Genomic DNA, 56,187 nt, shown 5'->3' with positions numbered 1-56,187 from the left:
GCCGAGGCGCCCCTCGACCTGGTCCCCTTCGCCAATCTCAAGAGCTTCTTCACCGGCAGCGGCAGAGGCCGGGCCCCGCACATCCTCTGGGATCCCTTCACAGGGGCGTTCGCCCAGTTCTTCCCCGCCACGTCCCGCAGTAAAGCCCTGTTCGACGCGGCCGGTGGCGTCCGCACCAACCGGACCGGCGAAGTCGTCGTCCAGATCGAGGCCCTGTTCTTCCCGCACTGCCGCGTCGGCGGCAAGGTGTACGCGCGGCTGGTCGACACTCCGTGCGAGGGCTGGGGCGATCTCCACGCATGGATCAGTTCCTGGGGCGTACCGGACGTCTGGCCCATGGGCCGTCCGACCTCCCTGTCCTGCGACACGTGTCCGACGGACATGTGGAGGTCGCAGGGCGGGTGGTACGCCCATGCCCACGTCCCGGAGAACAACCATGTCGACCCCGGTTCCTGGCCGGTGTTCGTGCCATCACCGCCCGGCCCGACCCCGGTGAGGCCCCGGTTCGAGCCGTTTCCCGGTGCGTCGTTCTTCCGGGCGGGACGCACATCGCCCGTCATCGCGAGAATGCACGGCCGGCTCGTCGCCGAGGACTGCGACCGCTACACGTCCGGCACCGGAATCGACGTGTGGGGACCGGGCGATGTGCGCTCCTACACCGCCTGGCAGCGGAAGCTGGGCTTCGAGGGCAGCGCTGCCGACGGCGTTCCCGGCCGGTTCAGCTGGGACAGGCTGGGTGTTCCCAAAGCCTGAAACTTCTCCGCGAGGCCCGAGGTCATCCGCCTGGCGTGGACTCCGTTCGCAGGGAAACGCACGGAACTGACGGACCGATCGCCCGGGCACGCGGACCCGCACATCGCCGAGTTTGCGCCCGACTTCCATCGGGCGCATGGTGGAAACAGGGGCGACTGTGAGGTGAGCGGCGCACGGTCCGGGCGTAACGGTGGCGAACATCGCGTGGCGGCAACAGACCACATGGGGAAGGAGACAGGGCCATGCCTGCGCTCGCACCGTTCCCAGGAGCGGCATTCTTCCGTGAAGGGCAACACAGTCCCGTGATCGCTGCGATGGGCAGACGCCTGGTGGCGGAGGAGTGCGGGAAGTACCGGACGGGTCCCGGTCCCGTGTGGACCGACGCCGACCAACAGTCGTACGCCGCCTGGCAGCGCAAGCTCGGGTTCAAGGGAGCCGAGGCCAACGGCATCCCGGGCAAGACCTCTTGGGACCGACTCCGCGTCCCGACGGATACGACGCCCACGACTCCTGGCGCCCGCGTCACGTCTCCTGTGCCGGGACACGGGGTCACGACCCCACACCGCAAGAGGGGCCGTCACTGGGTCCTCGGCTATCACACCGGCGCGGACTACGCGGCTCCGCAGGGGAGGCCGTGCGTGGCGGTGCTCGGCGGTTCCGTGGCCCGCGTCGGACACGACCCCAGTTACGGCACTTTCCTCGTGCTGCGCGCGGGCGGATTCGACTTCTGGTACTGCCACCTCTCCGAGCGGTCCGTGAACGGGGGTTCGGTCCGGGCCGGCCAGAAGGTCGGAAGGGTCGGCTCCACCGGCAAGTCCACCGGACCCCATCTCCACTTCGAGAAGCGACCGGCCGGTGGCGGTTTCGGATCCGACGTGCCCCCCAACTGGTAGCCGATCCGACTTGCGACGGACAACGTCCGGGTCGCGATCGCGTCCCGGGCCCGACGACGTCGGGTCGCGATCGCGTCCCGGGCCCGACGAAATCCGGGCGCGTCCCGGGCCCGACGACATCCGGGTTGCGACAACGTCCGGGTTCGACGACGTCCGGGTCAGGGTCGGTCACGGAACGGCCAAGTCCTTCTTCTGGTGGCACTCGCCCTTCTGGTGGCACTCGACACCGGGGGGACGGGTGCGTCGGCCCTCGGGACGTTCTCGGGTCGCGGCGGTGGGGAATCGAAGGACCGCCACGATCCTCGGACGTTCTCCATGACGGCGTTCCCCTGCCGGTCGATCATTCTGGTCAACGCTTCCTGGGCTATGCCGAACGCTATGGCCCAGGCGGCTATCTGGGCCTGAGTGTCCAATGCGGAGAGGCCCGGGACGAATTCACCGTGGATCAGTATCAGGCCCAGGAAGGCGGACAGGACGCCGACCGGAAGGCGCAGGGCCAACAGACTCAGCGGCACCATGTACGGCGTGACCGTCCCCTGCATGTGGCGGATCGAGACGGCCCCGGCCATGGCGGCGGCACACATGCCGAGCGACCCGATCAGCAACCCGTCGTCGCCGTCCGCGCTCCCGCCCGCGGGACAGACGCGTCTCGTCGCCAGGGGATCGCCCGGGGTGGGAGCCGGCGGATCGAAGCAGAGCATGCTCGGCACGCCGTCGGGATGCAGGTATCCCGACAGGATGAGCAGCGCGGCGATGACCGATGTGGCGAGGAACGAGTACACCACGACGTTCCGGAAGCTCCGGACTCGCGCTATCTCGGATTCCTCGACGTGGTTGGCGGCATGCAGCACATCGACCGCCAACACCCTGAACTCCTTGTCCAGGGTGTTGTGGTTGTTTCGCAGGTGCTCCGACAGCGCCTTCAGCCGGGGATCGTCCTCGCCCAGGTGGTGCACCCCGCGGGAGAGCACCAGGGGCCCTCGCCAGCGGACCTCGTCATCGGTCGCCAACTGCAGAAGCAGCAGTTCCGCTTCATGGATGTTCGACAGCGCCCGGTCTCGTGAGGACGCTCCGCTCAGAGTGGGGCGACGATCTTCGGCGGCATTTCTCGCCGCATCCAGGATCGCGTGCGCCTTGCACGCCAACTTCCGCTCCGGGGGCGCGAGTCCGCCCGCTTCGACTCTGTCGAGCTGCGCCTGGAGCGCCGCGACATGTGCGCAGGCCCGATGCCGCCAGGAACCACGCATCCCCCGTGCGGCTACGTCCCGATCTCCGTTTTCCGGGCGTGCTTCTGTCCGACGGAGAACAACCATAATGACAGCCTGGTCACTCGTCCTGGTGACTGCAACTCCGCGGATCCGACCGGCGCGTCGACTCCACCACGCGGGCCGGCATCCGCGTCGACCTGCGGTTTTCCGGCCGGCGGTTCTGGGTCGCCGTGCTTCCCCAGGAGGCGCACCATGGAAAGGAGCGGGTGTGCCACACGGCGGGTCCCGACGTTCGAGCGGTGGCCGCCACGACGGCCGCGCGGAACCGGCACAGTCTCGCGTCCGAACGCCGGACGGGCCTGACCCGTCCGAACGCCGGACGGGCCCGGACGGGCCGGGCGCCCCCTCACCCCGGGCCGGCGCACTCCTTCGTCTCGTTCCGCGCCCTCCGAGGACGGTGAAGGCCATGGACGTCATGGACATGACCCGCGATGAGCGGGAACACCAGGCGGCGGCGGCCGCGGTCCGGTACGACGAGGCCGGCGAGCAGCGCCGAGAGGTCGAGCGGCAGCAGGACGCCGGGATCGGCTTCCCCGATTCGCCGGAGGCATTGGCGGCGCGGGCGGCCCGTCTGCTCGACCGGCAGGCCGTGCCGACCGCCATGGTGGTGGAGGCCGTCCGCGCCGAACCGCTGACGGTGTCCTCCGCCTTCGAACGGATCCTGGGCGTGTCCAGGGAGTTGCAGGCCTGTAGCTTCCTGCCGCGCGGCGCCCGGGCCGCACGCAGCATCGCCCGGATCTCGGCGCGGCAGAACGGCCGCGAGCTGCCGATCGGCACCGGCTTCCTGGTGTCACCGAGTCTGCTGATGACCAACCATCACGTCCTCCCCGACGCGGATGCCGCCCGGCGCTGCTTCGTGGAGTTCGACGCCCAGGTCGACATCGACAACACACCGCAGCCACCGACACGCCTGGAACTCGACCCGAACGGGTTCTTCGTCGCGGACCAGCGTCTCGACTTCGCCCTGGTACCGGTCGCCCCCGGCCCCGACCGGAGGCCGCCGGGCGAGACCTTCGGCTGGCACCGGCTCAGCGTCCAGCTGGGCAAGCTGGTGATCGGCGAGCCGGTCAACATCATCGGCCACCCGATGGGACGCCTGAAGGAGATCGCCGTACGCGACAACGCCCTCCAGGTGCGCCTGGCCGACTTCCTGCACTACCGCACGGACACCGAACCCGGGAACTCGGGCTCCCCGGTCTTCAACGACCAGTGGGAGGTCATCGCCCTCCACCACAGCGGCGTGCCCCGGACCGACGAACAGGGCCGCGTCCTGCGCCGCGACGGCCGGGTCCGGCAGCCCGGCGACGGCGACGACGCCATCGACTGGGTGTCCAACGAGGGGGTGCGCATCAGTTCCATCCTGAAGCACCTCGCGGCCCTGCCGCTCGCGTCCGGGCAGCGGGCGCTGCTGGCCGGCATGGGGCCGGAGTCGGGGCTGGGCGGCCCTCAGGCGGCCCTCACGGCCACCGATGCCGTCGTCGGACCGGCCCCCGCGACCACGGGTGCCGCCGCCGGGCCGGCCCGCCCGGCCGCTCGCTTCGCGCGGGCGTCGGACGAGGTGGTCGCCCCGCGTGCGACGGGCCTTCGCGCTCAGGACAGCGCGTTCGGCGGCAGACGGCACCTGGTCTTCCTGCACGGTCGTGCCCAGCAGGGCAAGGACCCCGAGGCCCTGCGCCGCGAATGGGCCGCCGGACTCAACCAGGGGCTCGTCCGGGCCGGGCTGCCGGCAGCCGACCCGGCGGACATCTGGTTCCCGTTCTACGGCGACCGGCTGGTGCGGACCCTCGCAGCACACGAGTCCGTTCCCCCGGCCGCCGAGGCGCCGACGGCCGTCACTTTCGAGACTCCCGCCACCCGCGCGGTGTACGAGGAGATCCTCGGTGAGGCGGCCGCCAAGTGGTACGTGCCGTCCGAGACGCAGCAGGCCGCCGAGGTCACCGAAGGACTGGGACTGGACCCCGTGGTCGGCGCCGTGTGGCGGCGTCTGGGCTGGCTGGCCGCCAGGAGCGAGCTCGACGCGTGGGCCATCTCCCTCATCTTCCGTGACGTGGCCGCGTACCTCGACGACCGGCAGATCCGTGAAGAGGTGCTGAGCTGCGTACTCGAGAGCGTGCCGGACGCGGGCGAGATGGTCCTCGTCAGCCACAGTCTGGGTACGGTCGTCGGCATGGACCTCCTCACGCGGTTGTCCCCCGGTGTGGAGGTCGTCCACCTGACCACGGTGGGCAGTCCTCTCGGCATGGACAGCGTGTACCGCCGGCTGCTGTCCGGCGGGCCGAGAAACCCGAAGAAGGTGGCGGACTGGCTCAACGCATGGTGCCCGACCGACGCGGTGGCCATCGGATGCCCGCTCGCCGACGACTGGGTGGACGGCCCGACCGACCTCGCCGTCGTCAATGCCCGCGGCCGGGCCCACAGCATCGTGGAATACCTCGCCCACGCCGACGTCGCCCGGTCGATCGGCAGTCGCCTCGCCGGCTGAACGACGGCGAGAGCGGGACAGCCGACGCCCGCATCCCCCGCCCGAGGCAATTCCCGGCATCCGATCAGGCGAAAACACCGTGTACGGCCCTCGTCCGAGCCGCCGACGGCCCGAAGGTGGGGGCCCCGGCCCCCACCTTCGAGGAAACACCATGACGGACCCGGCTGACGGCACACCACCCGCGTTCATCCAGCAGGCCGCGGAACCGGTCCGCGCCCACCTGGCCACCTCGGCACCGCTGCGCAGCTTCCTCGAAGGCGCGGGCACTCTGACGCTGGAGGAGCGCCGCCTCATCGTCGACCAGGCACTCGTCCTCCTGGACCAGAACTACGTCCACCTGCCGCTCAAGACCGCGATGCACGCCGTGAACCCGGTCCAGCGCCTGCGGGTGCTGCGCCGGCGTCTGGAGCGGCAGACGCAGCGGACCATGCCCGCGGAGTGGCTCTTCCACGCCGAGGTGTCGGAGATCTTCCACTCGGTCAGAGACCTGCACACCAACTACCTGCTCCCCGCCCCCTTCGCAGGCAAGATCGCCTTCTTGCCGTTCCTCGTCGAGCAGTACACGGACGCCCAGGGCACCCACTTCATGGTCACTCACGTGGCCCAGGGCTTCTCCGCGCCCGGTTTCACGCCCGGTGTCGAGATCACCCACTGGAGCGGCATCCCCGTCGCGGCGGCCGTCGACCTGAACGCGGCCCGGTTCGCCGGGAGCAACGCCCCCGCCCGGCGCAGCCGAGGCGTCCAGTCGCTGACCGTGCGGCCGCTGCGCATCCATCTGCCTCCCTTCGAGGAATGGGTGACGGTCAGCTACATCGACGACAGCGGCACACAGCGTGAGCTGCGCGAGAACTGGCGGATCGTGGAGAACCTGCCGGCCATGGTGGACGCGGACGCGATCAGTACCGCCGCCGTGGCCCAGGGACTGGACCTGGACGCGGACGAGACCGGCCGGGCGAAGGTGCTGCTGTTCGCCCCCCGGGTCGTCGCCCAGGAGCGGGCCGTCCAGGCCGACGAACCGGCGCCCGGGCTGCGCCAGGGCGAGATCGCCACGTCGATGCCCAAGGTGTTCACAGCCCGGCCGGTGGAGACGTCCTCCGGGCGGTTCGGCCACCTCCGCATCTTCACGTTCAACGTCGACGACCCGACGGCATTCGTCCGGGAGTTCGTCCGCCTCATCGGACAGCTGCCGCAGAACGGGCTCATCGTGGACGTCCGGGACAACGGCGGCGGCCACATCCACGCCGCCGAGTTCGCCCTTCAGGTCCTCACCCCCCACCGGATCGCCCCCGAGCCGGTGCAGTTCATCAACACCCCGCTCACCCTGCGCATCTGCCGTCAGCACCAGGACGCCTCCGGTATCGACCTGGGCGCCTGGGTCCCCTCCATGGAGCAGGCGGTCGAGATCGGCGCCACCTTCTCCAGCGCCTTCCCCCTCACCCCCGTGGACGGTGCCAACGCCATCGGGCAGCAGTACTTCGGGCCGGTGGTCCTGATCACCAACGCCCGTTGCTACTCGGCCACCGACATCTTCGCCGCCGGTTTCCAGGACCACCGGATCGGCCCCGTGCTCAGGACCGACGAGAACACCGGCGCCGGCGGTGCCAACGTCTGGACGCACGAGCTGCTCTCCGCTCTCCTCGCGGAGGACGGGGCCACACCGTACGCACCGCTGCCGAAGGGAGCCGGCATGCGCGTGTCCATCCGCCGCACCCTGCGGGTCGGTGCCCTGTCCGGAACCCCGGTGGAGGACCTGGGCGTCATTCCCGACGAACTGCACCGGATGACCCGCCGGGACCTCCTGGAGGACAACGCCGATCTCTTCGACCAGGCGGGCCGGCTCCTTCAGGACCGCAAGCCGCACGCCGTGTCCGTCACGGACGCCGTTTCCGTCGACGGCTCGCTGACGTTCAAGGTGAAGGCGACGAACGTCGACCGCGTGGACGTCTACGTCGACCAGCGCCCGGGCGCGTCGGTCGACCTCACCGACGGCCGGGCCGACGTGACGGTGCCCGTCGTGGCGGCCGCTCAGTCGGCCCGCATCGACGGCTTCGAGGCCGGCCGGTTGGTCGCCAGTACGACGAGACAGCTCCACTGACCCGGCCGCCCGGGCCGTCCGGAGAGCCCTCGCACTCGGTGGGTCAGCCCCACTGGATGTCGGCCGGGCTCTCCAAGGGCGTCCGGTCGGCGACGGATTCGGGGACCTGGAGCGTGTCAGCCTTGTGCAGGACGGCCGGGAAGCTGAGCGCGGTGCGGTTCTCGAGTTCGCCGAGGGTGACCTGGAAGACGCGGAACTCGTCCAGTTCGAGAGTCTCGAGCTGGTCGAGGTTCTGGGTGAGGAGGAACCCCCTGGCCTTCAGTTCGCCGTGTTCGGAGAAGACGATGACCTTCCAGAACTCGCGGGGGATCCGCACCCCGCGGAAGGTCCGGTCGTCGTCCTGGAAGACCGGCCCGCCGAACAGGCTGACCTTGAGGTCGTCGACATCGGTGTCGTCGAAGACGGCGTCCTCCAGCCGGCCCCACACCCCCTGCTGCGAACTCTGGTTGAAGTCGTCCATCTGCGGGGTGATGTTGGTGTAGAAGAAGGAGTCCGTGTTGGCCTTCCCGGCTTCCGGCAGACTGCCCCACAGCAGATCGGCGCGGCGGGCGACGTGCCCGCGGTCGAGCCGGTTGTTCTCGTACAGCTCGTTGCCCACCTGCGCCGTGGCGGGCAGCCGCGAGTCCTTGACGAACGGTATGCCGTTGCGGCTGAGCTTCTTCAGGGTGCCACCGTTGATGTTCCAGCCCACCCAGAAGGGGAAGCGCCGCTCTTTGCTCAGGGCGAGCGAGAAGTGCGTGTAGGGGATGATCTCGGAACCGTCGAGACGGACCGCGTCCCGGGCGAGGTCCGGGTCCAGCTCCGGTACGTCGATCAGCTCGCCGAGGAAGTCGGGGTCGTACCCGGCGAGGGTCCGGACGTCTTCCGCGGCCGGCGGTGTCAGGCTGATCTCGAGTTTCTCGAACACCGAGGCCGGCAGGCAGGCCAGTGCGTGCTCGTCCGGCTCGCCCGCGGCCTCACCACCGAAGTGCAGCCCGGCCATGACCGCGCCAGGGCGGCCGTCCTGTTCGAACAGCCATACGCCCCCGGAGTCGCCGCCGCTGCTGATCTCCCCGTTGTCGGGCAGGCGGTCGGGGTCGGGGCCGATCTCGAAGCAGCCGATGGCCTTGACGCCGACCTGCCCGCCGTAGTCGAGCTTGGCGATGGTGTCGATGCGGCGGACGATGCCGTGGGTGACGCCGGTGGTGCGCGCGCTCTTGACGACCTTGTCGTCGAGCTCGGGCTCTCCGAGCTCGGTCGGCGCCACGCCCAACTCCAGGATGTCCTGGACGAAGGCACGGTCCTCGATGCCGGCGATCGCGCAGTCGCCCGCCACACCCAGATGGGACCTCTCCAGCACGCCCAGGCGGTTGCGGCGGACGCGGTTGTCGTCGTGCCGGCCGGGCTGGACGACCTCCACGCCCAGTTCGCCGCGGGGACCTTGCAGCACATGCCAGTTGCTGAGCACGTAGGGGGTGCCGTCGGCCTTGTCGAACACGATGCAGCCGAGCGTGCCCGCCGAGACCGTCACCGCCCCGACGCTCACCCCGGGCGCGATCGGGTCCAGGCGCGTCTTGCGTGCCGGGCTCTCCACCTCGGCGACGGTGCGGAACTGCGGTTTGTAGCTGCGTTCGATGACGTCGGTGGGCACCTCGACCCCGTCGACCGTGACCGTCTCGGGGATCGGTGCGGTGTCCAGGCCCTCCAGCGCCTCCGGTTCGACCTTGCTGCCCACCGTGAACTGGAGCGCGACCTGCTCGCCGCGCCGGCCCGCGGTGACCTTGTGGCCGATTCCCACCGAGGTGATGTTCGGATCCTCCAGCAGTTCGGGTCCACGGGTGCGGATGTAGCGCCGCAGCGAGGCGATCAGTTCGTCCCCGGTGGACGCAGCGTTCCTGGCCGACGTGGTGGTCTTCGCCGACGTGGTCTTCTTCTTGGAGTTGGTGGCCATGACTGGGTTGTCCCTTCGCCAGAGAGGCGGCGTACGGGAGGCACGCCGACGGCCCGGGCCGCGTCCGGCAGTGGCCGCTTCGGCAGCCGCCGCCGGCGGACGGCCCGGCAGCCGCGTTGTTCACATGTCGTGCGCGAGAGCGGTGGCGCCGGCCGCCTGCCCGGGAGCGGTCCTGCCGTCCCGCGATCGCTCCACGGAGCCGTCCGTCGCGCCGTCCGTGACGTCGGGAGCGTCGAGCGCGAGCGCCAGCAGCGCCGCCGAGACTTCGCGGATGACCTGTTCGGCCTCGCTGAACACCGGTTGGAAGGTGTCTCCGCACTCGATCGTGTAGCCGAACACCTTCGTGGCGGTCGGGTCGACGTGGTGCCGGCCGTACGCGTAGTCGTCGCTCGTCCCCGAGGTGGGGTACAGCCCGTACGCCGCTTCCACGCCGTAGTCGACGTCGCGTACCGCTCGTGCCGCGTCGTTCATCCGATCGGCCAGTTCGACCGCGATCCTCAGGTCCCGTTCGGGGATGAACTCGCCGATGCCGTCGCCCGGGCGCCCTCGCACCGCGTCGAGACGGGGGTTGCGGAAATTGTCGGTCGGGGTGGTGGACTGGTTCTGGTCGGAGCCCCAGTTGTGCAGGATCACCGGGACCGCGCTGTGGACGTCGACCATCCACCGGATCCGCGGGTGGCTGTCGAGGGCCCAGACGACGTTGCGGGTCTCCGGCTCGGACGCGGCGGCAGGCCCTCGGTAGACCTGCGGATCGCAGGGGTTGTCCGATGTGTGGACGTCCGCGTCGGGGGCGAACTTCGCGGTGTGATCCCAGAGGAAGTCGAAGTTCCGGTTGAGGTCCACCCCCGCGCACGACGGACTCGTGGACCCGGCGGGCGCCGGCCGGCGGTTCTTCCGCCACATCGCGGACGTGGTCTGGCTGAAGGCCCGGCCGTCGGGGTTGACGCACGGGAAGAAGAACAGATCGAGGTTCTCCACCACCCGCGCGACCTGGGCCGCCGTGAACGACGACGACCCGTAGCCGAGTCCGGTGGCCGAGCCGTGTGCCTCGAGCAGGTCCGCGGCCAGCGAGATCAGCGCGTCGGGCGGCACCCATTCCCGGGCGTGGACCCCGCCCAGCAGCAGGATCCCGGGAGCCTCGTCGCTCCGCCGCGCACCGACCCGCAACAGCCGTGTCGTCCGGCCCTCGTGGGTGGTGTGGGGCGGGGTGATGATCTCCGTCGTATCGGGGTACACGCTGCCCAAGCTGGTGATCGCCGATTCGATCTCGGCCACGTTGAGATACACGGTCACTCCTTCCGGCCGAGACCGTGCGGTACGGCGTCCCGGTCGGCGAAGCGGTCGCCGTCGCCGATCTCTTCCTTCCGGGCGCGCCAGTTCTCCGTGACGTTCTCGATCTCGGTGATGCTCACCAGCGGTGCCGACCGGGCCCCTCTGGCCCGGTCGAGCTGGTCCTGGCGGAAGTAGAGATCCAGTCCGACGCCTGCCCGGCCGGCGCGCGCGACGGCACGGCAGCCGACGTCGGGCCGCGTCTCGTGGACGAACTTCCTGAGCGCTTCGGCGTTCTCGGCGACGACATGGCAGCGGAAGACGGCGGGTTCCTCGTTCATGGCCTCATCCCGTCGGCGAGCGCGACGGCCTCGGAGGCGTTCACCCGGCCGAAGCCGTAGTCGTCGTTGTGACCGGCCGCGTCGTACTGGACTTCCGGTCCTCCGATCTTGTCGGCCGACTCGTGCATCACCTCACGCAGTTGGTCGCGCGTGAGGTGGGGGCTCGTCGACAGCGCCAGTGCCGCGCACCCGGCCGCGCAGGGGGCGGCGAAGCTGGTGCCGGTGCTGGTTCCGTAGCCGCCCCCGGAGGTGGTGCTGAGGACGTTGACGCCGGGGGCGATCAGTTCGACGTCCGGGCCGCGTGCCGCGTTGTCCTCCCGGTCCTTGTTGGTCGACCGCACCACGGCGATCACATCCGGATGGGAGACCACCTCGTCCTTGCCGACGTCGACGTTCCTGCCGTTGCTCGCCGCCCAGAAGATTGCGAGCCCCCTGCCTTGGCGGCCGTTCGTGGCGGCGAATTCCAGAGCGAGGTCCATCGTGCTGGTCAGGTCCCAGTCGGCGCCGTTCGGTCCCAGGCTGCACGCCAGGATGTCCGCCCCGCCTTCGGGGCCGGTCCCGGGGACCTCGGTGGAGGGGGCGGCCGCGTACGCCACGGCGCGGGCGAGCGTCGTCTGGGTGCCGACCTGGTCCGGCAGGCACGCCAGCAGCATCATGCTGCACTCGGGGGCCGCCCCCGTTCCGCCCGCCCCGTTGCCGAGCCGGGCCCCGATCATGCCGGCGCAGAAGGTGCCGTGATCGCTGTCGGGCATCCCCGAGGCGCCCTGGACGAAGACCGCGCCGCCCGCACCGCCGGTGAAGAAGCCCGACAGGGGGTCCACCCCGGCGGCGAGGTCCGGATGGTCCGCGTCGAAGCCGTTGTCGATGACGGCGACCCGGATTCCGGCTCCGAAGGTACGGTCCCAGGCCTGCTCGATGTGGACGTCGGCGTCCGGGGTGCCGCCGCCGGCACCGGTGTTCCTCCACTGCCACTGCTGGGGGTACCGGGCGCCGGTGGGCCTGAAACGGGCGGGGACGTGTTCGATGAACGACGGTTCGGCGAAGAGGAAGCGGTCGTTGCCGTGGAGCTCGACCGAGGCCGCGAGGGCGTCCTGTGCCGCCGGGGCACGCACCTCGTACAGGTTCGAAGCGAACCCGAGCTTGTCGACGACGGCCAGGCCGGCCGCCTCGAGCTCGCGCTCGGCCTCCTCCTGTGAGAGCGCCGGATCGAGCCGGACGGTCAACGCGTCGGTCGCGATACCGATCCTGCCGTCGGGCCGCCGGATGACCTTGCCGGTCGCCTCGGCCCCGGGAATCGCCCCACCGGTGGTGAACGCCTCGCGGGTCCGCTGGTTCGGTCTGACGAACACCCAGCTCGCGCGGGCGAAAGCCTCGGTCGTCTCGTCGTCCACGCCGGCCTCGCGTATCTCACCACGGGCGCTGCCGCCCAGTTCCGTCTCCATCTCGGAGGCGGAGTCGGCGGAGGTGTCCGGGCCCATCCTGACCGCGACGACGTCGTCGATCTCTTCAGCCTCGACGAGACGGCCGCGCTGGTAGTACTGCCGCGACATTGCACTTGCCTCTTCCGTGTCGGCGCGGACTCCATGGCCGGTGCCGACACGGCCCGGGGCCCACAGCCTGGGGAGAATTCCCCTCCCTCGTCCTTTTTCCCCGCCCCCTCACCCTCTTTCAGTGCCCTCGTTCCCTCGTCTTCTTTCAGTTTCCTCGCTCCCTCGTCGCGCGGCAACTTCGTTCCTCGCGTATGTCCGTGACGAGTCCAACTCGCCGAAAGGGTCGGTGGGATCACCGGGTGGCCCTGCTGGCTGATCGGCGGTCCCAGCCGTCGCCGGCCATGTGCGGCCGGATGCCGGTGAAAAGGCGTCAGCCACGTGCCCCGCGCAATCCGGCAATTCCTCTGCGACGACCGCTGCTCGGTTTCGCTTTCACATGTTGTCAGGTGAACGAATTGGCGAACCGTCCGGCAGGGCTGCGCGTTTCGACAGGCCGAGGGAAACCTGTGATGAACGGGTCCAATTCTCAAGCCGTGCCAATTCTCGAATTCATCGAGCTGTGCCGGATTCGGTATGCATGGGCATGTGTTATTCGGTATGTATGGGCATGTGTCGCACCACGGACACATCCTGACCAGCGGCGGCGGCCGGCGGCGGCCGACGGCGGTGTCATTCGGCCTCCGCCCCCGGTGGACCGTGCGGGTCGCAGGATGGGCTGGTACCCGTCGGCCGCCGACTTCCTGACCGCGACCCGCGCGCCCGCCCGCCCGCCCGCCTCTCCGCCTACAGCAGCGAGCTCGGGCAGCCGATCGTCGTCACGGCTCCCGCGGTGAGCAGCCCGGATTCCGGCGTCACCGTCGAACGCGACGGCGCCGGCCGCCACCGGGTGACGGCCGCCCGGCACGGCACGTACTCCCTCGATCTCGGCGACGGGGCTCGCACCGAGGTCCTCTTCCACCTGCCGCTGGAAGAGGACGTGCGGCGCCGGGTGGCCTACATCGTGCGCCACCCGGTGGCACGGGAGCGTCCCGGTGTGCTGGCCCACGCCTTCGTGCCCGTCGACACCCGCACGGGGCTGACCCAGGCGACCAACGGCTGGGCCGACTGGTCCGACGGCTCCGAACGGATCGGCATGCCGCTGCTGCTCCAGCTCGCCACGGAACGCGGCCCACGGCGACCCTGAGCCTGCCCGCACGGGACGCGTCCTCCGTGACCGAGGGCCGCACCCCGCTGAGCCACGTGGCGGGCGTGCGGTTCCTCGGCTTCGAGGGCGGCCGGGCCTCCTTCCTGCTGCCGTCCGGCACCTACCGCGTCACCAGCACGCGCCACTGATCACGGCGGCCGTCCGGCCCGGCCACGGCGCCGCCGGGCCGGACGAGCGCGCGTCGCACCACGTACGGCGGGATGCCTGTGTGCCGCAGGCAGGCCACGTCAGTAGCCGACCGAGAAGGTGGCGTCGGCCCGGTCCGTGGCGGTCGAGATCGGGTCGACGCGCAGGGCGTAGGCGGAGTGCCGGATGTAGCGGGTGGGCTGGTTGTGGGACCGGAAGGAGGCCCAGGAGGCGTCGGCCAGGCCGTTGACCCGGTGGAAGGTGGCGTCCTGGGCGAAGGTGGTGGTGCTGTCGTTCACGTCGAGGCGGAGCTGGTAGTCGTAGTGCCGCAGGTAGCGGGTGGGGTAGTTGACCGACTGGAAGGAGACGGCGGAGGAGTCGGCCAGGCCGGGGACGAGCTTCCACTGGGAGTCGGTGTACGGGTCGAACGGATAGGTGTCGATCCGTGCGGTGAAGTCGGCGTGGCGTACGTAGCGGTCCGGGTGGTTGTACGACTTGAGCCGGTTCCAGGCGGGTGCGCCCCAGCGGGTGACGAGGCCTGTGTACTGGGCGCTGGTGATCGGGGCGATGGTGCAGTGCTTGGCGTTGACCGGGTGGGTGTAGAGCTTCTGGTCGACCGGGGTCCAGGTGCCGGCGGCGAGGTCGGTGGTCTGCCAGGCGTAGAAGACGCCGTTGGGGGTGTAGGTGTCTCCCCACAGGTACCAGGTGTTCGAGGTCAGGGACTTCACCAGGGTGGGGGCCTCGGTGCCGCCGTGGGCGACCGAGGTGCTGAAAGGCGTGAAGCTGCCGGGGTTCAGTGAGGTGGACCGGGCGCCGACCAGGCCGCCGGTGCTGCTGCTCTTGAAGTAGAGGTAGTTGACGCCGTTGACGCCCACGGCCATGTCGCCGTCGATGACGTCGTAGCCGGGGTCGAAGAAGACCTGGGGGGCGGAGACGGTCGTGAAGTCGGTGGTGTGGTTGACCATGAGGACGTTGTGGCCGCTGGAGTTCACGGACGAGTAGATGATGGCGTACTGGCCGCGTGAGGCGTCCCAGGAGGCTTCGGGGGCCCAGCTGTGGGTGACCATGTCGTGCAGCTCGGGGCGGCGGTAGTTGGTGAAGGTGCGCAGGTCGGTGGAGTCCCAGACGTGGATGTACTGGCTGTTGTAGGCCCAGTCGGTGCCCTTGAGGTCGGTGGCGAGCACGACGAAGGTGCCGTCCTGCTTGCGCAGGATGAACGGGTCGCGCAGCCCGCCGGCCCCGGCGGTGGGGGTGACCACGGGGTTGTTCTGGTTCAGCGGCATCCAGTTGAGGGAGTCCGTGCTGACGGCGAGGTGCAGGCCGTAGTCGGTGCCGATGCCGTTGGGGGACTCGGTGAAGTAGCCCATGACGTAGGCGGAGTCGGCGGCGTGTGCGGGGCGGGCGCCCAGGGTCAGGTCGGCGGCCAGGGCCAGCGAGCCGGCCGCGGCGGCGCCGAGGAACAGTCGGCGCGACGGCATGGCGTGGGGGCGGGGTGGTGCGCTCATCGGCTCTCCGGGTGTGTGCGGGTCGGGTGAGCGAACGGCGGCGGACGGGCGAGCGGTGGCCGACGAGCGGACCGTCGGATAGGGGCGGCGGCTCGGCACCTTCCACCTGGCCGACATGTCGAACATGGTTCGGTGAGGCGGTCAGAAGGTAAAGCCCTGTCCGGAGCACGTCAATATCTCCGGCGAGACCTCCCCCGCGTCGTCGCCGCCGGGGCGCGTGTGGTGTGGACGGGCCGGGGCGCCGGTCCTCAGGTCACGCGGTGGATGACGATGGTCACGCGGTCGCGGCCGACCGGGGGACGCAGGTCGCCGATGAACAGGGTGTGGTTCATCCACGCGTAGGGCCCCTGGCCCACCTCGAAGCGTGGGTTGGTGCGGCAGTACCAGCCGTCCGGCTCCCCTTCGCCGCCCGCCGGGATCCGCCGCACGGACGCCTCCTCCCGGGTGCCCCAGCCCTCGTTGGTGACCATGAGGTGGTGACCGTCGTCGGTGCGCAGGGTGTAGCGCGCCCACAGGTGGGTGACGCCGTCCGGGCGGACGAGGTTCCAGTCGGCGCCGCCCGGGAGGACCTGGCCGGAGGCGTCCGGCCCGCTGAACGTGCCGCCCGTGATGGGGATCACCCGGCGCCGGCCGTGCGGGGTCTCGCCCACGTCGATCGGAGGAGCCAGTTCCACTTCCAGGGTGAAGGCGTGCCGGGTGGTGGGGGCGTGCGCCATGCCGTACTCCCGTGCTCGGGGACACGCCCCGGCGCGGTCGGGGCGCCGGAGCGGTCCGGGGATGCAGGTCCGCGAAGTCGATGCACGATACCGGGCGCTACGGCACCGGTGACGCGCCGGGGCACGGAGGCCGCGCCCGCTGATCGAGGGTCAGCTCTTCAGGCCGTAGAAGTGCACCGGTGAGTTCGGCTCGAAGCCGATGCGGGGGTACACGGGTGCCCCGGCGGCGGTCGCGTGCAGGGTGGCGCGGGTCAGCCCGGTCGCCCGGGCGCCTTCGTACAGCGCCTTCCGGGTCACCGCCTCGCCGTAGCCCCTGCGCTCCCACGCGGGATCCGTGGCGACGAGCACGACGAAGAGGCGGCCCTGCGCCTCCAGCGTTCCGGCGCACGTCACCGGAACACCGTCCCGCAGGCCGAGGTAGGCGTGCACGTCGGTCTTCCACAGCGCGGATCCGACGAGCCCGTCGCGGCCGTCCTCCAGCGGGAAGCCGTAGGCGCGCGCGTTGATGTCCGCGTAGGCCCGCAGGTGTTCGTCGGTGCTGACCCGCACGAACGTCAGGTCCGGGTGGACCGGGTCGGGGACGGGGAGCAGGTTCCCGGCCATGCCGGTGCCGGCGAAGGCAAGCTGGAGACCGGCCCGTTCGGCCGCCTCCGCCAGCCCCGCGCGTGCCCCGCCGTCGAGGAGGTCCTCGAAGAGCCACAGGAAGCCCGGGTGCTTCTTCGCGCGCATGATGTCCGCCGCCTGCGTCAGCCGCTGTTCCAGGAGCGCCGCGTCCGCCCCCACCTCGGTCAGCGTGACGCAGTTCCAGAACGCGAACCGGCAGTCGGCCCAGCGCACGGCGACGCCCGGCAGGTCCCGCACGTCCGCGCGCGGTTCCCGGTCGAGGACCAGGGCACGCCAGACCGTGGCGAGCTGTTCCATCGATTCGATCGATTCCGTGAGACCCGTCATGGACAACCCCTCAAGCCGTCGAATGTGCAGATGCCTCCGAGGAGTAACGAACGTCACCGGTCCAGGGTTCACGCCTGCCCGAGTGCCTTCCTGCGGGGGCGGACTCCCCGCTGACCGAGAACCGAAACCCGAGGCCTGCGGCGCCTTGATCCCGACGGCCGCCGCGTCCGCTGTCCCGCTGTCCTCCGCCCGCTGTCCTCCGCCCGTCGCCCCCCGCGCGGCGTCGAGCGATCACACTGGTCCCGGCAAGGAGCCCCGGGACCGGCGCCCTCGCCCGACGACCGCGCCCACCCCGGGGCTCGCCACCCGCACCACCGACCCGACACCCTGGGAGCGCCCACGCCGATAGCTCCCTTCCTCGCCGGGAAGACGCACCTGCTCGACGGCCTCAGCCGGGAGGACGCCGCGTCCGACCCGGAGGCGAGGACCCGGCTCGAGGAGTACTACGGCGATCCCGGCGTGTGGAGCATGCCGGACGTCGCGGCCGAGGACCGCACGGTCCCCGGACCCCACGGCGAGGTGCCCGTCCGGATCTGCACCCCGCGCGACACGCCCCGCCGCGCGCTGCTGTGGCTGCACGGCGGCGGGTTCGCGGCCGGCGATCTCGACATGAAGGAAGCGCACACGGTGTCCGCCGAGCTCGCCGCCCGCGCCGGGGCCCTGGTGGTCTCCGTCGGGTACCGGCTGGCGGTGGACGGCACGCGCTATCCCGTTCCCGTCGACGACGCGCACGCCGCGTGGCTCTGGCTCACCGGAACCGGCCGGACGCAGCACGGCCCCGTCGGCCTGGGCGGCGCGAGTGCGGGTGCCGCCCTCGCCCTGTCCACGGCGATCCGGCTGCGCGACCGGGACGAACCCCGCCCGGACGCCCTGCTGCTCGCCTATCCCTTCGTCCACTTCCCGACCCCGGCCCTGGACGACGAGACGGCGGCGGGGATGCGGGACCTGCCGTCGCTCCTGCGGTTCACCACCGATTCGATCGAGGGCATGGTACGCAACTGCGTCGGCCGACTGACCGCCCTGCCGGCGGACGCGATGCCCGGGGCGGCGAACCTGAACGACCTGCCCCCGACCGGTGTCGTCCTCTCCGGGTTCGACGACCTCCGGCCGTCCGGCGACCTGCTCGCCCGGCAACTGGACGAGTGCGGTGTCCCGGTCCGGACGTACCTCGCGGCGGGCATGACGCACGGCCACCTGAACCGCGGCCCCTCCCTCAAGGAGGTCGACCGGTCGCTCGACTTCTTCGCGAGCGTGCTCTCCGGCTGACGGGGCCCGGTGTCGTACCCACCCCAGTACCCCGGGTCCTCCTTCTCCGGGAGGACCCGGGCGGCCTGTTCGACCCGGTGGGGCACCCCTTCTGCCCCTTCTGCCTCTTCGGCGCTCACAGGCGCTCGTTCGCCACGTCGTCCTGGTTCGGCTCGGGCCCGGTGTGCGGATCGCGCCGGGCCCGGAGCAGCCGCAGCCGGTCCAGGCGCGAGATGACGGGCGAGGCGGTGACGCCGTGCAGCACGACGGAGGCGAGGACGGTGAAGGCCACCACGGCCCACAGCTCGTCGGCCAGCGGGCGCCCGGCGACGAGCCGCGGCAGCACCGCCGCCGCGAGCGCGCCCGCCCCGAACAGGGTGAAGAGGAAATCAGCCGTGATCACCGCAGACGTGTGCCCGGGGCCGCGCGGCCGTACGCCGCCCACCCGGCTGAAGACGGCGCCGGCTCACTGCCCCCGCGGCGCGTACATGATCACGGCCATGCCGGCGAGGCAGACCAGGGCGCCGGCGACGTCGTAGCGGTCGGGACGGTAGCCGTCGGCGATCACGCCCCAGGCGATCGACCCGGCGACGAAGACGCCGCCGTAGGCGGCGAGGACACGGCCGAAATCGTCGTCGGTCTGGAAGGTGGCCACGACGCCGTACAGGCCCAGCGCGATCACGCCCGCCCCGGCCCAGACCCAGCCCTTGTGCTCGCGGACGCCCTGCCAGACGAGCCAGGCCCCGCCGATCTCGAACAGGGCGGCGGCGACGAACAGGGCGACGGAACGGGCGACGGTCATGGAGCGACCCTATCGGCCGGGCCTCTGCCGCGATCTTCGGCAGTGGGGGGAGGCGGTACGGGCACGAGCCTGCCGCCCGGACTTCCTCCCCCATGCCGTGACCCTGGCCCCCCATGCCGTGACCTGGACGGACCGGCGGCTTGATAGCCTGCCGAGGCCAGTCGAGCCACATCCGAGGCCAGGGAATCCGGTGCGAATCCGGAACTGACGCGCAGCGGTGAGGGGGACGGGCGGGGCACACATGCCACTGGGAGGGGGACGGGCCGGCCGGCGGGCCGGTGCGGCACCGAACCGGGAAGGCGCCCCGCGCGGACGAACCCGAGTCCGAAGACCTGCTGGCACCTCCACACCCCAGGGCGTGGAGGACGTCCGCAGGCCAGGCTCCGCGTACGAGCCCCGACAACCGAGGCATGCCCGTGCTCCGTTCCACCCCGCCGCGCGCCCCGCGCACCGCGGCCCTCCTGCTCGCCCCCGCCCTCCTGCTCACCGCCTGCGGCGGCTCCGGCGGCTCCGGTGGTGACAGCGCCGACAGCGGGCAGGCCGCCGCCGGTTACCCGCGCACGATCGTCGACTGCGGTCACCGGGTCACGCTGGAGTCGGCACCCCGGCGGGCCGTCTCCCTCAACCAGGGCACCACCGAGATCCTGCTCTCCCTCGGCCTCCAGGACCGCATGGCCGCCACCGCCACCTGGACCGATCCGGTGATGAAGGGGCTGGAGAAGGCCAACGCGTCCGTGCCGCGGCTGGCCGACGACAACCCGTCCTTCGAGAAGGTGCTGGACGCCGAGCCGGACTTCGTCACCGCCTCGTTCGTCTCCACCCTCGGCACGGGCGGCGTCGCCACGCGTGAGCAGTTCGAGAAGCTGGGAGTGCCCACGTACGTCTCGCCGTCCGACTGCTCCGAGGGCAAGGACAACGACAGCGGCGGCGACGGCTCCCGCAGCGAGCCGCTCACCCTCGACGCCGTGTACGGCGAGATACGCGACCTGGCCCGCGCCTTCGACGTCGAGGCGCGCGGCGAGAAGCTCGTGGCGCGCCTCCAGGGCCGGGTGCGCGAGGCCACCGCCGGACTGGACGCCTCCGGCGTCTCCCTCATGTACTGGTTCGCCAACTCCGAGTCGCCGTACCTCGCCGGCTGCTGCGGCGCCCCCGGCGCCATCACCCGGGCCGTCGGCGCCGAGAACGCCTTCTCCGACACCCACGACGAGTGGCCGCAGATCAACTGGGAGACGGTCGCCGACCGCGACCCCGACGTCATCGTCCTGGGCGACCTGACCCGCGAGTCGCAGACGGCGGAGACCGCCGAGGCCAAGATCCGCTTCCTGGAGACCAACGCCGTCACCCGCAACCTCACCGCCGTGAAGAAGAAGCGGTACGTCCTGCTCAGCGGCCAGGCCATGAACCCGTCCATCCGCACGGTCGAGGGCATCGAACAGGTCGCCGCCGGACTGCGCTCGTTCGGGCTCGCCGGGTGAGGCTCCGCGACACGCTCGTGACGGCCGGCGGCCTGCTCCTCCTCGCCGTCTCCATCGCCGTCGCCGTGACGATCGGCCCGGCCGACATCTCCACCTCGGACGTGTGGGCGTCGGTCGCCGCCCGGCTCGGGGCGGGGGAGAGCCGGCTGGCCCCGCTGCGCGACGGCATCGTCTGGAACCTGCGGATGCCCCGGACCGTGCTCGCCGCCGTCTGCGGGGCGGGGCTCGCGCTGTGCGGGGCGGTGATGCAGTCGCTGCTGCGCAACCCGCTGGCGGATCCCTTCGTGCTGGGGGTGTCCTCGGGGGCCTCCACCGGCGCGGTCGCCGTGGTCGTGCTCGGCGTGGGCGGTGGCGCGGTGTCCCTGTCGGGGGGCGCGTTCGCCGGGGCGCTGGTGTCCTTCGGACTCGTCCTCCTGCTGAGCCACAGCCTCGGCGGCAGCACCGACCGCGTCGTCCTCTCCGGCGTCGCCGCGATGCAGCTGTTCTCCGCGCTGACCTCCTTCACCGTGCTCACCTCGGCCGACGCCGAGACCACCCGGGGCGTGCTGTTCTGGCTGCTCGGCTCGCTCGCCGGCGCCGACTGGACCGACGTGCTGCTGTGCGCGGGCGTCCTGGCGGCCGTACTCGGGGTCTGCCTCGGACACGCCCGCACCCTGGACGCGTTCGCCTTCGGCGAGGAGGCCGCGGCCTCGCTCGGCGTCCGCGTCGGCCGCGCCCGGCTGGTCCTGCTGTGCGCGACCGCGCTGCTCACCGCCGTCCTGGTCAGCTGCGCCGGGGCGATCGGCTTCGTCGGCCTGGTCCTCCCGCACGCGACGCGCGCCCTCACCGGCTCCGGCCATGCCCGTCTGCTGCCGGTCACCGCGCTGGCCGGGGCCGTCTTCCTGGTCTGGGTGGACACGGCCGCCCGTACCGTCCTCGACCCCCAGGAGGTGCCCGTGGGCGTCGTGACGTCCCTGATCGGCGTACCCGTCTTCGTGGGAGTGCTCCACCGAGGGAGGAGGAAGACGTGACGGACGCTCACGCCGACGCCGACGCCGACGCCGACGCCGACGCCGACGCCGACGCCGACGCCGACGCCGACGCCGACGCCGACGCTCACGCTCACGCCGACGCCGACGCCGACGCCGACGCCGGCACTGGCACCGCGCCGGACACGGCGTCCGGTCTGCGCGCGCGCCGCGTGACCCGCCGCGCCGACGGCCGGATCATCCTCGACGGCCTGACCCTCGCCCTCCGCCCCGGCGAGACGGTGGGCCTCATCGGTCCCAACGGGTCGGGCAAGTCGACCCTGCTGCGGCTGCTCGCCGGCGTCCTCGCCCCCACGGCCGGGGTCGTCACGCTGGACGGGCGGCCCCTGGCGCAGGTCGGCCGCCGCGCCACCGCCCGCCGTATCGCCACCGTCGAACAGCACGCCCACACGCAGACCGAGCTGACCGTCCGTGACGTCGTCGCCCTCGGCCGCATCCCGCACCGCCGGGCCTGGACGGCCGTCACGGCGGCGGACGCGCGGGCCGTGACCGAGGCCCTGGAGCGCACGGGCCTGGCCGGCCGGGCCGCCCAGTCCTGGCACACCCTGTCCGGCGGCGAACGCCAGCGCGCCCAGATCGCCCGCGCCCTCGCCCAGGAACCCCGCGAGCTGCTGCTCGACGAGCCGACCAACCACCTCGACATCCAGCACCAGCTCGATCTGCTGGACCTCGTCGCCGGCCTTCCCGTCACCACCGTGATCGCGCTGCACGACCTCAACCTCGCCGCCCTGTACGCCGACCGGCTGCTGGTGCTCCGGGAGGGACGCGCGGTCGCCGAGGGGACTCCGGGCGACGTCCTGACCGAGGAGCTGATCGAGGAGGTGTACGGCGTCCGCGCCGAGGTCACCACCGCGCACGGCCGTCCGGTGATCCGCTTCCTGCGCCGCGGCCCGCGGCCGCCGTCCCGGGAAGCTCCGCGGCGGGGTCAGTGACCGCTGCTCAGCGGGTGGCTGAAGCCCTGGGCGGAGATGAGGCGGGCGGCTTCGGTGAGTTCGGCGGCGAAGCGCTCCACGACCTCGTACGGGAAGCGGTGGCTGGGCCCGCTCACGGAGAGGGAGGCGACGACCGCCCCCGAGCGGCCGGTGACCGCAACGGCGACGGCGGTGAGCCCCTCGTCGAACTCGCTGCTGCTGACGGCGTAGCCGCGCTGGGCCGTCTCGGCCGCCCCGGCGCGCAGCCGGTCGGTGTGCGCCTCGCCGTACGGTGAGGCGAGGGCGACCCGGTGCAGAACGGCGTCGGAGGCGTCGCGCAGCAGGACCTTGGAGGAGGCGCCCGCCCACAGCGGCTGTTCGTCGCCGACGTCGACGACGTGGCGCAGGGGGTGGGGGCTCTCCTCGTGCGCGACGCAGACGCGCTGGACGTCACGGGCGACGAAGATGTTCACGGTCTCGCCGAGCCGGTCGGCGAGGTCGCGCATCACCTTGCGGGTCTCCCGCGGCACCTCCCACTGGCCGCGGGCGAGATACGCCCACCGCCACAGCCCGGGACCCGCCGTGTAACCGGAGGGGTGCGAGCCGAGCAGCCCGGTCTCCTCCAGGGTCTGCACCAGCCGCAGCGCGGTGGTCTTCGCCAGCCCCGTGGCCTGAGTGATCTCGCGCAGGGTGACGACCGGCCGGTCCTCCCTCAGCAGGTTGAGGATGTCGACGGCCCGGCGCACACTGCGCACGCCGGTGCCCGGCTGCTCCCGCTCGTCCTCGGCCCGCGCCGTCTCGCCGCCGCCCACCCGTCGTCTCCCTGCTCGTGCCGCCCGTCGCGGACCCCGCCGGCCATGACCGCAGTCCGCTCTGCGGACCACGGTAACCGCAACGACGGAAGCGGCGTACCGGAACCGGGAAGGGCGGCCCCACCTCCTTTCCTGGTGCCGTGCACCGGTCTCCGTGGTCCACTCAGTGGACAGTCTCCCGGCGGGGTCTCCCCCCTGCGGCCGGGGCGGCAGGCCGGTGGAAAGCGACAGTCCGCCGGTGGTGAAGGGAGGGAAAGGCCGCGCTGCCTGCCTTCGTTACCGGCCGACGGGGGCCGTCGCGGGCGGAGTGTCCTTGTCCGGTGCCCCACCCTCCTCTACTGTGACCGTACAGTGGACCTTTCGATCCGCCTAGTGGTCAGCTTGGAGCTCCAGTGACAGCAGCAGTTCTCACGGCGACGGACGGGCCGGCGGCGGCCGGTCGCGGGGCCGGTCGCGAGGCCGGTCGCGGGGCCGGTCGCGGGGCCGGTCGCGAGGCCGGTCGCGGGGCCGGCGCCGGCCCGGCCGGACGCGCCGGCCGAACCCGGATCAGCGTCGGGAGGACGCATGCGTAAGTCGATCGCCACCGTCTGCCTCAGCGGCACGCTCACCGAGAAGCTCACGGCCGCCGCGCGGGCCGGCTTCGACGGAGTCGAGATCTTCGAGAACGACCTGGTCGCCGCCCCCCTCACCCCCGAGGAGATCCGCGCCCGCTGCGCCGACCTCGGCCTGGGCATCGACCTCTACCAGCCGATGCGCGACATCGAGGGCGTCCCCGAAGAGGTCTTCGACCGCAACCTGCGACGCGCCCGGCACAAGTTCGACCTGATGCGCAGGCTCGGCGCCGACACCGTCCTGGTCTGCTCGAACGTCTCGCCGCAGACCCTCGCCGACGACTCCCTGGCCGCCCGGCAGCTCGGCCGGCTCGCCGACCTCGCCCAGGACTTCGGCATCCGCGTCGCCTACGAGGCGCTCGCGTGGGGACGGCACGTCAGCACCTACGACCACGCCTGGCGCATCGTGGAACAGGCCGGCCACCCCGCACTCGGCGTGTGCCTGGACAGCTTCCACATCCTCTCCCGGGGCTCGGACCCCCGGGGCATCGAGGACATCCCCGGCGAGAAGATCTTCTTCCTGCAACTCGCCGACGCCCCCCTGATGGCGATGGACGTCCTCCAGTGGAGCCGCCACTACCGCTGCTTCCCCGGCCAGGGCGGCTTCGACGTCACCGGTCTCGTCCGCCACGTCCTGAACACCGGCTACGACGGCCCGCTCTCCCTCGAGGTCTTCAACGACGTCTTCCGCCAGGCCGACGCGGGCCGTACGGCGGTGGACGGACTGCGGTCGCTGCTCGCCCTGGAGGAGAACGCCGGCGTCTCCCCCCTGCCCGCCCCCGTCGTCCCCTCCGGAGTGGCCTTCGCGGAACTGGCCGCCGGCGACCCCGAGCCCGTCGGCGAGCTGCTCACCGCACTCGGCTTCGCCCGCACCGGCCGCCACCGCGGCAAACCCGTCGAGCTGTGGCAGCAGGGCGCCGCCCGCGTCCTGGTCAACACCGGCACCTCGACGCGCCGCGCGGGAACCACCCTCGCCGCCATCGGACTGGAGACCCCCGACCCGCCGGCCGCGGCACGGCGCGCCGAGGCCCTCCTCGCGCCCGCGCTCCCCAAGCGGCGCGCGGTCCACGACGTCCCCCTGGAATCCATCGCCGCACCGGACGGCACCGAACTGCTCCACTGCGCCACCGGCCGGCCCGGACTGCCCAGCTGGACCGACGACTTCGAGCCGCTCCGCGACGCCCCGAGCCCGGCCGGCGGCATCACCGGCATCGACCACCTCGCCCTCACCCAGCCCTGGCACCACTTCGACGAGGCGGTCCTCTTCCACCGCGCCGTCCTGGGGCTGCGGCCGCACGACACCGTCGACCTCGCCGACCCCTACGGCCTCTTCCGCAGCCGCGCCCTCACCGCCCCGCACGGCGGACCCAGGATCGTCCTCAACCTCGCCCCCGGACCGGACGACGCGGGCGGAAGCCGGGCCCAGCACGTGGCCTTCGCCGTCGAGGACATCGTGACCACGGCGCGCCGCGTCCGGGAGGAGGGCGCCGAACTCCTGCGGATCCCGGCGAACTACTACGACGACCTCCAGGCACGGTACGAGCTCCCCGAGGACGAACTGGAGACGTACCGCGACCTCGGCATCCTGTACGACCGCGACGAGCGCGGCGGCGAGTTCCGGCACTGCTACACGGCGACCGTCGGCCACGTCTTCCTCGAACTCGTGCAGCGCTCCGGCGGCTACGGCGGATACGGCGCGGCCAACGCCCCGGTCCGCCTCGCCGCCCAGCGGAGGTAGCCGGGGCACAGGGTGTCACTGGTGATCCTTAAGGTGTAGGGCGTGGACCGGTCCCGCCGCCACCGCAGACGCGGCGCCCGGGACCGGACCACGGACACCGTTCCCGCACCGTGAGGAAGTCACCGGTCATGTTCCAGGAGACCCCGATCTACGCCCGCCTCATCACCGAGCGGGGAGACGTGCCCGACCAGGTGCGCCGCGACGCCGAGCGCATCCACCGCGATCTGGCACGTGTCCTCACTCCGGGCCCCCCGTCGTTCCCCCCGGCGCCGTACAGAGGGTGACGGCCGCTCACCGGTGAACCCGGACCGCGGCGCACGATGCGCGGCGCCGCGTCCCCGGTGGGCGGCCCCGGGCGGCCCGATCACAGGGCCCGGGCGACGAGCAGGGCGACGTCGTCGTGGTCGTCGGGGTGGCGCAGGCCGTGGAGCAGGAGGTCGCAGGTCTCCTCCAGCCGCCGGTGCGGTTCGTCGAGGAACCCGAGCATGGTGTCGAGGCGGTCGTCGATGGGATGGCTGCGGGTCTCGACGAGGCCGTCGGTGTAGAGGACCAGCAGATCGCCGGGGTCGAGGACGACCGTCGTCGTCTCGAAGGGGACGCCTCCCACACCCAGCGGGGCGCCGGAGGGCAGGTCGAGCAGCCGGGGTTCACGGCCGGGCCCGGACAGCGCGGGCGGCATGTGGCCGGCGTTGGCGATCCGGCACTCCCGGGTGCGCGGGTCGAACACGGCGTACAGGCAGGTGACGATGTAGTGCTCCAGATCGCAGGTGATCTTGTCCAGGTGCTGGAGCACGGCGGCCGGATCGAGGTCGAGGTCCGCGTAGGCGCAGGTGGCGGTGCGCAGCCGGCCCATGGTGGCGGCGGCGTCGATGCCGTTGCCCATGACGTCCCCGACGACCAGGGCGGTCTTGTCGCCGGTCAGGGGGATCACGTCGTACCAGTCGCCGCCGACCTCGCTGGTGGCCTGCGCGGGCTGGTAGCGGGAGGCGAGCTCCAGACCGGTGTGCCGGGGCGCGTGGTCGGGCAGCAGGCTGCGCTGCAGGGTGAGGGAGGTGTTGCGCACGCTCTGGAACCAGCGGGCGTTGTCGATGGCCACGGCGGCACGCCCGGCCAGCTCGGCGGCCAGCACGACGTCGTCCTCGTCGAACGGCAGCGGGTTGCGGGTGCGCTTGAGATCGAGGGCGCCGAGCACCTCGCCATGGGCGATCAACGGCACGGCGAGGTAGGAGTGGACACCGGCCCGGGCCAGCAGTGAACCGCCCTCGGCGTCCCGGGCGATGCGCGGCAGGTCCCGCTCGCCGACGTGGCGCACCAGGACCGGCCGGCCGGTGTGGACGCACAGGGTGACCAGGCGGTCGCCGTCGTAGGCCGTCAGGTCGCCGGGAGGGTCGGCGGCGCGCAGGGCCACCGTCGGGTGGTCCGCCTTGAGCGCGAGGGCACGGAAGAGCTCGGGGCCGTTGTCCGGACGGCGCGGGCGCCGGCAGGCCAGGGCCGAGTCGAGGACGTCCACGGCGACCACGTCGGCGAGCTGGGGAACCGCGATCTCGGCCAGTTCACGGGCGGTCTCCTCCACCTCCAGCGTGGTGCCGACGCGGGCGGAGGCGTCGGCGATGAGCGCGAGGCGGCGCCGGGCCCGGTCGGCCTCGGCGGCCGCGCGGTGCCGTTCGGTGACGTCGACGACCGACAGGGCCGCGCCCAGGACCCGCCCGCCGGGATCCTCCAGCCGGTAGAAGGACAGCGACCAGGCGTGCTCGTGGTCCGGGTCGGCCGGGGGACGGCCCACGTGGTACTGGTCGAGGAGCGGGGTGCCGGTGGTGAGGACCTGCCGCAGCGCCGACTCGATGGTCTGGACGTCGGACAGCGTCAGGGTCTCCCGCAGCAGACGGCCGACGTGGTCCTCGGCGGGGATGCCGTCGATGCGCTCCAGCGCCGGGTTGACCAGCAGGTACCGCAGGTCGGGGTCGAGCAGCGCCAGCCCGATCGGGGACTGGTCGATCAGCCGCTCGCACAGCGCCAGATCGGTCTCCACCCGCTGGAGCAGGCAGTGGTCGGCCGCGATGCCCAGGGCGTAGACGTCACCGAGATCGTTCTGGAGCCGCATGTTGCGGAACTCCATCAGACGGCTGCTGCCGTCCTTGTGCCGGACGGGGAAGGCGCCGCCCCAGCTCCGGCCCGTCTCCAGCACCTCCGTGAACAGCTTCACGACGGCCTTCAGATGCTCGGGGTGGATGATCAGCCGGGCCGCGTACTGGCCGAGCGCCTCCTCGGCGCTGTAGCCGATCAGCTCCTCCGCCTGCGGAGTCCAGAACACGATGCGGCCCTCGGTGTCGAGGACCATCGCGGCCACGCTCAGCACGTCCAGCAGACCGGTGGACGCGGGCCCCTCCGGACGGTACCCGTCACCGTCCGACCGGAAGGAGTCGTCGGCTGTCATCCGGCATCGACCTCCACCGCTCGGCGGGACAAGGTGCCCTCCTCCGGCATCGGCGCCCCACCCGGATTCCGACCACCGGTACCTCCATGCTGCCCCCCACGGGCGGCGTCCCCAAACGCAACGGTTCGCCAGGACACCTCCCGTTGTTCCGAAATGCGACGGAATCGTGCACTTCTGCCGGACACGCAGGAACATGGTCGTGTGGAGGACGGCACCCGCACGGACCGGACGGCACCCGTGGAACCCGCGTCGCGGGATTCCGGCGGGCCGGCGTCCGCGGCACCGCGCGACCTCCTCGACGCGTCCACCGACGCGGCGGCGGTGGTGTCCGCGGACGGCCTGGTGGTGGGCTGGACGCCGGGCGCCGAGGAACTCCTCGGCCACCCGGCGTCCGACACGGTCGGCGGATCCGCGGCCCGCCTGGTGGCGATGCCGGACGACCCGGCCCGGGTGGCCGCCGTCGCGCAGCGGTGCCGCGCCGGACTGGGCTGGAGCGGCCTCGTCCCGCTGCGGCACCGCGACGGCCGCTCCGTCGACGTGGACCTGCGGGTCTCCGCGTCCTTCCGGATCGGCGACGACGAGTGCTTCCTGCTCTCGGCGCGCCCACGGCGGCAGGAGTGGACGGTGGGCCGGTCCGTGCTCGACGGCTTCCTGACCCGCTCCCCGGTCGGCATGGCGGTGATGGACCGGGACCTGCGCTTCGTGTGGGTGAACGACACCCTGGAACGCATCGGCGGAGTGCCGCGCGAACAGCGGCTGGGACGCCGGCTGAGCGACCTCCTGCCCGGGCTGCGGACCGACGCCCTCGAAGAACTCATGCGCACGGTCCTGAGCACCAAGGCCCCCGTCACCGACTACGAGTTCGTCGGGTGGAGCTGGGCCGACCCGCACCGCCGGCACGCCTACTCCATGTCCTTCTTCCCCCTGGTGGACGCCGACGAGGCCGTCACCGGTGTCTGCTACCTCGTCCTGGACGTCACCGAGCGGTGGAGCGCCCGACAGCTGCTGTCGCTGGTCAACGAGGCCGGCACCAGCGTGGGCACGACCCTGGACGTGATGCGCACCGCCCAGGAACTCGCCGACTTCTCCGTTCCCCGCTTCGCCGACTTCGTCGTCGTCGACCTGCTGGAGGCGGTCCTGAGCACCGAGGGGCACGGCGCGTGGCTGATGGACGCCGGACCGGCCCCCGCCCGGCCGGTACTGCGCCGCGCCGGAATGAGCTCGGTGCGCGAGGGCTGCCCGGAGGCCGTGGCCCGGGTCGGTGAGCGGGCGGGCTTCCTCCCCCCGCCGTACGACGCGGACTTCCTCGTCCACGGCGAGCCGCTCCTGCTGCCCGTCCTCGACGCGTCCGACGCCCTGTGGGTCACCGAGCAGCCCGAACGGGCGGCGACCATCCGGGAGTTCGGGCTGCACTCCCTCATCTCGGTACCGATGCGGGCACGGAACACCGTCCTGGGCCTCACCACGTTCATACGGTCGCTCAACCCGGTGTCGTTCCGGCCCGACGACCTGCTGCTGGCGCGGGAGCTGGTGGCGCGGGCGGCGCTGTGCGTGGACAACGCCCGCCGCTACACCCGCGAACACTCGGCGGCGGTCACCCTCCAGCGCAGCCTGCTGCCCCACGCCCTGTCCGGCGGCACCGCGCTGGAGGTGGCCTCCTCGTACCTCCCGGCGGACGCGACGGGCGGAGTGGGCGGCGACTGGTTCGACGTGATCCCCCTGTCCGGGGCGCGCGTGGGCCTGGTCGTCGGCGACGTGGTGGGGCACGGCATCACCGCCGCGGCGACCATGGGCCGGCTGCGCACCGCGGTGCAGACCCTCGCCGACATGGAGCTGCCCCCCGACGAACTCCTGGCCCACCTCGACGACCTCGTGCTCCGGCTGAGCGCGGAGCGCACCGACGACGAGACGGCCCGGCGCACCACGGCCGCCTTCCTCGGGGCGACCTGTCTGTACGCCGTCTACGACCCCGCCACCCGGCGGTGCACGATGGCCCGGGCCGGACACCCGCCGCCCGTCGTCGTCGCCCCCGACGGGCGGGTGTCGTTCCCCGAGCCCCCGGCCGGCCCTCCGCTCGGGCTGGGCGGGATGGCGTTCGAGGCCGGCGAGATCGAGCTCGCCGAGGACAGCCTGATCGGCCTGTACACGGACGGGCTCGTCCGGGGGTGCGACGGCGACATCGAGCGGGGCATGGCCCGGCTCGGCGAGGTGCTGGCCCGCTCCGACACCGACCTGGACAGCCTGTGTTGCTCCGCGGTGCGGCACCTCGTGACCCAGCCGCAACCCGACGACATCGCCCTGCTCCTGGCCCGCACCCACGCGCTGGGCGCCGACCGGATCGCCTGCTGGGACGTGCCCGTGGACCCGGCCGCCGTCGGCGACGTCCGGGCCTGCGCCACCCGTCAGGTGGCGGCCTGGGGGCTGGACGAACTGGCCATGACAACGGAGCTCATCGTGAGCGAGCTGGTCACCAACGCCATCCGCCACGCCGCACCACCCGTACGGCTGCGCCTGCTCCGCGACGGGCACCTGACCTGCGAGGTCGCCGACGCCAGCAGCACCGCCCCGCGCCTGAGGCACGCCCGCAGCACGGACGAGGGGGGTCGCGGCCTGTTCCTGGTGGCGCAGCTCGCCCATCGGTGGGGCGCCCGGTACACGGCCGACGGGAAGATCATCTGGGCGGAGCAGGAGATCCTCTGACCGTGACGGCGGGTGCCGTAGCCGTCAGGGGCGCCTCGGGACCTCCTCCGGGCTGCTGCGCTGTGCCGGAGCCAGGGCACGGCGCCCGCGCGCGGATCCGCTCGCCGCCGTGCCCGTCCCCGGGCGCAGGCACTCGATCAGGTAGTCACCCGTGTCCGGGTCGAGGGTCACCCCGTGGGTCTCACTGCGGAAGCCGGGGAAGCGGCGGTCGAAGGACTCCAGGGCGCCGAGGTAGCGCAGCAGCGGGCCGTCGGCGGCACCGACGCTCTCACCGGGCATCAGCACGGGGATGCCGGGCGGGGTGACGGTGACCATGGCGGCGGCCACCCTGCCGGGCGCGTCGGCCAGCCGTACCCGCTCCGTGCCGCCGCGGATCAGCTGCTGGTAGCAGTGCTGGGGCGGGGCGACCGGCTCCGGCAGCTGCCGGAAGGCCGTGTCCAGCAGGTCCACGAGGCCGGCCGCGCGCAGGTGGCCGTGCATCTCCCGGCACAGCGCGGGCAGGGTCAGGCCGGTGTACCGTCCGGGGTGCTCGGCGACCAGCGCGGGCAGCACGCGGTCGAGCGGCGCGTCCTGGTCGTGGAGGGCCTTGAAGTCCAGGAGGGCGTCGAGGAGCGTGCCCCACTTGCCCTTCGTGATGCCCATGGAGAACAGCACCAGCGCGGTGTAGCTGTCGGTCTTCTCCACGACGATCCCGCGCGCCGCCAGGTACGCGGTGAGCACCCGCGCCGGGATGCCCAGGTCGGCCGTCGCGCCCGTGGCGTCGATGCCCGGGCAGGTCAGGGTGACCTTGACCGGATCGAGCATGCAGTAGCCGTCGGTCAGTCCCGGGAAGCCGTGCCAGTCGGCGCCGGGCTCCAGGTGCCAGCAGGCCGGCTCGCCGGCCAGCAGACCGGCCGGCGCCTCCTCGAACGGCAGCCGCGCGCCGTCGGCCGGGTCGGTGACGGTCTCGGGCTGCCACACGCCGAAGAACCACGGCGGCCGGTCGCCCGCCTCCTCGACGCGGCGCCGGATGCGCACCATCTCCTGACGGAACCGGACCGCCTCGGTGACGGCCTCGTCGAGCAGCCAGCGGCCCTGCGGCCCGTCCATCATCGCGGTGGCCACGTCCAGCGAGGCGATCATCGGATACAGCGGCGAGGTGGTGCCGTGCATCATCAGCGCCTCGTTGAACCGGTCGTGCTCGACGGGCGCCCTCGGGGCGGGCCTGACGTGCACCATGGCGCTCTGCGAGAGTGCGGCCAGGAGCTTGTGCGTGGACTGGGTCGCGAACACCGTCGGGCGGTCCGGGCCGGGGACGGTGTCCTCGTCGACCGACATGCCGTAGCGGCCCGCGTAGAGCGGGTGGAAGCGGGCGTACGCGAACCACGCCTCGTCGAAGTGCAGCCGGGGCGTACTGGCGGCGAAGGCGCGGGCGGCCGCGGAGGCGTCGTAACACAGGCCGTCGTAGGTGGAGTTGGTGAAGACGGCGTACTGGGCGTCGGGGGAGAGGGCCTGCCGGGTGAGGGGGTTGGCGGCGATCCGGGCGGCGATCGAGTCCGCCGCGAGTTCCGCCGGGGGCAGCGGCCCGGCGAGGCCGTAGCCGTTGCGGGTGGGGATCAGGTAGACCGGGCGCGCGCCGGAGACGACCAGGCCGTGCAGCACCGACTTGTGGCAGTTGCGGTCCACCAGGGCGATCTCGTCGCGGGTGGCGCTGAAGTGGCCGACCACGCGGTTGCAGGTGGAGTCGCCGTGCAGCACGAAGTAGGTGAGGTCGGCGCCGAAGACCCGGGCGGCGTTGCGCTCGGCCTCGCCGATCGGGCCGGTGTGCTCGAACAGCGAGCCGAGCTCCCCGACGGAGATCGACAGGTCGCTGCGGAGCAGCCGTTCCCCGAAGTAGTCGTGGAAGGCCCGCCCCGCCGGCGACTTCAGCAGCGCGACGCCGCCGGAGTGGGCCGGGGTGTGCCAGGAGTACTCGTGCGCGTCGTGGAAGCGGCGCAGTGCCCGGAAGAACGGCGGCAGGACGGCTTCCCGGTAGGTGCGGGCTGCGGCGGTGATCCGGCCCGCGACGAAGGCCGGAGTGTCCTCCAGCGGCCAGACGTACCCCACGACCGACTCCGCCACCCACAGCGGCAGGTCGCGTACGCCGTCGCCGGTCAGGACCAGGAAGACCGGCAGGTCCTGGAAGCGCCGGCCGAGGGAGCGCAGCACCGCGGCGCCGCCGGGCTCCCGGTCCCCGTCCGTACCGCCGGGCTCCCGGTCCCCGTCCGTACCGCCGGGCTCCCGGTCCCCGTCCGTACCGCCGGGCTCCCGGTCCCCGTCCGCGCCGCCGGGCAGTTCCCAGGCGACCAGCGCCGCGGCCAGTCCCGCCTCCGTCCGCAGCACCGCCTCGGCGTCGGCGGCGTCCCCCGCCCACCGCACCCCGAACCCGCGTGCCTCGATCACCTCACGGATCCGCGCCCACTGCTCGGCGCGGGCGCCCTCGCCCCCCGGACGCTCCCGCACCGCCACCAGAATCGAGCTGTCCGCCATGTGGCTCCCTCCCCGGGCGGTCCCGCGCCACCCCGGGTCAGTCTCCGCGCGGTCACGGCGGGGCCCGGGAGCACAGCGGGTAAACCACCCGCAGGACGGAACGGCGGGAAGTGTGCGCGGCCACGGGGGGCGGCGGCCGCACCTGTTCCTCCGGGTGCCGCGGACTCGGGTCCAGGGCGTCGTCCACGGCCCGCTCGCCCGGGTCATGGGCGCGTCGAGTACGTCGACTACCAGAGGTGCGGCCCCGCGGACCGGGATCCATCGCGATCAATCACGAATCGGTAGAAATGCGGGCGAATGGTGCATATGTGGTGCGGTGGGGGTACCCGAACTTCCCCTGTACCGGCTGAAGACTGCGGAGGTGAGGGAAGTGACCACGTCGCCCAGGTCGTCGATGGAGACCCATCCCGACATCATCGCCATGCGCGACCGTCACGAGATGGCGGAACGCCTCACCAGTACCCCCAGGGCGCAGGCCGTGGAGGCCTGCGCCCTGATCACCGGCGTGTACCTCGCGGCCTCCCCGTGGATCGCCGGGTTCAGCGACCTGTCGACGCTGGCGGTGAACAACCTGATCGTCGGCATCGCCTACGCGCTGCTGATGAGCGGCGGCTTCGGCCGCGCGTACGAGCGCACCCACAGCATGGCGTGGGCGGCGTGCGCGCTCGCCGTGTGGACCATCGTCTCGCCCTGGGTCGTCGCGGGTGACGTCAGCACCACCAGGACCGTCGTGAACAACGTCATCGTCGGTGTCGTCGCCCTGCTGCTCGCTCTGGCGGCCAGCGCCGGCGCCCAGGCGGAGCGGTCCTCGCAGGGCAGGCGCGGCACCTGACGGCAGGTGCGGCACCTGACGGAACGGTCCGGTCCGGCTCGGCGCGGCGCCGCCCGCCGGCCGGACACGGTCCGGTTTCGCCCGGCGCCGTGACGACTCAGGGGCGTACGCCCCGCATGAGGTTGGCCACCAGGCTCACCGCGAACTCCTCCGTCACGGGCAGGCTGGGCATCAGCAGCCGGTGGTAGCAGGCGCCCCAGAGCTGGTCGACCAGGACCTCGGGATCGACGTCGGCGCGCAACTGGCCCCGTGACCGGGCCTCTCGCATCGTACGGACCGCCAGTTCGCGGCGCGGGCCGGCGTAGCGCTGCACCAGGGCGGCGGCCAGGTCGGGGTCGGTCTGCGCCTGGCCGATCAGCTCGGCGATCACCTGCCCGGCGGGCGTTTCGGTGACGACGTGGACGAACGCGCGGAGCTGCGCCGTCAGGTCGGCCTCGATGTCCCCGGTGTCCGGGAAGGTCAGCGCGGACTCCACCGCGTGGAAGTAGCCGTCGAGGGCGAGCGCCCCCTTGGAGGGCCACCACTTGTAGATCGTCGTCTTGCTGACACCGGCCTCCTCGGCGACCGCCTCGATCGTGAAGGCGCCCATGCCCCCGCGCAGGAGCAGGGTACCGGCCGCGTCGAGGGTGGCGGCCCGCACCTCGGCGGCCGGGCGTCGGCCCCGGCCGCGCCGGAGCCGCGGGGCCTGTTCCCGGTCCGGCCGCGCCGGCGGGTCCGGCCGCTCCGGCGACTCCGTCCGTCGTTCCGTCGGCTCCGGCATGTGTCGGCCTTCCCGTGGTGAGCGTCCGGCCCTCGTGCGGTGAGGGCAGTGTCGTCAGCCTTGCATATGGACGCGGCGTTCACAAAGTGGTTATATGAACGGCACGTCCATAAGACTGCGGAGGCAGCATCATGTCCGACACCACCACACGCGTCGCCCTCGTCACCGGAGCCTCCGGCGGCATCGGCCGCGCCGTGGCCCACCGCCTGGCTGCCGACGGCATGGCCGTCGGTGTGCACTACGCGGGCAACCGGGCCGCGGCCGACGAGACCGTCGCCGCGATCGAGCGGAGCGGCGGCCGGGCGGTCGCGGTCACCGGCGACGTCGCCGACGAGACCGCCATGGGCGAGGCCTTCGACCAGGTGGAGAAGGCCTTCGGCGGGATCGACGTCGTGGTCCACACCGCCGGCGTCATGCTGCTGGGGCCGGTCGCCGAGTTCGATCTCGACACGTTCGACCGGATGGCGCGGACCAACATCCGCGGCACGTTCGTCGTCGCCCAGCAGGCGGCCCGCCGGGTCCGCGACGGCGGCGCCGTCGTCACCTTCTCCACCTCGGTGACCCGGCTCGCCTTCCCCGCCTACGCCGCCTACGCCGCGACCAAGGGCGCCGTCGAGGCGATGACGATGGTGCTCGCCCGCGAGATGCGCGGCCGCGACATCACCGTGAACGCCGTCGCGCCCGGGCCCACGGCCACGCCCCTCTTCCTGGAGGGCAAGGACCAGGAGGCCGTCGACCGCCTCGCCGCGCAGCCCCCGCTGGAGCGCCTCGGCCGGCCGGAGGACATCGCCGAGACCGTCGCCTTCCTGGCCGGCCCGGGACGCTGGGTCAACGGCCAGGTCCTGTTCGCCAACGGGGGCATCGCCTGACCGGCCGAGGGGCGCCCGGGACTCCCGGGGCGGTCGCGCGAGCCAGGGGCGGTCGTACGAGAGCCGTCAGGGCGTCGTACGAGAACCGTCAGGGGCAGTCGTACGAGAAGCGGACCTCGGCCGCGCGCCGGACGGGGGAGAGCACGCGCAGCTCCGCCGCGGCGGTGAAGCGGCCCTGCCCCTGGAAGGTCCAGAGCAGGTGCAGCCGGGTGTGCCGGGTCCCCCGGGCGACGGTGGCGTGGAGCACGTCCGAGGCCGTGCCGTCGTTGCGCACCCACCGGTAGGAGAACGTGCCGGGCCCGCCGTCCGTGCGGACGACCGCGACCACGTCGGCGGTCCCGTCGCAGCCCGCGCTCTGCCGTGCCGCCGTCACCGTCACCTCGCGCACGGCGACGGGACCCGCCGACTGCTGCCGCCAGAGCACGAAGGCGAGGGCGGCGGCCAGTACGAGAGCGGGCAGCGCGTGGCGGCGGAGGCGCCGGCACGGCGGTTCGGGCGGCGCCGGCGGCGCCGCGGGAAGCGCCGCCCGCGGGCCACGGGCCAGGGCGGCGGTCACCCCCGGGCCGAAGCGCAGGAGGGTCCGGTCCGCGTCCCGGGGCGCCGTCGGACCCGCCTGCGGCACCGGCACCGGCACCGCCGCGTGGGTCCCCGAGTCCGGTCCGGGCCGTCGGAACCAGTGGTCTGCCAGCACGGTGGCGCTGTAGCCGTCGTCGTCGGAGGCGGCGTCGGCGGCCACGGTCATGGCGTCGGGAGCGGGTGCGGGTGCGGGTGCGGTCCGGGGGTCGGGGGGCGGGTCGTGGGGTGGTGTGGTCATCGGATCTCGCATTGCCGTGTCGGGAGCTGCTGTGTGACGCCGCCGTCGGCGGAGGCGGGGCTGCTCGTGGCCTGGACGGCCCAGTAGCAGCCGGTGCCCTGGAAGGAGTGGTCGACGGTGAGCGTGTACCGCGTGGCGCCGTCGCGCCGCACCGTCGTGGCCTGCCCGTCGCCGGTGCCCGGCTGACCGCCGGTGTCCCCCGTGAACCAGCCGACGGTCACGGAGACGGGCCCGGGCCCGTCCGTGAAGACGGTGATCGTCGCCGTCGCCGTGGCCGGGCCCGTCTGCCGGAAGTCGGAGACCGCGATGTCCTTGACCGCGGGCGGCGCGGGCGACGTGGGCGGGGCGGAGGTGCCCGTCGTGGCGGTGGGAGAGCCGGGCGCCGTGGGAGCCCCGGTCGTCGTCCCCGTGCCGGGTGCCGTCGGGGACGGAGGGGACGAGGAGGCGGCGGGCGCCGGGGAGGGGCCGTGGCCGGGGGCGCCGGACGACGGGCCGACGGAGGCCGGGGGAGTGGCCCCGGCGGCCTCCGTCGCGTCCGTCGCGGGCGAGGGCGCCGGGCTCGACGGCACCGTGCCCGCGCCGGGGCCCGCGCCCGTGTCCGGCGTGGCGCTCGTGGTGGCGACGGCCCGCGCGGCCCGCCCGGCGTCCACCGCGCCGCCCTGACGGATGTCCTCGGCCGACAGGACCGCGACGAGCGCGGCGGCCGCCGACACCGCCACCCCCGGCCACGTGGGCCGCCACGGACGCAGCCGGCCCCCGACCGTGCCTTCGCCGAGCACCGTACGGGCCGTGTCGGGGGTGGAGCGGGGCGCCTCCCGGGCGGCGGACGGCAGCAGGAACAGCAGCAGGGCCGCGACGGCGGCCAGTCGCCCGCGCCCGCGCTCCTCCCAGTCACCGCCGTAGGACGCCACGGCCACCGCCTCCAGGTCCGCGACGAACGACGCCGCGTCCGGGGGACGGTCCGCCGCCGCCTTGGCGAGCCCCCGCCGGACCAGCGGGCGCACCGCCTCGGGCACGTCCTCGACGGGCACGGCCCCCTGCACGTGCTGGAGCGCCAGCTCGGCCAGGTTGCCGCCCGGGAACGGCTTTCGGCCCGTCAGGCACTCGACGAAGGTCGCGGTCGCGGCGTACACGTCGGTGGCGGGCGAGGCCGGCGCGCCGGTCCACTGCTCCGGCGCCATGTAGGCGGGGGTTCCGGCGATGCCCGCCCGCAGGCCCGCCTCCACGGCGATGCCGAAGTCGACGAGCTTGGACAGCCCCGCCCGGGAGACCAGGACGTTCTCCGGCTTGTAGTCCCGGTGCACCACACCGACCCGGTGCGCGTCGGCCAGACCGAGCAGGGAGCCCTTGAGGACGACCAGCGCGGCCTCGGGCGACAGGGCGCCCTCCCGGACGAGCAGGGTCCGCAGGGAGATCCCGTCGACCAGCTCCATCACGATGGCCGCACCGTCCGCCGCCTCGACGTACTCGTAGAGACCGGCCACGTACGGGCTGTGCAGCCCGCCGAGGAGTTCCGCCTCCGCGCGGAAGCCGTGCACGAAGTCCGGTCGCGTCCGCAGCGACTCGCCGAGGTACTTGACGGCGACCGGCACCCCCGTCCGCTCGTGCACGGCCGAGACCACGCGGCCGCCCGCTCCGGAGCCGAGCTCGAACGACTCGGAGTATCCCGGTACCGCCCATGCGCTCATCGCCGTCCCCCCAGCCGTGCCAGGCCGCCGGTCCGCCGTGCCGGACCGTCGGGTCACGCGGACTGAGACACCGCCTCGGGCCGCTCCGGTTGCGGGGGGCGGCCGGGGATCAGTCGACCGGCCAGGTGTGCACGGGGGCGTTGAGGTGCATGTAGTCGATGTAGAGCTGCGTCATCCTGCGCAGCGCCTCGTGGCGGCCGGGACGCGCGGCGGCGGACAGGTGACGGAACATCTCCTTCTGCCAGAGCGCCCCGTTGCGGCCGGTGACGCATCGCTGCTCGATGACGCCGAGCAGCGGCTCCCGCCAGGTGTCGTCCATGCCGGAGTGCTCCAGCCCGCGGTGCGCCAGCGGCAGCAGACGCCGCAGGACGAGCTCGGGCACCGGCACCTCGCCCATCCCGGGCCAGTACAGCCGTGCCTCGATGCCCTGCCGCGCCGCCGTGTGCAGGTTGTCGGCGGCGGCCGAGAAGGACATCCGCGACCACACCGGCCGCTCCTCCTCCACCAGGGCGCGGGTGAGGCCGTAGTAGAAGGCGCCGTTGGCGAGGGTGTCGGCGACGGTCGGGCCGGCGGGCAGCACCCGGTTCTCCACCCGCAGGTGCGGGGTGTCGTGGGCGATGGCGTAGACCGGGCGGTTCCAGCGGTAGATGGTGCCGTTGTGCAGGGTGAGCTCGGCGAGTTCGGGGACGTCGCCCCGGTCCAGGGTCTGCCGGGGGTCCTGCTCGTCGCACAGGGGCAGCAGCGCCGGGAAGTAGCGCAGGTTCTCCTCGAACAGGTCGAAGACGCTGTTGATCCACCGCTCCCCGAACCACACCCGCGGCCGGACCCCCTGCACCTTGATCTCCTGCGGGCGGGTGTCGGTCGCCTGCTCGAACAGCGGGATCCGCGTCTCGTGCCACAGCTCCTTGCCGAACAGGAAGGGCGAGTTGGCCGCCAGGGCCACCTGGACCCCGGCGACGGCCTGCGCCGCGTTCCAGTAGCCGGGGAACTCCTCCGGGGAGACCTGGAGGTGGAACTGGGTGCTGGTGCAGGCGGCCTCCGGAGTGATCGTGTCCGCGTAGGTCCGCAGCCGGTCGACGCCGTCCACCTCGATGTGCAGGTCCTCGCCGCGGGCCGCGAACACCTGGTCGTTGAGCAGACGGTAGCGCGGGTTCTCGGACAACGAGCCCTCACCGATGTCCTCCTGGCGCAGGGTGGGCAGGATGCCGATCATGATCAGACGGGCGCCGACCGACCGGGCGCGCCGGTCGGCGTGGTTCAGCGCCGCGCGGATCTCGGACTCCCACGCGTCGGGGCCGCCCTCCGTCAGCCGGCGCGGCGGAACATTGATCTCGAGGTTGAACCGGCCCAGCTCGGTCGACCAGGCGGGGTCCGCGATCGCCTCCAGCACATCGTTGTTGCGCATCGCCGGCTCGGCCGCGCCGTCCACCAGATTCAGCTCGATCTCCAGCCCCACCTGCGGCCGTTCGGACTCGAACCGTGCCTCGCGCAGCATCTGGGCGAACGCGTCGAGGCACTCCTGCATCTTGATGCGGTACCGGCGGCGGTCCTCGCGGGTGAAGACCATCGCCGGGACGTCCCGTCCCATCGGCCCTCCCGGTCGCCCTCCTCGGACACCCCTGCCTCAAGCGTCGCACCACCGTGCGGCCCCCACCACGCGGGCCGAAGCCGGGCCGACGGGCGGCACCGGCGCTCTGCGCCCCCCGCCCGGGCGGGCGTCACCTCCGCGCCGGCCCCGTCAGCTCCAGCCGAAACGCCGGTCCACGACCGCCGCGAACTCCTCCGGGGTCAGCACCGCGTCCCCGTTCTGGTCGGCTGCGTCGAACAGCGCCGAGGAGGCGTCGGTGTCCCCCACCCCCCAGAACGGCAGATCGCCCGACGCGGCCAGCGACGGGCCCTTCGTCCGCAAGGCGGTGATCACCTCCTCGCGGGTCAGCGTCCCGTCCCCGTCCAGGTCGAGCGCCTCGAACAGCTTCCGGGCCTTCTCGCTCATCGTGTCTGCCCCGCTCCGTCCACCGGCGGGCGGGCCCGTCGCCTCGCCCCGACGGGAAACGACCGCCCTCCCGCCCGGGTTCCCCACCCGCGGGACCGGCGGGGTCTCGGGCACGGGGGAGCGAGCAGGTGTACTCGGGCGACGGCGCACCCTTGCGGTCACGGGGTGCCCGGCGGCACGACCGGCGCGCGCCGGGCCGGTGCCAGCGCCCATCGGATCGCCGCCGTGACGGCGGCCCCGAGGGGCCGTACGCACAGGGCGTCGACCACCGGGAGCCGCGGCAGACGCAGTTCTTCGGCGGCCCAGCCGGGGAGCAGTGACACGGCGTTGGCGGCCAGCACGCCGTAGGGCAGGCGGGCGGCGAGCGGGACGGGCGGGTTCAGCAGCAGGAAGCGCGTGGTGTCCAGTGCCGCCGCGGTGGCCCTGAGCTCCGGGCGGTACGACGCCAGCCGCGCGGCCAGTTCGCCGTGGGTGCGCGGCGGGTCGGGGACACCGAGCGCCACGGCGATCCGGGCCGTGTCCGCCACGTAGCCGTCGCACTCGTCGTCCGACAGGGGGTACCGGCCGTAGCGCTGGTGGGCCCGGAGGAAGCTGTCGATCTCGGCGACGTGGACCCAGCCCAGCAGGTGCGGGTCCGAGGCGCGGTACGCCTCCCCGTCGGCGGTCACGCCGTGGATGCCAGCGTGGACCGCCCTGACCTGGTCGCAGGCCTGCTGCGCGTGCTCGGCGGTGCCGTACGTCGTGGTGGCCAGGAAGGTGCTCGTGCGCTGGAGCCGGCCCCACGGGTCGCCGCGGAAGCCGGAGTGGGCGGCCACGGCCGCCATGGCGAGCGGGTGCAGCGACTGCAGCAGCAGGGCGGAGAGCCCGCCGATGAACATCGACGCGTCAGCGTGCACCCGGCGCACGGGACGCTCCGGACCGAACCAGCGGGGGCCGGGCGTGCCGTGGATCCGAGCGCGGTTGCGCGGACCGTCCGGCCCGGCGACGCGGGCGAAGAGACCGTTGCCCAGCTTCTCCCGGGGGCCGGTCGCACCCGGCCCGGTCGTCCTCATGGCCGCTCGCCGGACGGCGGTGCGGACGTGGTCGTCGTACGCGAGGGCACGCGGTCTCCCTCCGTCGAGCGGTTCCTGCGCCCCGGCTTCCCGCTGCCCGCCGACACAAACCGGACGGCGCGGGGTGGTTCCGGGGGCCCGGCCGGGTGCGCGGCCCGGTACGCTCCGCGCCCCGGCGGCGCACGCCCACCAGGACGTCCGGCGCGCGTGTGCCGCCCCGGGCGGGGGGAACTCGGGCGCGGTGGAAGGCCGGACCGTCCCAGGAGGTGCCATGACCGCTGACGCCGTGCGGTACGAGGAGCGGAGCGACGGCGAGGAGCAGGTGCCGCTCGGCGGCTACGCCGTGCTCGCCGGAACGTTCACGGCCGCTGCCGCCCTGCTCGCCGGCGTGGCGCGACGGCAGGGGGTGCGGCTGCCCGAACAGGTGCCGCCGTGGGACGTGGTCCTGCTGGGCGCGGCCACGTACAAGACGTCCCGGCTGCTCACCAGGGACAAGGTCACCAGCTTCGTCCGTGCGCCGTTCACCCGCCGCAAGGGCCACGCCCTGGGCGCGGAGGTCATGGACGAGCCCCGGGGCGACGGCGTGCGGCGCGCCGTCGGCGACCTGGTGTCCTGCCCGTTCTGCACGTCCGTGTGGGTGGCGGGCGGCCTGGTCGCGGCCTACGCCTGGACCCCCAGGGCCACCCGCCTGGCCTGCGCGGGCCTGGGCGCCGTCACGCTGGCGGACTGGCTCCAGTACGCGTGGAGCTGGACCCAGCGGACCACCGAAGAGTGAGGGGGCCGCCGCCGGCCGCCCCACATCGGGAGCGCCGGCACACGTCAGGAGGAGTGACCACCATGAACGAGCACACCCCGTCCCAGGCCGAGGGCGAACCGGAGGAGCCGGGGAAGCCGGAGGAGGTCGACACCGGCGAGACGCCCGGCGACGCGGTTCCCGAGCCGCAGACGACTCCCTCCCAGGCAGAGGGCGAGCGCGACGACGAGCGCGACGACGAGTAGGCGGGCGCGGGCGGCGGCAGCGGTGCCCGAGCACCGCGTCCGCCGCCCGGACTGCGGCGGTTCCTGAGCACGGCCTCACCGGCCTCACCGGCCTCACCGGCCTCACCGGCCTCACCGGCCTCACCGGCCTCACCGGCCTCACCGGCCTCACCGGCCTCACCGGCCTCAACGGCCTCAACGGCCTCATCGCTCTCACCCCACGTACCGGCGGGCCGTCGACGACCGCCGGGCGCGTTGCAGCGCCGCCAGCCGGCGCTCGATCTCCGGCGGGACCGGGGAGCGCTGCCGCAGCACCCAGGGCAGACCGGCGGCCGCGTACGCGAAGGCGCGTACCGAGGCCGCGTCGCGGGGGACGGTGGCCATCAGGTGGACGGTGCGCCGCAGGGCCGGCAGGAGCGGGCGGCGCAGCCAGGTGAACCAGAGGGTGTTGCGGATGCCCAGGACCCGGCGTGCCGTGCTGTCGCGGAGCACCGACGCCTGGTGATGGACCGTCAGCTCCTCGACGTAGCTCAGCCACCAGCCCTGCCGCAGCAGATCGGTGGCCAGCAGTTCCTCCTCCCCGCCCAGCCACAGCCCGGGATGGAAGCCGCCCGCGGCCCGGAAGGCGTCGGTGCGCAGGACGGTGGCGCCGGCGAGGAAGGACCCGAGGGCCGGCCCCGGCAGGGAGCGCGGCCCGGTCAGGGGCGACTCGCGCAGTTCCTTGACGACGGGGTCCTCGGTCCCGCCGGGCTCCACGACGATGCGGGCCGTGACGCCGGCCAGGCGCGGCCGATCGTCCAGCAGGTCGGCCGCCCGCCGCAGGCTGCCCGGCTCCCACCAGGTGTCGTCGTCGCAGAAGGCGACGTACGGCGTACGGACCCGGCGCACCGCCAGATTGCGTCCGACCGCGCCCAGGTTGCGGCCCGGCTCCAGCAGCGTGACCTCGGGGAAGGCGCGCCGGACCGCCGCGGCCGTGCCGTCGGACGAGCCGTTGTCGGTGACGATCACCGAGGGCCGCTCGGGCAGCTCCCGCAGGCGCGTGAGGGTGCGCAGGAGTTCGGCGCGGCGGTTGTGGGTGATGACCACCACCGTCGTCCGGGTGTCCGTCCCGCCCGCGTTCACGCCGGCCCGCCGGGTGCGCCGGGCCGGTCCAGCAGCCGGGCCGCCCGCTCCACCTGCGGGGGCAGCGGCCTGCGCCGGGCGAGCGCGGCGGGCAGCCGCACCGCCACCTCCCACAGGGCGCGGCGGGCCCCCGGCTCACCGGCCACCGCGGCGGCCGTGAGGCGCGCGGTGGCGCGCAGCGCCACCCCGAGGGGCCGGCGCAGCCAGAGGGTCAGCACCTCGTTGCGGCGCACACGGGCCGGCCGCCCGTCGCGGCCGCCCGGCTCCGGGTGGTGACAGGCCGTCAGGGCGGGCTCGTACGTCACCCCCCAGCCGGCCGCCGCGAGGTCGTAGGCGAGCAGGGTCTCCTCGCCGCCGAAGAAGAGCAGCGGATGGTAGCCGCCGGCCCCGAGGAAGGCCTCCCGGCGCACCACGCAGGCGCAGCCCAGGAAACCCAGCACCGGACGCCCCGGCAGATCGGCCTCGTACGGCAGCGGCGACGCGGCGAGCACGGCGTTGAGCGGGTCCTCCGCCCGGCCCGGGCCGACCACGGTACGGGCGGCCACCAGACCCAGCCGGGGGTGGGCGTCGAGCAGGTCCGCGGCCCGCCGCAGCGCGCCCGGCGTCCACCAGGAGTCGTCGTCGCTGAACGCGACGTACGGGGTGGTGGCGCGCCGTACGGCCAGGTTGCGGCCCACCGCGCCGGTGTTGCGGTGCGGCCTGAGGATGCGGGGGGCCGCCGGGTGGTGCCGGATCGCCTCGAAGGTCGCGTCGTCGGAGCCGTTGTCGACGACGATGACGGGCGGGCGCTCCGGCAGCGCGGCCAGCGCGTCGAGCGTCCGCAGGACGCCGGCGCACCGGTCGCGGGTGATCACCGCCACCGTGATCCGGTCGTCCGGGACCCCCTCGCGGACGGGCTCGACGGACAGGGGTTCAGCGGACACGGGCTTCCTCCTCCTGGTGCGGCGGGGCGGTCGTCCGGCCGGGAGCCAGCAGGGCCAGGGCGGCGGCGGTCGCCTCGTCGGCCCGGACGCGCAGGAGCTGGGGGTCGGGGAGGGCGCCGTGCGGGTCCCCGGGCGGTCCGGGCTTCCACAGGGCGACGTGACGGGCGCGGCGGGGCGGGCCCCACAGGCGCGGGGAGACCGGTCCGAAGAGCGTCACCGACGGCGTCGCGTGGGCCACCGCGAGATGCGCGAGGCCCGTGTCGCCGCTGACGACCAGCGCCGCGCGCGCCACCAGCGCCGACAGCGCGCCGAACGGCAGCCCGCCGCGCAGCACGTCCCGCCCCGGCAGCCCCGCCCGCGCGGCGACGTCCGAGACCAGCGCGTCCTCCGCCGGACCGCCGGTGACCACGACACGGTGGCCGGCGGCGCGCACCGCGCCCACGACGGCGGCGTAGCGCTCGGCCGGCCAGCGGCGGGCGGCGGACTCCGCGCCCGGGTGGACGACCACGGCACCCGGCGCCGGGGAGTCCCCGGCCGGGGCGGGCAGCCGTACGTCGTCGGGGTCGGCGGCGATGCCGTAGGACCGCAGGAACCGGCACCAGCGGGTGCGCTCGTGCTCGTCAGGCCGCCACACCGGGGGCGGGGGGTCGGGCTGGGCGAAGGCCAGCAGCCGGCCCGGGGCGAGGACGGCGAGCGCGTCGCGGCTGGCCGGACCGTTGCCGTGCAGGTCGATCGCGAGGTCCGGGGGCGGCCCCGTCCAGTGGTCCAGCGACGGCACACCCCGGTGCGGAGCCTCCGCGGGGAGGACGTCGTCCACCGCACCGGTGGCCAGGGCGGCCTCGCGCAGCGCCCCGGGCACCGCCAGGACGACCCGGTGCCCGGGGAAGGCCCGGCGCACGCCCCGCAGCGCGGGCACCCCGGCGAGCAGGTCACCGAGGCCCAGCGCGCGCAGCACCAGCACCCGCGGTCGTGTCGTCACCCGCGCTCCCGCTCCGGGGGCGGGCCGGATGGCCGCGGCGACAGGGCCGCCTTCTCGGCGATGCCCGTGGTGGAGCGGCCGTCCAGGTAGGGGAGGAGGACGACCTGCCCGCCCCAGCTCTCCACGAGCGGCGCCTCGGGCAGCCGTTCCAGGGCGTAGTCGCCGCCCTTGGCCCAGATGTGCGGGCGCAGCTCGGTGAGCAGCCGCTCCGGGGTGTCCTCGTCGAACACGGCGACCGCGTCCACGCACTCCAGGGCGCGCAGCACCCGGATCCGGTCCGCCACCGGCACGAGCGGCCGTCCGTCGCCCTTGCGGCGGCGCACGGACGCGTCCGAGTTGACGCACACCACCAGGCAGTCCCCGGTGCGGCGGGCGGCCTGGAGCAGCGCGACATGGCCGGCGTGCAGGAGGTCGAAGCAGCCGCCGGCGGCGACCACGGTGCCGCCCGCGGCCCGGACCCGGGCGGCCGTGCGCAGGGCGTCCCGCGTCGGTTCGCCGTCCGCCGGTACGGGCGCGGGCGGGCAGGGGGCCGGGTCCGTCCCGAGGGAGCGGACACCGCCCTCGGCGACGTACCGGGTCGCCGCGTGCACGGCTTCCCGCACGGCGGTCTCGGTGAGTCCGCCGTCCGCCAGGCAGCCGGCGGCGGTGGCGGCGAAGCGGTCGCCCGCCCCGCAGGCATCGCCCTCGGCCGTGACCGGCGACGGCACCAGCAGCGGCGTCCCGCCGTGCGACAGCAGCGCCCCCCGCCCGCCCAGGGTGACCGCCACGGACGCCGCCCGCCAGGTGCGGACCAGGGTCTCGGCGTCCCGCGCCGCCGTCCGCAGGGCACTCGCACCGGCGGACGGTTCACCCCCGGCGAAGGCCCGCGCCTCGCTCGCCGACGGCGTGACGAGCCGCACGCCGGGCACCGGCCGCTCCCCGCGCGGGTGCGGGTCCCAGACGACCGGCACCCGCGCGGCCACGGCCCGCAGCGCCTCGCGCAGGACCCCGGCGGCGCCCCGGCCGTAGTCCGCGACGAGGACGGCACCGGCCTCCCCGACCGCCCGCCGCGCCTCGTGCGTCGACGCCCCGGCCCGGCCCTCCCCGTCGTCCAGGCGCAGCAGCGGCGTGCCCTCCGCGAGGACCCGGGTCTTGCTCGACAGGGCACCGGTCAGCGGCAGCCGCACCAGGCGCACCCGGTCGGCCAGCAGCGCCACCAGCGCCCCGCTCGCCTCGTCGTCGCCGAGCGCGGTGACCAGGGTGACCGGCCGGCCGTCGGCCGCCGCGAGGAGGGCCGTGAGGGCGGCCCCTCCGGGCCGGGAGGTGCGCCGCGCCTCGCTGACGACCGGGACGGGCGCGTCGGGAGCCAGCCGGTCCGCGCGCCCGCACAGGTCGTGGTCGAGCAGCGCGTCCCCCACGACGAGCAGCGGGGCCGGGGCACTCATGAGCCGTCCCTCCCCGCCGCGGCCGGCCACTGCCCGGCGGCCGGGCGCCGCCCTTCCACGGCCGCGCGCCGCTCGACCGTCAGGTCGAAGGACTCGCACAGCATGTGGACGGCCACCAGGTGCAGCTCCTGCACGGTCGCGGCCGTCGTCGCCGCCACGCACACCGCCCCGTCCGCCGCCCCCTCCAGCGGGTTCGGTGCCGGACCGGTCAGCGCCCACACGGTCAGGCCGAGACGGTGGGCCTCCTCCGCCGCGACGAGCAGGTTCTCGCTGGCGCCGCTGGTGGACAGCAGCATCAGCACGTCCCCGGCCCGGCCGTGCGCGGCGACCTGCCGGGCGAAGATCTCCTGGACGCCGTAGTCGTTGGCGATCGCGGTCGTGGCGGAGGTGTCGGCGTGCAGGGCGAGCGCGGAGAACGGCGGGCGGTCGTCGCGGTAGCGGCCGACCAGCTCGGCGGAGAGGTGCTGGGCCTGGGCGGCGCTGCCGCCGTTGCCCGCGACCAGCAGCCGGGCACCCGCCGCCAGCCGGCCGGCGAGACCGGCGCCCCACCGCCGCAGCACGGGGGAGGCGTAGTCGCGGAACCCCTCGAGCGCCTTCATCAGATCGTCGCAGTGGGACACATCGGTGACGGTCTTCATCGGACGACTCCCGAGAGCGAGGGGACGGAGGACACGGCACCGTAGACCCGGGCCACACCGTCGGCGACGCGGTCCCAGGTGTAGCGGGCGAGGACGCGCCGCCGGCCGGCGGCGCCGTACCGGGCGAGCCGGGGCGGGTCGTCGAGGAGGGCACGGACGGTCGCGGCGAGGTCGTGGTCGTCGTCCGGGGGAACCAGGACGCCGGTGAGGTCGTCCACCACGGTGTCGAGCTGCCCGCCGACGGCGGTGGCGACGACGGGCGCGCAGCAGGCCATCGCCTCGACCGGCACGATCCCGAACGGCTCGTAGCGGGGCAGCGAGAGCACGATGTCCGCCGAGGACATCAGCCCCGGCATCCGGTCCGGGCTCACGCCGCCCAGCAGCGTCACCCGGTCGGCGACCCCGTACTCCTCGGCCAGGGCGAGCAGCCGCTCCGCCTCCGGTTCGGCGCCCAGCAGCGCCGGTTCCGGCCCGCCCGCGACGAGCAGTTCGGCGTCGGGCACGTCGGCCAGGGCGCGGATCGCCCGGTCGAAGCCCTTGCGCGGGACGAGCCGGCCGACCGACAGCAGCCGGCGGGGCGCGGAGGCGGGCCGGCGGGCGCCCGCGACCGGGGCGAACAGCGTGGGGTCCACCCCGCACGGGACGACGGAGACGCGGTCGCGGGGCAGGCCCATGGCGACCAGCTCGGACACCTCGTCCTCACAGGTGGCGACGATGCCGGCGCACTCCCGGCCGACCGCCGTCTCGATCGCGACGCGCTGCGGCGGGCTGGTGTCGGCGGCGCCCTGGTGCCGCCTCTTCACCGTGCCCAGCGCGTGGTACGTCTGCACCACGGGCACGCCCAGGGCGCGCGCCCCGGACACCGCCGCCATTCCCGACATCCAGAAGTGGGCGTGCACCACGTCGGGTGGCTCCGCCGCCCACTCCCGCGCCAGCCACGCCCCGAACTCCGGTATGTACGGCAGGAGTTCGTCCTTGGGTATCGGAGCCGGCGGTCCGGCGGGCACATGTACCACCTTCACCCCGTCCGGCGTGGTGACCCGTGCCGGCAGCCGGGGGTCGTCGCGGCGCGTGTAGACGACGACCTCGTGGCCCCGGCGGGCCAGCTGTCCGGCGAGTCGGGCCACGTACACGTTCTGTCCGCCCGCGTCCGGGCCGCCGAGCTCGGCCAGGGGGCTGGCGTGCTCGGAGACCATGGCGACGCGGCCGGCCGTCGGGTGGCTGGGGCTCATCGGGTGACCTCCTTGATCAGGCGTTCCCAGTCGTCGCGGAAACGCCGTTCTCCGTAGCGGGCCTGTACCGCGGCCCGGGCGGCCTCCCCCGTCGCGCGGGCGTACGCCGGGTCCGCGAGGAAGCGGCGGACGGCGTCGTCCAGCACGTCGAACCGGTTGGAGACCACCCCGGCTCCCTCGGGCACGGCCTCCCGCACCTCGGTGGTGTCGAGCGCGACCACGGGCATCCCCAGGAACATGGCCTCCAGCAGGGAGAGCCCGAGCGACGTCCACCGGATCGGATGCAGGTACAGGCGGCAGCGGGCCATCGCCGGGTGCAGGTCGCCCTGCGGCAGGTCCCGCCCGCGGCAGCGGCCGGGCGGCAGACCGAGGTGGCCGGCGAGGCCTTCGGCGCGCATGCCGAAGACGGCCAGCGGCACGGTGCGGGCGAACCCGGGCAACAGGTCCGTCCCGGTGGTACGGCCGCGCCGGACCGGTTCGTTGACGACGACGGCGGCCCGGCGCTCCTCGCCCGTCCACAGGTGGCCGGGGTCGATGATCCCGTGCTCGATCACCGCGGTCGGCGCCCGGCCGTTGTCCCACATCAGCCGGTTGAAGTGGGTGACGTGCACGAGCGTGATGTCGGTGCGGTCGGCGAGGGGGTGGCGGGTGCCGACGGCCGACTCGTGCGGGCTGTTGTGCTCGACGTAGACGGCGGGCACGTCGACGCCGGGCCGGCGGCCCGTCCACTCCTCGGCCAGAGCGAGCTCGTGCGGGCGTTGCAGCACCATCAGGTCGATGCCGGCCCCGCGCAGCCCGGCGGGCCCCACCTCGCGCACCGAGGGCGGCCACTCCCACGTCCTGGCCCGCCCCAGCCCGTCCGGCCCGCGCTCCGGTGTGACCGGGACGAGGAAGTCGTACGGGCCCTGGACGAAGGACGTCAGCCATGAACCGTGCACATGCCAGACGAGAATGTTCATGCACGCTCCTCGACGAGTTTCCGCACCGCCCGCACCACGTCCTGGCCCGTGACCTCCTCCAGGCACGGATGGCCCGGCACGGGGCAGTGCCGGGCCCGGCTGTCCGCGCAGGGCGCCCGTTGATCGCCGAGCAGCACGCTCGGCACGCCGTACGGCGCCCACCGCTCGGCCGGTACGACGGGCGCGAACAGCGACACCACCGGCGTGCCGACGGCCGCCGCCAGATGGGCGGGTCCGGTGTTGCCGCACACCACGACGTCGGCGGTGCGCAGCACGCCCGCCAGGGTGCGCGGATCGGTCCGGCCGCCGAGGTCCACCGCCGTGTCCCCGCTCACCCGCCGGGTGAGGTCCGCCTCGCCGGGACCGCCGGTGACGACCACACGGTGCCCGGCCTCGGCGAGCAGGGCCACCGCCTCGGCGCAGCGCCCGGGACTCCAGGCGCGGGCGGGCGCGCTGGCCCCGGGGTGCACGACGACGTACGGCCCGTTGCCGGTCAGCGCGACGGTGTCGGGCGGCGGCAGCACCCGCAGCCGGCCGTCGTCCCCGGCGTGCGGCGGGAAGCCCATCGCCGCGGCCGTGTCGAGCGCGGCCTGCGCCTCGTGCCGGCCGGGCCGCCGCCGGTGCCGTACGTCCAGCAGACTGCCCGGGTGGTCGACGCTGTCGGCGCCGATCCGCGCGACGCCCGCCAGGCGCAGCACCAGGGCCGTGGGCAGGGGGCTCTGGTGGAACGAGGTGAGGACGAGCGCGACGCCGAACGCGGCCTCCCGCAGCCGCCGCACCAGACCGTCGACGTCGGCCTCCCGGACCGACGGCGGCCGGGCGCCCTCCCACGGCGCCTCCCATACGATCACCTCGTCGACGCCGGGCAGCAGCCGGGCCGCGGGGGCGCCCTGGGGACCGCAGAGCATCGCCACCCTCGAGCAGCGCGCGGCGACCGCGCGGACGGCGGGCCCGGCGAGCAGCACGTCGCCGAAGCTGTCGAGGCGCACGACCAGCGCTTTCACGACGGTCCTCCCCGCGCCCCGGCCGCCTTGACCGGGGTGTCCTCCCGCGCGTCGGAAGCCTCGGGCCGCCGACCGCCCCGCGCGTCGGAAGCCTCGGGCGGCCGACCGCCCCGCGCGTCGGAAGCCTCGGGCGGCCGACCGCTCCGCGCGTCGGAAGCCTCGGGCGGCCGACCGCTCCGCGCCCCGGAGGCTTCGGGCGGCCGACCGCTCCGCGCCCCGGGGGCTTCGGGCGGCCGACCGTCCCGCGCCCCGGCCGTCAGGGCGAGGTGGACCGCCGTCAGCAGGTCCGGGGCGATGAGGGGGGCCGCGCGGATCTCCTCGGGCAGGGTCGCCGGGGTGGGGACGAGGACGGCTCGGGCGCCCGCGGCACGGGCGGCCAGGACGTCGGCCCCGATGTCGCCGATCACCACGCAGGCGCCGGGGGCCACGCCCAGCCGCCGGGCCGCCTCGACCACCAGGCCCGGCCGCGGCTTGCGGCAGGCGCAGTCGTCGTCGGGCAGGTGCGGGCAGTACACCCAGGTGTCCAGGCCGCCGAGCAGGGCGTCCGCCCGTTCGTTGACCCGCCGGACGTCGGCGTCCGTGAGCAGCCCGCGCCCGATGCCCGACTGGTTGCTGATCACGGCGGTCGGGACGCCGCTGGCCCGCAGCACGCCGAGGGCCTCCCGGGCGCCGGGCATCGGGCGTACCAGGCCGGGGTCGCCGTTGTAGGGGACGTCCTCGACGAGGGTCCCGTCCCGGTCGAAGAGGACGGCCCCGACGGGGGCGCGGTGCCGCGCCGGGTGGCGCGCGCCGGGCCCCGCCGCGGGGACGGCCCTCGCCCGGTTCACGGCCGGCCCCCCACCGGTACGGCCCCGCGGTGCCGCACCGTGCCGTGCAGCCAGTGGCCGACCGCGAGCGGCGGGATGAGCACGCTGGTGGCGAGCATGGTGCCGATCTCGTGGCGGGTGCGGGGCCCCGGGCCGATCCGGGCCAGGGCGAACTCGGCCGTGCCGAGCGTCCACAGGGCGCCGGCCAGGCCCGCGGCGCGGTGGCGGCCGGTCAGCGCGCACCCGGACGCGGCGAGCGCGGCGGCCGTCACCAGCACGTGCCGGGGCAGCCGCCCGCGCGGGGCCCCGGCGCGGCTCCACCAGTCGCGGCCGTGCAGCCGGTTCATCAGGGCGTCGTCGGCGTTGCCGCGCTGGGCCCGCACCGACACCCAGCGGTCGGCGGGGCGGACCGGGTGCCGGGTCGTGCGGCTGCCGCGCCGCAGGGTCCAGCCGGCCCCCCGCACGCGCAGCGCCAGGTCGGCGTCCTCACGGAAGGCCCGCCGGAACCGCTCGTCGAAGCCCCCGACGGCGGCCAGCGCGGCCGTCCGGTAGGCCATGTCGGCGGTGGCCCAGGCGCCCCGCTCCAGTCCGGCCGTGCCCCGCTCCCAGTCGGTCGGCCTGCGGTCCTCGGGCAGGGGGACGGTCAGCCGCCCCTGGACGCCGCCGGTCGTCGCGTCGGCGGCCCGGAGGTCCTCGGCGAGGCGGCGGGACCAGTCCGGCAGCACCCGCACGTCGTCGTCGAGGAAGACCGTCCACGGGGTGCCGACCGTGTGCCAGCCCGCGTTGCGGGCGGCCGCCGGTCCGCGTCCGCCCGTGCGCAGGGCGCGGACCCGGTCGCGCAGGACGCCGGCCGCCTCCAGCGGCAGCCCGCCGACGGGCTCCGGGCGGTCGTCGACCACGACGACCTCCTCGGGCGGGTGACCGGTGGCCGCGGCGAGCGCGCGCAGGCAGTCGGCGAGGCACGGCCGCCCGACCGTCGGCACGACCACCGAGTAGGCGGGGGCGCCGGGCGCGGCGGAGGCGCCCGTCGCCCCGGACGGGCCCGTCATGCGAACACCTCCTTCCGGCGGACGGCGAACGGCCCCAGCGCGAGCAGGTCCACCGGCGCCGACCCGAAGCACTCCAGGGCGTCCCGTGGATCGTCGACCATCGGCCGGCCCGCGGTGTTCAGGCTGGTGTTGACCACCACCGGCAGCCCCGTCCGCCGCTCGAAGCCCTCGATCATCCGGGCCACCAGCGGCTCCTCGGCCCGGTCCACGGTCTGGATCCGCGCCGTGCCGTCCACGTGGACGACGGCCGGGATCCGCTCCCGCCACTCGGCGGCGACGTCGTGCACGAACAGCATGTACGGGCTGGGCAGCGGCCCGTCGAAGAGCTCCGCCGCCCGCTCCGCCAGCACCATGGGGGCGACCGGGCGGAACTCCTCCCGCCCCTTGACCGCGTTGAGGCGTTCCAGGTTCTCCGCCCGCCCGGGGTGGGCCAGCAGCGACCGGTGACCGAGCGCCCGGGGGCCGTACTCGCTGCGGCCCTGGAACCAGGCCACGATCCCGTCCCGGGCCAGCTCCTCGGCGACGCTCTCGGCGATGTCGTCGGGCTCCTCGTAGGGGACGGCCGCCCGCTCCAGCCAGGCGCGCAGTTCGGCGTCGCTCCAGCCGCGGCCCAGGGCGGCCGTCGGCATGGCCTCCACCGTCTCCTTCTGATGGGCGACGTGCAGGGCGGCGCCGAGCGCCGTTCCCGCGTCGCCGGCCGCCGGCTGCACCCACACCCGCTCGAACGGCCCCTCCCGGTACAGCCGGGTGTTCGCCACGCAGTTGAGGGCCACCCCGCCCGCCAGCGTCAGGACGTCCTCACCGGTGCGCTCGTGCAGCCAGCGCGCCAGTCCGAGCAGCACTTCCTCCAGGCATGCCTGGGCGCTGGCGGCGAGGTCGGCGTGGTCCCGCGTCCACGGGGCGTCCGCCGGACGCGGCGCCACCAGCGAGGCCCAGGGCACGGTACGGGCCTGGAAGCCGCCCTGGCCGTCCGGTCCGACGTACGCGCGCAACTCGTCGAGGAAGCGCGGCTCCCCGTAGGAGGCGAGGGCCATCACCTTGAACTCGTCGCTGCTGCGCAGGAATCCCAGGTGCTGGGTGAGGTCCTCGTAGAACAGGCCCATCGAGTCCGGCAGCGACTGCGAGCCGAGGACGGTGAGCTCACGGTTGGCGTAGCGGCCCGCGAGGTGGGAGCCGCACTCGCCGCGGCCGTCGAGCACCAGGACGGCGCAGTCCGGGTAGGGGGAGGCCTGGCCGGCCGAGGCGGCGTGGGCGACGTGGTGGGGGACGAAGCGGACCTTGGCCGGGTCGAGTCCGGGCAGGGCCTCGGCGAGGAACTCCGGGGCGCGGCGCGCGTAGTCCTGGCGCAGGTGGTCCCACGGGTCGTGCAGCCCCAGCCGGTCGGCGGGACGGGCGAGTTCGGGGTCGTAGGAGTAGGCGACCGCGTCCAGTTCGGACGGGTCGAGCCCGGCCCGGTCCAGGCACCAGCGGGCGGACAGCTCGGGCAGCTCCCAGGCGGAGAAGGGCAGCGGCCGCTTGCCGTGCTTGCGGCGGCTGAACCGCTCCTCCTCCGTCGCTGCCACGATCCTGCCGTCCATGACGAGGGCGGCGGCGGGATCGTGGAAGAGGGCGTTGATACCCAGGACACGCATGCAGTGCCTCCGTGGCGGCGTGGGGGAAGGCGTCGGGGGACGACGTCAGACCTGCGGTGCCGGCTCCCGGGCCGGCGGCCGCGTCGCGGCGAAGTGGGCGATCGTGTGCTTGATCCCCTCCTCCCAGGGCACCTTCGGCGCCCAGCCCAGCAGCTCCCGGGCGAGGGTGGTGTCCGGGCGGCGCCGCTGGGGGTCGTCGACGGGACGGTCGACGAACTCGATGGGGGAGGACGACCCGGTCAGCTCCACCACCCGGCGGGCGAGGTCACGGACGGTGACCTCGTCGGTGCCGCCGATGTTCACGGGCCGCACCGAGTGGCTCGCGGCGACCAGCAGGATCCCGTCCACCGTGTCGTCGACGTAGCACAGGGACCGCGTCTGGCTGCCGTCGCCCGCCACCGTGAGGGGCTCGCCGGCCAGCGCCTGGCAGACGAAGGTCGGCACCGCGCGGCCGTCGTGGGCCCGCATCCGCGGCCCGTAGGTGTTGAACAGGCGTACGATCCCGGCGTCGGCGTCCCGGACCCGCACATGGGCGGTCACCAGCGCCTCGGAGAACCGCTTGGCCTCGTCGTACACGCTGCGCGGCCCGACGGGGTTGACGTTGCCCCAGTAGTCCTCGCGCTGCGGATGCACGAGCGGGTCGCCGTACACCTCGGACGTCGACGCGAGCAGGAAACGGGCCCCGTCCCGCTCCGCGACGGCCAGCATGGCGCGGGTGCCCAGGCTGCCCACGTCGAGCGTCTCCAGGGGCAGCCGCAGGTAGTCGGCGGGGGAGGCGGGACAGGCGAAGTGCAGCACCACGTCGTACGGCCCGGACAGACGGTCGGCGCAGTCCGGCGCCGAGACGTCGCACTCCACGAACCGGAAACCGGGGTGGTCCTCGAGATGGGCCGTGTTCACGCGTGAACCCGACACAAGGTTGTCCACGCAGTCGACTTCGACTCCCGAACCCAGCAGCCGCTCGCACAGGTGGCTGCCGAGGAAGCCGGCACCGCCCGTGACCACGGCGCGACGCCAGGGCAGGGATGAGGTGGCTTCGGTCATGGGGGACACCCTTCAGCCGCATCCGAAAGACGCTGAGCGGGGCAACGGGGTCCGGTGCGGCATGCGACGCGGTGACGACAGGGAGGGCACGGGCCGGACGGTTCCTGCCGCCGATCACAGCACCGTCCCGGTCCGACCGCCGTTTTCCCGACGGCACCGGCACGGAATCTCCGTGCCAGTAGCTTTCACACGTTGACTCCTATTGTGCTCACGCACCGCCGGTGCGCGACTCCTGACCCAGCGGCACCGGAGCCACGGCCGGTCCACTGCCGAGCCACGGCCGGTCCACTGCCGAGCCGTGGACGGTCCACGGCCGATCCACGGCCGATCCACGGCCGATCCACGGCCAGGTCCCCGGACGGTCCACGGCCGGCCCGGTGCCGACCCGCTGCCGACCCGGTGTCGACCCTGCACCGTGGGGCACTCGGCCCGAGGCGGGTCCGACCGGAGCCGTCGTGCCCAGGCTGGAGGTGGAGGACATGGGTCATGGTGGGAACGTCGTCGACGAGCTGGTGACCGATCACCGTGAGGTCGAGGAGCTCTTCGGCAAGATCGAGGCGCTGCCGTCCGGACACAAGGACCGCAAGCCGCGCGCGGACCAGGTCACGATGGAGCTGGTACGGCACTCGGTGGCGGAGGAGGCCTACCTCTACCCCGCCGTGCGCGAGTACGTGCCCGGCGGGGACGCCATCGCCGACAAGGAACTGGAGGACCACGCCAAGGCCGAGCAGATCATGAAGGACCTCGAGGGCTGCGAGGCGGGCGACCCCGAGTTCGACCGGCTGATCAGGATGCTGATGACCGAGATCCGCGACCACGTGGCCGACGAGGAGGCCAACCTCTTCCCCCGGCTGCGCGCCGCGTGCTCCCCGGACGCCCTCGACGAGCTGGGCGACAAGGTCCGCCAGGCGAAGAAGACCGCGCCGACGCGCCCCCACCCGGCCGCCCCGGACAAGCCGCCGGCCAACAAGATGCTGGCGCCGGGCGTCGGCCTCGTCGACCGGATGCGCGACGCGCTGACGGGGCGGGGCAAGAAGAGCTGAGAGCGGCCTGCGAGCGCGCCGCCGCACCACCGGGTCCGTCGCCGCGGCGACGGACCCGGT

49 protein-coding genes, 1 pseudogene and 1 riboswitch (1 of these 51 only partly in view) are annotated in these 56,187 nt (G+C 73.9%); of the genes and pseudogenes, 19 read left to right on the top strand and 31 right to left on the bottom strand.

Annotated elements, in window-relative coordinates; all coding sequences use genetic code 11:
- The 3 genes and pseudogenes from ACFV9M_RS25900 to ACFV9M_RS25890 form a co-directional block, all read left to right on the top strand.
- Positions 1-753, top strand: partial view of a peptidoglycan-binding protein gene (locus ACFV9M_RS25900; protein WP_385072688.1) — the 3' portion only. The gene continues 117 nt to the left of window position 1, outside the view; only the last 753 of its 870 coding nucleotides appear in the window; the start codon falls outside the window, past its left edge; its stop codon occupies positions 751-753.
- 203 nt (positions 754-956) lie between these two features.
- Positions 957-1,241: pseudogene (locus tag ACFV9M_RS25895) on the top strand (peptidoglycan-binding protein); the annotation flags it as partial.
- 45 nt (positions 1,242-1,286) lie between these two features.
- Positions 1,287-1,646, top strand: a complete 360-nt coding sequence (locus ACFV9M_RS25890; protein WP_385072704.1) for a M23 family metallopeptidase — start codon at positions 1,287-1,289, stop codon at positions 1,644-1,646.
- Between the two features lie 158 nt (positions 1,647-1,804).
- On the opposite strand, the gene ACFV9M_RS25885 is transcribed toward ACFV9M_RS25890, so the two are convergent.
- Positions 1,805-2,791, bottom strand: coding sequence for a hypothetical protein (locus tag ACFV9M_RS25885; RefSeq protein WP_385072685.1), 987 nt, complete (start codon positions 2,789-2,791; stop codon positions 1,805-1,807).
- Between the two features lie 529 nt (positions 2,792-3,320).
- Between ACFV9M_RS25885 and ACFV9M_RS25880 the strand changes: the two genes are divergently transcribed.
- Together ACFV9M_RS25880 and ACFV9M_RS25875 are read left to right on the top strand one after the other, a co-directional pair.
- Positions 3,321-5,396 carry a trypsin-like serine peptidase gene (locus ACFV9M_RS25880; RefSeq protein WP_385072682.1) on the top strand — a complete coding sequence of 692 codons (2,076 nt, stop codon included), beginning with the start codon at positions 3,321-3,323 and terminating at the stop codon, positions 5,394-5,396.
- A 151-nt stretch (positions 5,397-5,547) separates the two neighbouring features.
- Complete coding sequence (locus tag ACFV9M_RS25875) at positions 5,548-7,491, top strand: S41 family peptidase (protein ID WP_385072681.1); 1,944 nt, start codon at positions 5,548-5,550, stop codon at positions 7,489-7,491.
- A gap of 43 nt (positions 7,492-7,534) precedes the next feature.
- Here ACFV9M_RS25875 and ACFV9M_RS25870 read toward each other — a convergent pair whose 3' ends face one another.
- The 4 genes from ACFV9M_RS25870 to ACFV9M_RS25855 form a co-directional block, all read right to left on the bottom strand.
- Positions 7,535-9,421, bottom strand: a complete 1,887-nt coding sequence (locus tag ACFV9M_RS25870) for a DNA/RNA non-specific endonuclease (RefSeq protein WP_385072678.1) — start codon at positions 9,419-9,421, stop codon at positions 7,535-7,537.
- A 120-nt stretch (positions 9,422-9,541) separates the two neighbouring features.
- The gene (locus ACFV9M_RS25865; protein ID WP_385072676.1) at positions 9,542-10,708 is read right to left on the bottom strand and encodes a M14 family metallopeptidase; all 1,167 of its coding nucleotides are present in this window, start codon (positions 10,706-10,708) and stop codon (positions 9,542-9,544) included.
- A 2-nt stretch (positions 10,709-10,710) separates the two neighbouring features.
- Positions 10,711-11,031 carry a hypothetical protein gene (locus ACFV9M_RS25860; RefSeq protein WP_385072674.1) on the bottom strand — a complete coding sequence of 107 codons (321 nt, stop codon included), beginning with the start codon at positions 11,029-11,031 and terminating at the stop codon, positions 10,711-10,713.
- Positions 11,028-12,581 carry a S8 family serine peptidase gene (locus ACFV9M_RS25855; protein WP_385072671.1) on the bottom strand — a complete coding sequence of 518 codons (1,554 nt, stop codon included), beginning with the start codon at positions 12,579-12,581 and terminating at the stop codon, positions 11,028-11,030. Before ACFV9M_RS25855 ends, ACFV9M_RS25860 begins: the two co-directional genes overlap by 4 nt.
- Positions 12,582-13,350: 769 nt before the next feature.
- Here ACFV9M_RS25855 and ACFV9M_RS25850 point away from each other — a divergent pair.
- Entirely contained in the window at positions 13,351-13,704 is a 354-nt protein-coding gene (locus ACFV9M_RS25850; RefSeq protein WP_385072669.1) for a hypothetical protein, read from the top strand.
- 26 nt (positions 13,705-13,730) lie between these two features.
- On the top strand, positions 13,731-13,853 hold the full coding sequence (locus ACFV9M_RS25845; protein WP_385072666.1) for a hypothetical protein: 123 nt from the start codon (positions 13,731-13,733) through the stop codon (positions 13,851-13,853).
- A gap of 99 nt (positions 13,854-13,952) precedes the next feature.
- Here the strand turns inward: ACFV9M_RS25845 and ACFV9M_RS25840 are convergent, their stop codons facing one another.
- The 3 genes from ACFV9M_RS25840 to ACFV9M_RS25830 form a co-directional block, all read right to left on the bottom strand.
- Positions 13,953-15,356 carry a glycoside hydrolase family 43 protein gene (locus ACFV9M_RS25840; protein ID WP_385072663.1) on the bottom strand — a complete coding sequence of 468 codons (1,404 nt, stop codon included), beginning with the start codon at positions 15,354-15,356 and terminating at the stop codon, positions 13,953-13,955.
- Positions 15,357-15,604: 248 nt separating this feature from the next.
- The gene (locus ACFV9M_RS25835) at positions 15,605-16,072 is read right to left on the bottom strand and encodes a DUF3237 domain-containing protein (protein ID WP_385072660.1); all 468 of its coding nucleotides are present in this window, start codon (positions 16,070-16,072) and stop codon (positions 15,605-15,607) included.
- A 150-nt stretch (positions 16,073-16,222) separates the two neighbouring features.
- Positions 16,223-17,023: a GNAT family N-acetyltransferase gene (locus tag ACFV9M_RS25830; protein WP_385072657.1), complete on the bottom strand. Its 801-nt coding sequence runs from the start codon at positions 17,021-17,023 to the stop codon at positions 16,223-16,225.
- 468 nt (positions 17,024-17,491) lie between these two features.
- Here ACFV9M_RS25830 and ACFV9M_RS25825 point away from each other — a divergent pair, with 468 nt between their 5' ends.
- Positions 17,492-18,289 carry an alpha/beta hydrolase fold domain-containing protein gene (locus ACFV9M_RS25825; protein ID WP_385072654.1) on the top strand — a complete coding sequence of 266 codons (798 nt, stop codon included), beginning with the start codon at positions 17,492-17,494 and terminating at the stop codon, positions 18,287-18,289.
- 115 nt (positions 18,290-18,404) lie between these two features.
- On the opposite strand, the gene ACFV9M_RS25820 is transcribed toward ACFV9M_RS25825, so the two are convergent.
- Complete coding sequence (locus tag ACFV9M_RS25820; RefSeq protein WP_385072652.1) at positions 18,405-18,671, bottom strand: hypothetical protein; 267 nt, start codon at positions 18,669-18,671, stop codon at positions 18,405-18,407.
- 63 nt (positions 18,672-18,734) lie between these two features.
- Positions 18,735-19,070 carry a YnfA family protein gene (locus ACFV9M_RS25815; RefSeq protein WP_385072649.1) on the bottom strand — a complete coding sequence of 112 codons (336 nt, stop codon included), beginning with the start codon at positions 19,068-19,070 and terminating at the stop codon, positions 18,735-18,737.
- Between the two features lie 141 nt (positions 19,071-19,211).
- Positions 19,212-19,425, top strand: a riboswitch (cobalamin riboswitch).
- Between the two features lie 55 nt (positions 19,426-19,480).
- Between ACFV9M_RS25815 and ACFV9M_RS25810 the strand changes: the two genes are divergently transcribed.
- The 3 genes from ACFV9M_RS25810 to ACFV9M_RS25800 all read left to right on the top strand — a co-directional run bounded on the left by ACFV9M_RS25810 (position 19,481) and on the right by ACFV9M_RS25800 (position 22,505).
- Entirely contained in the window at positions 19,481-20,545 is a 1,065-nt protein-coding gene (locus tag ACFV9M_RS25810) for an ABC transporter substrate-binding protein (protein ID WP_385072648.1), read from the top strand.
- A complete protein-coding gene (locus ACFV9M_RS25805) occupies positions 20,542-21,555 on the top strand; it encodes a FecCD family ABC transporter permease (RefSeq protein WP_385072645.1) in 1,014 nt (337 codons plus the stop codon). Before ACFV9M_RS25810 ends, ACFV9M_RS25805 begins: the two co-directional genes overlap by 4 nt.
- Positions 21,556-21,710: 155 nt before the next feature.
- Positions 21,711-22,505 carry an ABC transporter ATP-binding protein gene (locus ACFV9M_RS25800; protein ID WP_385072701.1) on the top strand — a complete coding sequence of 265 codons (795 nt, stop codon included), beginning with the start codon at positions 21,711-21,713 and terminating at the stop codon, positions 22,503-22,505.
- Here the strand turns inward: ACFV9M_RS25800 and ACFV9M_RS25795 are convergent.
- Positions 22,499-23,296 (bottom strand): IclR family transcriptional regulator, encoded by a 798-nt coding sequence (locus ACFV9M_RS25795; protein ID WP_385072643.1) that lies wholly within the window; start codon positions 23,294-23,296, stop codon positions 22,499-22,501. The two genes, ACFV9M_RS25800 and ACFV9M_RS25795, sit on opposite strands and share 7 nt — an antisense overlap.
- Before the next feature lie 564 nt (positions 23,297-23,860).
- On the opposite strand from ACFV9M_RS25795, the gene ACFV9M_RS25790 reads away from it, so the two are divergent.
- On the top strand, positions 23,861-25,645 hold the full coding sequence (locus ACFV9M_RS25790) for a bifunctional sugar phosphate isomerase/epimerase/4-hydroxyphenylpyruvate dioxygenase family protein (protein ID WP_385072641.1): 1,785 nt from the start codon (positions 23,861-23,863) through the stop codon (positions 25,643-25,645).
- A 128-nt stretch (positions 25,646-25,773) separates the two neighbouring features.
- Positions 25,774-25,929 (top strand): hypothetical protein, encoded by a 156-nt coding sequence (locus ACFV9M_RS25785; protein WP_385072639.1) that lies wholly within the window; start codon positions 25,774-25,776, stop codon positions 25,927-25,929.
- Positions 25,930-26,009: 80 nt separating this feature from the next.
- On the opposite strand, the gene ACFV9M_RS25780 is transcribed toward ACFV9M_RS25785, so the two are convergent.
- On the bottom strand, positions 26,010-28,079 hold the full coding sequence (locus ACFV9M_RS25780; protein ID WP_385072636.1) for a SpoIIE family protein phosphatase: 2,070 nt from the start codon (positions 28,077-28,079) through the stop codon (positions 26,010-26,012).
- 237 nt (positions 28,080-28,316) lie between these two features.
- On the opposite strand from ACFV9M_RS25780, the gene ACFV9M_RS25775 reads away from it, so the two are divergent.
- Positions 28,317-30,779, top strand: coding sequence for a SpoIIE family protein phosphatase (locus ACFV9M_RS25775; protein WP_385072698.1), 2,463 nt, complete (start codon positions 28,317-28,319; stop codon positions 30,777-30,779).
- A gap of 24 nt (positions 30,780-30,803) precedes the next feature.
- Here ACFV9M_RS25775 and ACFV9M_RS25770 read toward each other — a convergent pair whose 3' ends face one another.
- A complete protein-coding gene (locus ACFV9M_RS25770) occupies positions 30,804-33,287 on the bottom strand; it encodes an Orn/Lys/Arg decarboxylase N-terminal domain-containing protein (RefSeq protein WP_385072635.1) in 2,484 nt (827 codons plus the stop codon).
- Between the two features lie 394 nt (positions 33,288-33,681).
- On the opposite strand from ACFV9M_RS25770, the gene ACFV9M_RS25765 reads away from it, so the two are divergent.
- Positions 33,682-34,119, top strand: coding sequence for an SPW repeat protein (locus tag ACFV9M_RS25765; protein WP_385072696.1), 438 nt, complete (start codon positions 33,682-33,684; stop codon positions 34,117-34,119).
- A 97-nt stretch (positions 34,120-34,216) separates the two neighbouring features.
- Here the strand turns inward: ACFV9M_RS25765 and ACFV9M_RS25760 are convergent, their stop codons facing one another.
- On the bottom strand, positions 34,217-34,879 hold the full coding sequence (locus tag ACFV9M_RS25760) for a TetR/AcrR family transcriptional regulator (RefSeq protein ID WP_385072633.1): 663 nt from the start codon (positions 34,877-34,879) through the stop codon (positions 34,217-34,219).
- 131 nt (positions 34,880-35,010) lie between these two features.
- Between ACFV9M_RS25760 and ACFV9M_RS25755 the strand changes: the two genes are divergently transcribed.
- Positions 35,011-35,748, top strand: coding sequence for an SDR family oxidoreductase (locus ACFV9M_RS25755; protein WP_385072631.1), 738 nt, complete (start codon positions 35,011-35,013; stop codon positions 35,746-35,748).
- A gap of 88 nt (positions 35,749-35,836) precedes the next feature.
- Here ACFV9M_RS25755 and ACFV9M_RS25750 read toward each other — a convergent pair whose 3' ends face one another.
- From ACFV9M_RS25750 to ACFV9M_RS25730, 5 genes are all read right to left on the bottom strand, one after another.
- Entirely contained in the window at positions 35,837-36,562 is a 726-nt protein-coding gene (locus ACFV9M_RS25750) for a hypothetical protein (protein ID WP_385072628.1), read from the bottom strand.
- Positions 36,559-38,250, bottom strand: coding sequence for a serine/threonine-protein kinase (locus ACFV9M_RS25745; RefSeq protein ID WP_385072626.1), 1,692 nt, complete (start codon positions 38,248-38,250; stop codon positions 36,559-36,561). The genes ACFV9M_RS25750 and ACFV9M_RS25745 overlap by 4 nt, the downstream gene beginning before the upstream one ends.
- Positions 38,251-38,359: 109 nt before the next feature.
- Positions 38,360-39,838, bottom strand: coding sequence for a glutamate--cysteine ligase (locus ACFV9M_RS25740; RefSeq protein ID WP_385072623.1), 1,479 nt, complete (start codon positions 39,836-39,838; stop codon positions 38,360-38,362).
- Between the two features lie 150 nt (positions 39,839-39,988).
- Complete coding sequence (locus ACFV9M_RS25735) at positions 39,989-40,243, bottom strand: EF-hand domain-containing protein (protein WP_385072621.1); 255 nt, start codon at positions 40,241-40,243, stop codon at positions 39,989-39,991.
- Positions 40,244-40,401: 158 nt separating this feature from the next.
- Positions 40,402-41,295: an oxygenase MpaB family protein gene (locus ACFV9M_RS25730; protein WP_385072618.1), complete on the bottom strand. Its 894-nt coding sequence runs from the start codon at positions 41,293-41,295 to the stop codon at positions 40,402-40,404.
- 271 nt (positions 41,296-41,566) lie between these two features.
- Here ACFV9M_RS25730 and ACFV9M_RS25725 point away from each other — a divergent pair, with 271 nt between their 5' ends.
- Positions 41,567-42,070 carry a DUF1360 domain-containing protein gene (locus tag ACFV9M_RS25725; RefSeq protein WP_385072615.1) on the top strand — a complete coding sequence of 168 codons (504 nt, stop codon included), beginning with the start codon at positions 41,567-41,569 and terminating at the stop codon, positions 42,068-42,070.
- 62 nt (positions 42,071-42,132) lie between these two features.
- Positions 42,133-42,294: a hypothetical protein gene (locus ACFV9M_RS25720; RefSeq protein WP_385072613.1), complete on the top strand. Its 162-nt coding sequence runs from the start codon at positions 42,133-42,135 to the stop codon at positions 42,292-42,294.
- Positions 42,295-42,486: 192 nt separating this feature from the next.
- On the opposite strand, the gene ACFV9M_RS25715 is transcribed toward ACFV9M_RS25720, so the two are convergent.
- Genes ACFV9M_RS25715 through ACFV9M_RS25660 form a run of 12 tightly spaced genes read right to left on the bottom strand, consistent with a single transcriptional unit; the run spans position 42,487 to position 55,084 of the window.
- Entirely contained in the window at positions 42,487-43,395 is a 909-nt protein-coding gene (locus tag ACFV9M_RS25715; RefSeq protein WP_385072611.1) for a glycosyltransferase family 2 protein, read from the bottom strand.
- A complete protein-coding gene (locus ACFV9M_RS25710; RefSeq protein ID WP_385072608.1) occupies positions 43,392-44,318 on the bottom strand; it encodes a glycosyltransferase family 2 protein in 927 nt (308 codons plus the stop codon). The genes ACFV9M_RS25715 and ACFV9M_RS25710 overlap by 4 nt, the downstream gene beginning before the upstream one ends.
- Complete coding sequence (locus ACFV9M_RS25705; RefSeq protein ID WP_385072605.1) at positions 44,308-45,297, bottom strand: glycosyltransferase family 9 protein; 990 nt, start codon at positions 45,295-45,297, stop codon at positions 44,308-44,310. Before ACFV9M_RS25705 ends, ACFV9M_RS25710 begins: the two co-directional genes overlap by 11 nt.
- Positions 45,294-46,721: a D-glycero-beta-D-manno-heptose 1-phosphate adenylyltransferase gene (rfaE2, locus tag ACFV9M_RS25700; RefSeq protein WP_385072602.1), complete on the bottom strand. Its 1,428-nt coding sequence runs from the start codon at positions 46,719-46,721 to the stop codon at positions 45,294-45,296. Before rfaE2 ends, ACFV9M_RS25705 begins: the two co-directional genes overlap by 4 nt.
- Positions 46,718-47,359, bottom strand: coding sequence for an SIS domain-containing protein (locus ACFV9M_RS25695; protein ID WP_385072599.1), 642 nt, complete (start codon positions 47,357-47,359; stop codon positions 46,718-46,720). The genes rfaE2 and ACFV9M_RS25695 overlap by 4 nt, the downstream gene beginning before the upstream one ends.
- A complete protein-coding gene (locus ACFV9M_RS25690) occupies positions 47,356-48,591 on the bottom strand; it encodes a glycosyltransferase (protein WP_385072596.1) in 1,236 nt (411 codons plus the stop codon). Before ACFV9M_RS25690 ends, ACFV9M_RS25695 begins: the two co-directional genes overlap by 4 nt.
- The gene (locus ACFV9M_RS25685; RefSeq protein WP_385072594.1) at positions 48,588-49,550 is read right to left on the bottom strand and encodes a glycosyltransferase; all 963 of its coding nucleotides are present in this window, start codon (positions 49,548-49,550) and stop codon (positions 48,588-48,590) included. Before ACFV9M_RS25685 ends, ACFV9M_RS25690 begins: the two co-directional genes overlap by 4 nt.
- Positions 49,547-50,554, bottom strand: coding sequence for a glycosyltransferase family 9 protein (locus ACFV9M_RS25680; RefSeq protein WP_385072592.1), 1,008 nt, complete (start codon positions 50,552-50,554; stop codon positions 49,547-49,549). Before ACFV9M_RS25680 ends, ACFV9M_RS25685 begins: the two co-directional genes overlap by 4 nt.
- The gene (locus tag ACFV9M_RS25675; RefSeq protein WP_385072590.1) at positions 50,551-51,381 is read right to left on the bottom strand and encodes an HAD-IIIA family hydrolase; all 831 of its coding nucleotides are present in this window, start codon (positions 51,379-51,381) and stop codon (positions 50,551-50,553) included. The genes ACFV9M_RS25680 and ACFV9M_RS25675 overlap by 4 nt, the downstream gene beginning before the upstream one ends.
- Complete coding sequence (locus tag ACFV9M_RS25670) at positions 51,378-52,409, bottom strand: glycosyltransferase family 2 protein (RefSeq protein ID WP_385072587.1); 1,032 nt, start codon at positions 52,407-52,409, stop codon at positions 51,378-51,380. The genes ACFV9M_RS25675 and ACFV9M_RS25670 overlap by 4 nt, the downstream gene beginning before the upstream one ends.
- Positions 52,406-54,040: a carbamoyltransferase gene (locus ACFV9M_RS25665; RefSeq protein WP_385072584.1), complete on the bottom strand. Its 1,635-nt coding sequence runs from the start codon at positions 54,038-54,040 to the stop codon at positions 52,406-52,408. Before ACFV9M_RS25665 ends, ACFV9M_RS25670 begins: the two co-directional genes overlap by 4 nt.
- A 45-nt stretch (positions 54,041-54,085) precedes the next feature.
- Positions 54,086-55,084 (bottom strand): NAD-dependent epimerase/dehydratase family protein, encoded by a 999-nt coding sequence (locus tag ACFV9M_RS25660; RefSeq protein ID WP_385072582.1) that lies wholly within the window; start codon positions 55,082-55,084, stop codon positions 54,086-54,088.
- A 479-nt stretch (positions 55,085-55,563) separates the two neighbouring features.
- Between ACFV9M_RS25660 and ACFV9M_RS25655 the strand changes: the two genes are divergently transcribed.
- Positions 55,564-56,127, top strand: coding sequence for a hemerythrin domain-containing protein (locus ACFV9M_RS25655; RefSeq protein ID WP_385072693.1), 564 nt, complete (start codon positions 55,564-55,566; stop codon positions 56,125-56,127).
- Positions 56,128-56,187: the final 60 nt, after the last annotated feature.

Origin of the sequence: Streptomyces sp. NPDC059895 (assembly GCF_042731035.1) — a bacterium.
In the GTDB taxonomy this organism is placed as follows: Bacteria; Actinomycetota; Actinomycetes; order Streptomycetales; family Streptomycetaceae; genus Streptomyces.
The sequence above is the reverse complement of the archived record's forward strand: the minus strand, read 5'-3'. Positions and strand labels throughout refer to the sequence as shown.

Bases quoted from the DNA above. Each gene is read 5' to 3' on its own strand.
- ACFV9M_RS25880 (WP_385072682.1), top strand. From the start codon at position 3,321: ATGGACGTCATGGACATGACCCGCGATGAGCGGGAACACCAGGCGGCG.
- ACFV9M_RS25875 (WP_385072681.1), top strand. From the start codon at position 5,548: ATGACGGACCCGGCTGACGGCACACCACCCGCGTTCATCCAGCAGGCC.
- ACFV9M_RS25870 (WP_385072678.1), bottom strand. From the start codon at position 9,421: ATGGCCACCAACTCCAAGAAGAAGACCACGTCGGCGAAGACCACCACG.
- ACFV9M_RS25860 (WP_385072674.1), bottom strand. From the start codon at position 11,031: ATGAACGAGGAACCCGCCGTCTTCCGCTGCCATGTCGTCGCCGAGAAC.
- ACFV9M_RS25855 (WP_385072671.1), bottom strand. From the start codon at position 12,581: ATGTCGCGGCAGTACTACCAGCGCGGCCGTCTCGTCGAGGCTGAAGAG.
- ACFV9M_RS25840 (WP_385072663.1), bottom strand. From the start codon at position 15,356: ATGAGCGCACCACCCCGCCCCCACGCCATGCCGTCGCGCCGACTGTTC.
- ACFV9M_RS25835 (WP_385072660.1), bottom strand. From the start codon at position 16,072: ATGGCGCACGCCCCCACCACCCGGCACGCCTTCACCCTGGAAGTGGAA.
- ACFV9M_RS25830 (WP_385072657.1), bottom strand. From the start codon at position 17,023: ATGACGGGTCTCACGGAATCGATCGAATCGATGGAACAGCTCGCCACG.
- ACFV9M_RS25825 (WP_385072654.1), top strand. From the start codon at position 17,492: ATGCCGGACGTCGCGGCCGAGGACCGCACGGTCCCCGGACCCCACGGC.
- ACFV9M_RS25815 (WP_385072649.1), bottom strand. From the start codon at position 19,070: ATGACCGTCGCCCGTTCCGTCGCCCTGTTCGTCGCCGCCGCCCTGTTC.
- ACFV9M_RS25810 (WP_385072648.1), top strand. From the start codon at position 19,481: ATGCCCGTGCTCCGTTCCACCCCGCCGCGCGCCCCGCGCACCGCGGCC.
- ACFV9M_RS25790 (WP_385072641.1), top strand. From the start codon at position 23,861: ATGCGTAAGTCGATCGCCACCGTCTGCCTCAGCGGCACGCTCACCGAG.
- ACFV9M_RS25785 (WP_385072639.1), top strand. From the start codon at position 25,774: ATGTTCCAGGAGACCCCGATCTACGCCCGCCTCATCACCGAGCGGGGA.
- ACFV9M_RS25780 (WP_385072636.1), bottom strand. From the start codon at position 28,079: ATGACAGCCGACGACTCCTTCCGGTCGGACGGTGACGGGTACCGTCCG.
- ACFV9M_RS25770 (WP_385072635.1), bottom strand. From the start codon at position 33,287: ATGGCGGACAGCTCGATTCTGGTGGCGGTGCGGGAGCGTCCGGGGGGC.
- ACFV9M_RS25765 (WP_385072696.1), top strand. From the start codon at position 33,682: ATGGAGACCCATCCCGACATCATCGCCATGCGCGACCGTCACGAGATG.
- ACFV9M_RS25760 (WP_385072633.1), bottom strand. From the start codon at position 34,879: ATGCCGGAGCCGACGGAACGACGGACGGAGTCGCCGGAGCGGCCGGAC.
- ACFV9M_RS25755 (WP_385072631.1), top strand. From the start codon at position 35,011: ATGTCCGACACCACCACACGCGTCGCCCTCGTCACCGGAGCCTCCGGC.
- ACFV9M_RS25750 (WP_385072628.1), bottom strand. From the start codon at position 36,562: ATGACCACACCACCCCACGACCCGCCCCCCGACCCCCGGACCGCACCC.
- ACFV9M_RS25745 (WP_385072626.1), bottom strand. From the start codon at position 38,250: ATGAGCGCATGGGCGGTACCGGGATACTCCGAGTCGTTCGAGCTCGGC.
- ACFV9M_RS25740 (WP_385072623.1), bottom strand. From the start codon at position 39,838: ATGGGACGGGACGTCCCGGCGATGGTCTTCACCCGCGAGGACCGCCGC.
- ACFV9M_RS25735 (WP_385072621.1), bottom strand. From the start codon at position 40,243: ATGAGCGAGAAGGCCCGGAAGCTGTTCGAGGCGCTCGACCTGGACGGG.
- ACFV9M_RS25730 (WP_385072618.1), bottom strand. From the start codon at position 41,295: ATGAGGACGACCGGGCCGGGTGCGACCGGCCCCCGGGAGAAGCTGGGC.
- ACFV9M_RS25725 (WP_385072615.1), top strand. From the start codon at position 41,567: ATGACCGCTGACGCCGTGCGGTACGAGGAGCGGAGCGACGGCGAGGAG.
- ACFV9M_RS25720 (WP_385072613.1), top strand. From the start codon at position 42,133: ATGAACGAGCACACCCCGTCCCAGGCCGAGGGCGAACCGGAGGAGCCG.
- rfaE2 (WP_385072602.1), bottom strand. From the start codon at position 46,721: ATGAGTGCCCCGGCCCCGCTGCTCGTCGTGGGGGACGCGCTGCTCGAC.
- ACFV9M_RS25695 (WP_385072599.1), bottom strand. From the start codon at position 47,359: ATGAAGACCGTCACCGATGTGTCCCACTGCGACGATCTGATGAAGGCG.
- ACFV9M_RS25690 (WP_385072596.1), bottom strand. From the start codon at position 48,591: ATGAGCCCCAGCCACCCGACGGCCGGCCGCGTCGCCATGGTCTCCGAG.
- ACFV9M_RS25685 (WP_385072594.1), bottom strand. From the start codon at position 49,550: ATGAACATTCTCGTCTGGCATGTGCACGGTTCATGGCTGACGTCCTTC.
- ACFV9M_RS25670 (WP_385072587.1), bottom strand. From the start codon at position 52,409: ATGACGGGCCCGTCCGGGGCGACGGGCGCCTCCGCCGCGCCCGGCGCC.
- ACFV9M_RS25665 (WP_385072584.1), bottom strand. From the start codon at position 54,040: ATGCGTGTCCTGGGTATCAACGCCCTCTTCCACGATCCCGCCGCCGCC.
- ACFV9M_RS25660 (WP_385072582.1), bottom strand. From the start codon at position 55,084: ATGACCGAAGCCACCTCATCCCTGCCCTGGCGTCGCGCCGTGGTCACG.
- ACFV9M_RS25655 (WP_385072693.1), top strand. From the start codon at position 55,564: ATGGGTCATGGTGGGAACGTCGTCGACGAGCTGGTGACCGATCACCGT.